This is a genomic window from Streptomyces sp. NPDC002868 (genome assembly GCF_055563295.1).
This window is the reverse complement of the sequence record NZ_JBVHDR010000009.1, coordinates 219,514-275,746: the sequence shown is the minus strand read 5'-3', so window position 1 is coordinate 275,746 and position 56,233 is coordinate 219,514. Positions and strand designations below refer to the sequence as shown.

Genomic DNA, 56,233 nt, shown 5'->3' with positions numbered 1-56,233 from the left:
GGGTCAGGAAGCCGACGACCAGACCGAGTCCGAGGGCGAGTTCGGCGTAGACGACGATGTACGCCATCGCCTTGGGGCGGGGCTGGACCACCGTCTTGAAGCCGGTCTTCACCAAGGGCCACCTGTGCTTGCCCGCGACGTCGGCGGCCCAGGCGATGCCGGTGCCGCGCTCGAACCAGCCCTTCTTGTCCTTGTGGCGCCAGCTCTCCAGCCACCAGAGGCCGAGACCGATACGAAGGACGGCGAGCCATTCGGCACCGGTGAGCCAGACGGTCTCCATCCGGACCCCCTTTCCACATTTCTGACGGTACGTCAGTTCAGCGGATGGGGCGGCCCGCGCGCAAGGGATGCGGCGGCTTGTGAACAAGTGGTGTGCGCGCGTGACCGATTCGCAACCGATTCCCATCTTGACTGAGACCCATCAAGTAATCGTGCGGTTACGCTCACGATTCATGCCCGACGAAAAGGACATCGACCTCACGAACGACCGGCCCGTCTACGTCATCGGCGGCGGCCCGGGCGGTCTCGCGGCTGCCGCCGCGCTGCGGGAGCAGGGCGTACGGGCCGTGGTGCTGGAGAAGTCCGAATCCGTGGGCGCGTCCTGGCGCCGCCACTACGACCGGCTGCATCTGCACACCACCCGGCGGCTGTCCGGCCTGCCCGGCCTCGCGATGCCCCGGTCCTTCGGGCGCTGGGTCTCGCGCGACAACGTGATCCGCTACCTGGAGAAGTATGCGGAGTTCCACGAGCTGGAGATCGTGACGGGGGTCGAGGTCTCCCGGATCGAGCCGTCGGGCCCCGACTGGCTACTGCATGCGACGGGCGGCCGTGAGCTGACCGGGCGGGCGGTCGTGGTGGCCACCGGCTACAACCACACCCCGCGCCTGCCCGACTGGCCGGGCCGCGATTCGTACACCGGAGAACTGCTGCACGCGGGCGAGTACCGCAACGCAGCCCGGTACGCGGGCAAGGACGTACTGGTCGTCGGCGTCGGCAACACCGGCGCCGAGATAGCCGTCGACCTGGTGGAGGGCGGCGCCGCCCGGGTCCGCCTCGCCGTGCGGACGGCCCCGCACATAGTCCGCCGCTCGACGGCGGGCTGGCCGGCCCAGCGCACCGGCATTCTGGTCCGCCGCCTCCCGGTCCGCCTCGTGGACCGGGCGGGCGAGATCATGGGCAAGATCTCCGTACCCGACCTCGCCGAACAGGGCCTGCCGCGCCCGGACGCGGGCCTGTACTCCCGGGTGCGCGAGGGCGCGATCCCGGTCCAGGACGTCGGCCTGATCGCCGCGGTCCGCTCCGGCAAGGTCGAACCGGTCGCGGCGCTGGACTCCTTCGAGGACAGCAAGGCGGTCCTGGCGGACGGCACCCGCATCACCCCGGATACGGTGATCGCGGCGACGGGCTACGAGCGGGCACTGGAGAACCTGGTGGGCCACCTCGGCGTACTGGACGAGCGGGGCCGCCCGGTGGTGCACGGCGGCCGCGCCGCCGCGCAGGCGCCGGGGCTCTTCTTCACCGGGTTCACCAACCCGATCAGCGGGATGTTCCGCGAGATGGCGATCGACGCACGCAAGATCGCGAAGGCGCTGGTGCGCTAGCGGGCCGCCCGGCCACCCCGCCGGAGAACAGGATCGCGCCCCCACTCCCGCTCGGCGTGGAGGGTGCGGGCTCACACACATGGGTACGGGTGGGACAGCGGCCGTCCACGGGGCGGGCGGCGCACCCGCGAGAACCGAGTGTGCCCTTCCACGGAACCCGCAAATCGGTGCCGCCGCCAGCCTTTGCCCGCAGGACTGTTCCTGACAGGCCGTCAGGTCTGTAATCTGACTATGCGTCAGTTAACTGTCCAACGAGCAGGAGCGGGGCTCGGCGATGCTTGGATCGACTCACGGCACCCTCACCACCGACCTCCGCGCCCGCGTTGTGGCCTGCGGCGAATCACCGCACACCGTTGTGCACGGCACCGCCACCGACGGTGATCTGGATGTCAGCGGGCGACCGCTGTACGCGCCCGTGCCCGATCTGGACCGGTTCTTCCGGCCCTCGTCCGTCGCCGTCGTCGGGGCGTCCGACGGCGACGGGCGGCCCAATACCGGGATCACGCGGCAGCTCGTCGACTGGGCCGAGCGCGTCGGCGCGCGGCTGTATCCCGTGCATCCGACCCGGGAGAGCGTCTTCGGGCTGCGCTGCGCGCCGTCCGTCGGCGAATTGCCCGAGCAGATCGACCTCGCCGTGCTGCTGGTCGGCGACCCGCTGCCGGTGATCGAGGAACTCGCTGAGGCCAAGGTGAAGTTCGCCGTGGCCTTCGCCTCCGGGTACGCCGAGACCGGCGAGCAGGGCGCGGCCGCCCAGACGCGACTGGCCGCCGCGGTGGAGCGCTCGGGGCTGCGGCTTCTTGGCCCCAACACCAATCTGAACGCCTTCGAGAAGTTCCGGGACGACCTGGACGGGCCGGCGATCGCGCTGATCACCCAGTCCGGACACCAGGGGCGGCCCGTCTTCACCATGCAGGAGCTCGGCGTACGGCTCTCCCACTGGGCGCCCACGGGCAACGAGGCCGACCTGGAGACCGCCGACTTCATCTCGTACTTCGCCGAGCGGCCCGAGGTCGGGGCCATCGCCTGCTACGTCGAGGGGCTCAAGGACGGGCGCTCCTTCCTGCTCGCCGCCGACCGGGCCGCGCGGCGCGGGGTACCGGTGGTCGCGGTCAAGGTCGGGCGGACCGAGACCGGGGCGCGGATGGCCGCCTCGCACACCGGCAAACTGACCGGCGCGGACCAGGTGGTGGACGCGGCGATGCGGCAGTTCGGCGTGATCCGGGTGGACGGGCTCGACGAACTCCAGGACACCTCAGCGCTGTTGGCACGGGCGCGCAGGCCCGTGGCCGACGGCGTCGTCGTCTATTCGATCTCGGGCGGCACGGGCGCGCACTTCTCGGACCTGGCGACCGCGGCGGGGCTGCGGCTGCCGCGGCTCCCCGAGGCCAAGCAGGCCGAACTGCACGAGTGGATACCGCCGTATCTGAGCGTCGCGAACCCCGTCGACAACGGCGGGCATCCCGTGGGCGACTGGCGCGGGCGCAAGATCATCGACGCGATCCTGGCCGACCCACAGGTCGGGGTGCTGATCTGCCCGATCACCGGCCCCTTCCCGCCGATGAGCGACAAGCTGGCGCAGGACCTGGTGGACGCGGCGGAGGCCACGGACAAGCTGGTGTGCGTGGTGTGGGGGTCGCCGGTGGGCACGGAGGCGGCGTACCGCGAGACGCTGCTCGGGTCCTCGCGGGTCGCCACCTTCCGCACCTTCGCCAACTGCATCACCGCCGTCCGCGCCTACCTGGACCACCACCGCTTCAGGGCCGGCTACCGCTCCCCCTTCGACGAGGCGCCGCGCACCCCGTCCCTCTCCTTCCGCAAGGCGCAGGCACTGATGCGCCCGGGCAAGCAGCTGAGCGAGCACGCGGCGAAGCAGCTCCTTCGGGCGTACGGCATCCGCGTGCCGCGCGAGCAGCTGGTGACCAGCGCGGCGGCGGCGGTCCGGGCCGCGGGACTGGTCGGCTACCCGGTCGTCATGAAGGCGTCGGGGACGCAGCTCGCCCACAAGACCGAACTGGGCCTGGTCAAGGTCGGGCTGACCTCGGCCAGCCAGGTCCGCGACGCCTATCGCGAACTGACCGACATCGCCCGCTACGAGGGCGTCGACCTCGACGGGATCCTGGTCTGCCAGATGGTCGAGCGGGGGGTCGAGATGGTCGTCGGAGTCACCCAGGACGCGCTGTTCGGTCCGACGGTGACGGTCGGCCTCGGCGGGGTGCTGGTGGAGGTGCTGCACGACGCGGCCGTACGCGTACCGCCCTTCGGCGAGGACCAGGCACGCGCGATGCTCGGCGAACTGCGCGGCCGCGCGCTGCTGGACGGTGTCAGGGGCGGCCCGCCGGTGGATGTGGACGCGCTGGTGGAAGTGGTGCTGCGGGTCGAGCGGATGGCGCTGGAGCTGGGCGACGAGCTGTCGGAGCTGGACATCAACCCGCTGATGGTGCTGCCGCGCGGGCAGGGCGCGGTGGCGCTGGACGCTCTGGCGGTGTGCCGGTAAGTCCCCCGCCCGCCTCACGAATCGGAGCCGTACCCCCATGACTTCCTCCCCCGAAGAACCCGTTGATCACGTTGATCACGTTGAGTCATTGATACAGCACGCCACTGACAACGGCGTCTCGTGGATCACGCTCAATCGCCCCGAAGCCATGAACGCGGTCACCTGGGACCAGCGGGAGAGGATCATCGCGCTGCTCGCCGCCGCCTCCGCCGACCCAGCGATCCGCGCCGTCGTCATCGCCGCCACCGGCAAGGGCTTCTGCGCCGGCGCGGACCTGCGCGGGACGCCGCCGGCCGGCCGGGATCGGATCCCCGGGGACGTGGCGCGGACGATCCGGCTCGGCGCGCAGCGCCTCATCGGGGCCGTACTGGACTGTGAGAAGCCCGTGATCGCGGCCGTGAACGGGACCGCCGCAGGCATCGGCGCGCATCTCGCCTTCGCCTGTGATCTCGTACTGGCTGCGGAAGAGGCCAAGTTCATCGAGGTGTTCGTACGGCGCGGGCTCGTCCCGGACGGCGGCGGGGCGTATCTGCTGCCGCGGCTGGTCGGGCCGCAAAGGGCCAAGGAGCTCATGTTCTTCGGCGACTCGCTGCCCGCAGCGGAGGCCGAGAGGATCGGGCTGGTCAACCGCGTCGTGGCGGCGCACGAGCTGGAGAAGACCGCGCGCGAGTGGGCGGAGCGGCTGGCGGCCGGGCCGACGAGGGCGATCGCGCTCACCAAGCAGCTGGTGAACGCCTCGCTCGACGCCGACCGGGCCGCAGCCTTCGCCGCGGAGGCTGCCGCGCAGGAGGTCAATATGACGACTCGGGACGCGAACGAGGGCGTGGCGAGCTTCGTGGAGCGCCGCACGCCTCAGTACCGCGGGCTCTAGCCACAGCGAGTTCCTCGAACGCCACGCGCAACGCGCCCCAGCCGGGGCCGAGTTGGGGACAGACCGGTTGCCTTTCTGACATGGCACCGTCATCCTGAACACACGAGTCTACTCGTGTAGATCGTTCTGTACCACGGCTCTCACGCTCCATCCGAATGCGACCCCGGAATACCCCCCACTCGCTTCAGGAGGACCTCTTGAGCAGTAGACGTGCCCGGCCCAAACTCCTTGCCGGTGCCATCATTTCCGTCACCTGCCTGGCCGCCGTCCAGCTTGCCGCGTTTCCCGCGGCAGGTGCCCCGGCGGACACTGCGGCTGCTGACCGGGCGACTGCCTCGGCACCGCCGTCACGCACAGCAACCTCGGCCGCGGTCAGCCGCATCGAGGACCGGACCGCCCGGGCGGTCGCCGCTTCGCTCGCCGACGCGGTCTGGCGCTCGCAGGTGCGTGATGCGGCCCTGGGCGCCAGGCAATCTGATCTGCGCGCGCTGACCGGCCGGGCCACCGTGGCGCAGGCCGGCAAGCGCCTCACGTCCTCGCTGGTCTCGGCCGATCGGCAGATCGCCGCCGCCAAGGGCCTCGGCGCGGACACCGGCTCCCTACTGCGGCTGCGCCTGGGCGCAGACTCGATGCGCAAGCACCTCAAGGCCGGCGCCGTCCCGCTCGTCGCCGCCGCCACGGCCGACGACCGTGCCAAGACGATCACCGCTTACGACAGCCATGGCGCCGCCCACACGCTGGACGCGCGCAAGACCCCCGACCGGCCCGTCTATGTGCTCGACATCGACGAGTCCAAGGCCATTGCGGCGGGCATGAAGGTCATGCGCCAGGAGTTCAGCAAGCACGGCCTGACCGTGCCGCAGGCGAGCACCGCCGGTGCGGGCTTCTGGACCACGCGTATTACCGGCGTGGCGCTCTCGGACGACGAGGAGCCCTGGGTCAAGGGCGACGCCGAGGTCTACTCGCTCGTGACCGGCTTCGGCCTGGACGGCAAGGTCCGCGTCGACCCGGTCGACATGCCCTACCTGGACAAGGACGGAGTGGTCTACCACCCCAACCAGATCCTGGTGAACTGGTCCAACTACAAGTACAACCTCGCCGACGCCGTGATGATGGAGGAGGACGGCAGCACCAACTACCGCGACCTCGCCAAGGCCATCGCCGGCATCCTGCTCACCATCGCCGACCAGGGCGCCTACATCCCGTTGGTCAACGCGGTCCTGGACGCCATTCCCGACGACTGGTGGACCGACGACCCGGACTACGTCGACTCCTGGTACACCCTGGCCAAGAACGACACCGGCCGCCGCGCCGGCGCCCGCGCGAACGGCTGGATGACAGTCGAGCCGTACTACGTCCAGGGGTTCTGAGACCTCGTCCGACCCACCGCTCGCAGCCTTTCTTCTGAAGCGCTCGCTGAGCCGCTGAAGCGCTTCCTGCGACGGCCCCTGCGGCCGGGCTGAATGCCTCGCCACAGGGGCCGTTGGCACCAGCTCACCAGACCCCTCTGCTCTAGTCGTCGACAACCGCCAGGTCGAGCTCGCCGATGAGTTCGGGGTCGGCGAGGATGTCGATCCCGACGATCTTCCCGTCCCTGATCGTGAAGTCGAAGACGATCCGCGGCTTTCCGCCCGGAGCCCACAGGGCCCCCGCCGCCCCGTCCACCAGCGCCGGCTGCGCCATCCGGGCCCGCCCCGAGAAGGTGTCGGCCACCGCCTGCGCACCACGGACCTGCTCCGCCGCGCCCGCGGAAACGGCGGCGCGGTCGGCCCGGAGCACGACATGCGGATCGAGCACGGCGAGCAGCGCGTCGAAGTCACCGCCGCGCGAGGCGGCGAGGAAGGCGTCGACGACCTCGCGCTTGCGACCGAGGTCGACCTCGGGAACCGGGGTCGACCCCTGCACCCGGCGGCGTGCGCGGCTGGCGAGCTGCCGTGCCGCGCCCGGAGAGCGCTCCACGATGTTGGCGATCTCGTCGAAGGGCACGGCGAACATGTCGTGCAGTACGAAAGCGAGCCGCTCCGCCGGTGCCAGCGTGTCGAGTACGACGAGCAGCGCGAGCCCGACCGAGTCGGCCAGCACCGCCTCCTGCTCGGGGTCGATCCCCCCGGCCCCTTCCGCACGGCTCACGACCGGCTCGGGCGCATGCGTGTCCAGCGGGTCCTCACGCCGTGAGGTGCGCGACCGCAGCATGTTCAGCGACACCCGGCCGACGACTGTCGTCAGCCAGCCGCCCAGGTTCTCGACCCCGCTGGTGTCGGATCGGCTGATGCGCAGCCAGGCTTCCTGAAGGGCGTCGTCCGCCTCACTCGCCGAGCCGAGCATGCGGTAGGCCACGGCCCGCAGATGGCTCCGGTGCGCCTCGAACCGCTCAGCCAGCCGCTCGCGCTCGTCCATCGGTCACATACCTCCGTCGCGTCGTGTCACAGCAATGACCGACGAAACCCATCCGATGTGACAGGGGGACGCAATGCAAGCACCGATGCGTACGGGCTGCACGGGCACTCTTCCCATCTGACGCACCGTCAGGTTCAATGGGGATGTGATGGGACACGCAGGGATGGCGGCCACCGCCGTCCGATACCTCAGGTCCGTGGGGGCTCCCACGGCCACGGACCCGGCCACCGACCCGGCCAGCGAGCCGTTCGACGTACTCCCGCGCCCCGATCTGCGGGCCGTCGGCGATGACGAGCGGCTGCCCGTCGAGCCGGCCGAATTCCGGCGCGTGCTGGGGCACTTCGCGACCGGCGTCACCGTCGTCACGGCGCACGACGAGGACGGTCCCGCCGGCTTCGCCTGTCAGTCCTTCGCGTCCCTGTCGCTCGATCCGCCGCTGATCGCCTTCATGGTCGCCCGTACGTCCACGACCTGGCCGCGCATCGCCCGCGCCGGGGCCTTCTGCGTCAACGTCCTTGGCACGCACCAGGGCGAGCTGTGCCGGGGGTTCGCCGTCAGCGGCGCGGACAAGTTCGCCGGGGTCATCCACACCGCATCACCCGCGACCGGGTCGCCGCTCCTCGACTCCGTACCGGCCTGGATCGACTGCACGATCCAGGCCGTGCACACCGGGGGCGACCATCTGATCGTCGTCGGCCGCGTGGCGGCGCTCGGTGCGGACGACGAGGCAGCGCCGCTGCTCTTCCACCGGGGGAAGTTCGGGCGCTTCAGCCCCTGACCGGGTCTTCCGACCCCTTCTGCAACGACACCGGCGGCAGCGCGGTCAGCGGCCTGCGCCGGATCACCAGTGCCATCAGCGCCGCCGCCGCGCACAGCGCGCCCGACGCGTACCAGATCACGTCGTACGAGCCGAAGACGTCCCGCGCCAAACCGCCCGCGAAGGCGATGACCGCCGCGCCCACCTGGTGCGATGCCAGCACCCAGCCGAACACGATCGCGCTGTCCTCGCCGTAGTGCTCGCGGCACAGGGCGATCGTCGGCGGCACGGTCGCCACCCAGTCCAGGCCGTAGAAGACGATGAAGAAGATCATCGGCGGGTGGACGGACGGGGCGAGCAGCATCGGCAGGAAGAGCAGTGAGATCCCGCGCAGCGCGTAATACACCGCCAGCAGCCGCCGCGCCTCGAAGCGGTCCGTGAACCACCCCGACGCGATCGTGCCGACGACATCGAAGACACCTATCACCGCGAGCAGCGACGCGGCCGCCGTGATCGGCATGCCGTGGTCGTGGGCGGCGGGTACGAAGTGGGTTTTGACGAGGCCGTTCGTCGACGCGCCGCAGATCGCGAAGGTGCCCGCCAGCAGCCAGAACGGCCCGGTGCGGGCCGCCTTGAACAGCACCGTGACCGCGCGGCGGGCCGCGCCCGGCACCGGGTCCGGCTTCGGGGTGAAGCCCTCCGCGCCGTACGCGGCGATCCCCACGTCCGCCGGGTGGTCCCGCAGCAGCAGCCAGACGAAGGGGACGACGGCCAGCGCCGAGAGCGCGACCGTGATCGAGGCCGGGCGCCAGCCGTGGTTCTCGACCAGCCAGGAGAGGAGTGGGAGAAAGACGAGCTGGCCGGAGGCGCCGGCTGCGGTGAGGATGCCGGTGACCAGGCCGCGCCGCTGCACGAACCAACGGTTGGTGACCGTCGCGGCGAACGCCAGCGCCATCGAGCCGCTGCCCAGGCCGACGAGGATGCCCCAGTAGAGGACGAGCTGCCAGGACGTCGTCATGAAGACGGTGAGCCCGGAGCCGACCGCGATGACCGTGAGGGCTATGGCGACCACCCGGCGGATGCCGAAGCGGTCCATCAGCGCCGCGGCGAACGGCGCGGTGAGCCCGTACAGCGCGAGATTGACCGAGACCGCGAAGCCGATCGTGCCGCGCGACCAGTCGAACTCCTCGTGCAGCGGCTCGATCAGCAGACCGGGCAGCGAGGCGAAGGCCGCGGCGCCGATGATCGTCACAAAGGTGACGGCGGCGACGAACCACGCACGGTGGACACGGGTGCGTGGAGGGCGGCGAAGGGGCAGTCTGCCGTGCTGCGGCTCGGTTGTCTGGGTCACGTCACCCAGCATCCGGGGAGCGATCAACCGCAACGAGTGGCCCGGAGGACAGTGTTCGATAGGATCGGGCCATGGGTGATCTAAAGGGCATCAAGAGGCATCGGGTCGTCGTGCTGGCCCTGACCGGGCTGCTCCCCTTCGAGCTGGGCATTCCGCACCGGATCTTCGGCCGTGCCAAGGACACGGACGGCCACCCCCTGTACGAGGTCGTCACCTGCTCGGTCCGGCCCGGTCCCGTCCGCACGGACGCAGACTTCGACATTCACGTCGAGCACGGCCCCGAAGCGCTGGCCACCGCCGACACCGTCGTCGTCCCCGCCTCGTACGAACTGGGCCCGGTCTACGAGGAGGGCCGGCTCACCCAAGAGCTGGCGGCCGCCCTCGCGCACATCCGGCCCGGCACCCGCATGGTCTCGATCTGCACCGGCGGTTACGTCCTCGCCGCAGCCGGGCTCCTCGACGGCCGGCCCGCCACCACCCACTGGTCCTCCGCCGAGCACTTCCAGCGGCTCTTCCCGTCCGTCAGGGTCGACGCGGACGTCCTCTTCATCGACGACGGTGACGTGCTCACCTCGGCGGGAGTCGCGGCCGGAATCGATCTGTGCCTGCACATCGTGCGGCGTGACCACGGCACGGCCGTCGCCAATGAGGTCGCGCGCCGTACGGTCGTACCGCCGCACCGGGACGGCGGTCAGGCCCAGTACATCCACCGGCCCGTCCCCGAACCGCAGTTGGCGACCACCACCAGCGCGCGGGCCTGGGCGCTGAGCCGCCTCCACGAGCCGATCCAGCTGCGTGACATGGCCGACCAGGAGTCCATGTCGGTACGGACGTTCACGCGCCGCTTCCGCGAGGAGGCAGGCATCAGCCCCGGCCAGTGGCTGACGCGGCAGCGCGTGGAGCGGGCCCGGCATCTGCTCGAATCCACGGATCTCTCCGTCGATCAGGTGGCGAGGGACGCGGGCTTCGGCACGGCGCAGTCGATGCGCCAGCACCTGCAGGCGGCGCTGGGCGTCCCGCCGACCGCGTACCGGCGCGCTTTCCGCGCCGCCGCTGGAGGGTGAGGGGCTGGGGGCCCAGAGCTCAGAACGTCAGCACGCCGCGCGCCACCCGCCCGTGATGCGCGTCGTCCGCCGCCTTCGCGAAGTCCTCGATCGGGTAGATCTCGGTGACCAGTTCGTCCAGCAGTAGCCGGCCCTGCCGGTACAACTCGGCGTACAGGGCGATGTCGTGCTGCGGGCGCGAGGAGCCGTAACGGCAGCCCAGGATGGACTTGTCCAGGAACATCGCCGCCGGCACGAAGCTCGCCTCCGCCGTCGCCGCCGGCATGCCGAGGAGGATCGCCTGGCCGTGCCGGTCGAGCAGCTCGATCGCCTGCCGGATCAGCCCCACATGCCCGACGCACTCGAAGACATGGTCGGCGCCGGCCGGCAGGATCTCCCGTACGCCCTGTGCCGACGCGAGGAAGTCCGTCGCCCCGAACTGCCTGGCCACCGCCTCCTTCGCCGGGTTCGAGTCGACGGCGACGATCGCGGACGCGCCCGCGATCCGCGCACCCTGTATGACGTTCAGGCCGATGCCGCCGGTGCCGATGACGACGACGGTGTCACCGCGGTCGACCATCGCGCGGTTCAGTACGGCGCCCACCCCCGTCAACACCCCGCAGCCGATCAGCGCGGCCGAGGTGAGGGGCAGGTCGGCGGGGATCTTCACCGCCTGGACGGCCTTGACGATCGTGCGTTCCGCGAAGGCGGAGTTGGAGGCGAACTGGAAGAGTGGCTCACCGCCGCGGGAGAAGGGCCGGCCGGGGCGGCCGATCGCCTTGCGGCACATCGTGGGGCGGCCGCGGTCGCAGTCCGCGCACGCCCCGCAGTTGGCGAGGGTGGACAGCGAGACATGGTCGCCGGGGGCGACGTGGCCGACGCCCGCGCCGACCGCCTCGACAACACCCGCGCCCTCGTGCCCGAGCACGACCGGCACGGGGAAGGGGATCGTGCCGTCGATCACGGACAGGTCGCTGTGGCACAGCCCGGCGGCGGCGACGGCGACCAGCACCTCGCCGGGGCCCGGCTCCCGTATCTCCAGATCGTCGACGACCTGGGGCTGCGTGCCGTCGAAGACGACGCCTCTCATCGGGGCTCCCTCGGTAGGCCGAGCACCCGCTCGGCGATGATGTTGCGCTGGATTTCGTCCGAGCCGCCGTAGATGGTGTCGGCGCGGGTGAAGAGGAACAGGCGCTGAATGGCGTCGAGTTCGTACGGGCTCTCGCTGCTCCAGTCGTACGGGCCTGCGGCCGCGCTCGTGCCCCGTACGGCCATGGCGAGCTCGCCGAGCCGCTGGTGCCAGCCGCCCCAGAGCAGCTTGGCGACGCTGGGGCCGCCGGGGGCGCTGGGAGCGCCTCGGTCGCCCGAACTGCCCAGGGTCCGCAGGGCGTTCCACCGCATGGTGCGCAGCTCGGCCCACTGCCGTACGAGCCGGTCGCGCAGCACAGGATCGCTGACCGCGCCGCTGTCGACAGCCAGCCGCACGACCCGCGTCAACTCCTCGGCAAAGCCGATCTGTTGGACGAGAGTGGAGACCCCGCGCTCGAATTCGAGCAGGCCCATGGCGACGTGCCAGCCGTTGCCCTCGCCGCCGACGACATGCTCGGCGCGGGCCTCGGCGCCGTCGAGGAAGACCTCGTTGAACTCGCTGGTTCCGGTGATCTGCCGGATGGGCCGTACGTCGATACGGCCCGGCTGGTCCATCGGGACGAGCAGGAACGACAGCCCGTGATGCCGCCGGGATCCCTCTTCGGTCCGTGCCAGTACGAAGCACCAGTCGGCGTCCTGCGCGAGGGAGGTCCAGATCTTCTGCCCGCTGATCCGGTAGACGTCCCCGTCGCGTACGGCCGCCGTCCGCACTCCGGCGAGGTCGGACCCTGCGTTCGGCTCGCTGTACCCCTGGCACCAGAGCTCGTCGCCGCGTGCGACGGCCGGCAGGAAGCGGTCCTGCTGCGCCTGGCTGCCGTACGCGATCAGGGTGGGCGCGAGGAGGTTCTCCCCGATGTGCCCGAGGCGGCCGGGGGCGCCGGCGCGGGCGTACTCCTCGGCCCAGACGACCTGCTGGGTGAGGGTGGCCTGGCGGTTCCCGTACACGCCGGTGTCCCAGCCGAGCCCGATCCACCCGTCGCGGCCGAGCTCCCGCTCCCAGGCGCGGCGCGCGTGGACTCGCTCGTGCTCGCTCCCGGGCCCGCGGAGGCCGGCGGGGCCGGCGAACTCATCGGTCATGTGCTCGGCGAGCCATGACTGTGCGTCTCTGCGGAACGCGTCGTCTGGCGGCCCGAACGCGAAGTCCACGTCTCCTCCAAGGAGTTGAAGTCCCCCTACCCTCCCCCCTACGCCCTGGCGGGCGTGGGGGGACCCCCACTTCCCGAACTGGGGGCAAGCCCCCAGACCCCCCTAGGCCCTTCGGGCCTGTCCTCAATCGCCGGACGGGCTTGAATTTCCGCCCGTCCGGCCGAAACTTGAAGCCCGCCCGGGCAAATCCAGCCCCGCCGGCGTTTGAGGCGTGGTCCCGGACGCGAAATCAAGCCCCTCCGGCGATTGAGGAGCGGGGTCCGGGGCGGAGCCCCGAATCCAGCCCCGCCGGCGATTGAGGCGCGGGGTCCGGGGCCGGGCCCCGGCTAGCCGTTCGGGCGGGCCCTCCTCGCCGCCGCTCGCGCCATCTCCTCCAGGTGCGCCAGCATCGGCATCGGGTCCACCCCCACCGTTCCCGGCAGGAAGTCCGCGATCTTCTCCGGGGTCCATGCGCCCTCCGTGTAGCCCGCCCGGAGTTCCCTCGGCTGGGCCCACACCGCGATCTTCGGGCCGGCGATTGTGTAGACCTGGCCCGTGATCCGCTCCTCCCGGGCCCGTTCGGAGAGCAGATACACCACCAGCGCCGCCACATCCTCCGGCTCGCCGATCTCCTTCAGCTCCATCGGGACGTTCGCGGACATGCGCGTACGGGCCACAGGGGCGATCGCGTTCGCCGTCACCCCGTACTTGTTCAGGCCCAGCGCCGCGCTCCGGACCAGGGAGATGATTCCGCCCTTCGCGGCGGAGTAGTTCGCCTGCGCCACGCTGCCCTGGTGGTTGCCGCTGGTGAAGCCGATCAGCGTGCCCGTGCCCTGTTTGCGCATCACCGCGGACGCCGCGCGGAAGACCGTGAAGGTGCCCTTCAGGTGGGTGGCCACGACCGGGTCCCACTCCTCCTCCGACATGTTGAAGAGCATCCGCTCACGCAGGATCCCGGCCACGCATACGACCCCGTCGATACGGCCGTACTCCGCGAGCGCGACGTCGATCAGTCGCTGCCCCCCGGCCATCGTCGCGATGTCGTCGGCCACCGCGACCGCCTCTCCGCCGGCCGCGACGATCTCCTTGACGACCGCCGACGCGACCTCCGACGTCGGCTCGCCGCCCTCGATCGAGACGCCGTAGTCGTTGACGACGACCCGCGCCCCCGCCGCCGCAGCGGCCAGTGCCACCGCCCGGCCGATGCCGCGCCCGGCACCCGTTACGGCGACGACCTTGCCTGCCAAGAAGTTCCCCACGTCCGGCCCCTTCCCGCGGTTTCTGACGGACCGTTAGATTCTACGGTCAGTCGGATACCCGAGCACAAGCCCCAGGAGGCCCGATGTCACTCCCGGCCGAGTTCCACGAGATCGCCAAGCGCGTGAACAACTGGGGACGTTGGGGCGCCGACGACGAGATGGGAACCCTGAACCTGATCACCGACGAGGTGGTACGGGAAGCAGCCACAGCCGTCCGCGGCGGACGGAGAATCCCCCTCGCGCTGCCGCTCCACCAGGACGGCATCCAGACCGGCATGATTCCGGGGCGGGTCAACCCCCTCCACACCATGGTCCAGATCAACCAGGAGCTCTTCGGCCCGGGCACGGTCGCCACCAGCGACGACGCCGTGACAATGGGACTTCAGGCCGCCACCCACTGGGACGCCCTGACCCATGTCTCCCACTCGGGGAAGATCTACAACGGCCGCCCCGCCGACACCATCACGCCCCACACCCGCGCCCAGTTCAGCGGCATCGACAAGGCCCCGTACATCGTCTCGCGTGGCGTGCTCCTCGATGTCGCGCGCGCCAAGGGTCTCGACCGGCTGCCCGGCAATCACGCCGTCACGCCAGAGGACCTGGACGAGGCCGCCGAGTTCGCCGGCCTGACCGTCGAACCCGGTGACATCGTTCTCGTACGGACCGGACAGTTGCAGGTCGCTCTCGTCGGCGACAAGCACGGCTACGGATATCCGTCCCCGGGTCTGTCCGTCCGCACCCCCGAGTGGTTCCACGCCCACGACGTCGCCGCCGTCGCGAACGACACCCTCACCTTCGAGATCTTCCCGCCCGAGATCGAGAACCTCTGGCTGCCCGTGCACGCCCTCGACCTCGTCGAGATGGGCATGCTCCAGGGACAGAACTGGAATCTGGAGGACCTGTCCACAGCCTGTGCGGAGGAGCGGCGGTACGCGTTCCTGCTCTCCGCGATGCCCGAGCCCTTCGTCGGCGGTACCGGAACCCCCGTCGCCCCGGTCGCGATCCTGTGAGGCCCGCCCTACGGCGCGGTGACGAAGCCCCGCACCGCCGGCTCGTACGCGATCTCCGGCGCACCCCTGTCCACCTCGCACCAGATGGACTTGCCCGCGCCCTCCGGCTGCCAGCCCCACCGGTCGGCGAGGCCGTCGACCAGCTCGAGCCCGCGGCCGTTGGTGTCATCACCCTCGGCGTGGCGCGGCTTCGGCGGGCAGGCGCTGATGTCGGCGACCTCCACCCGTACGGTCCCGGCCTCCGCCGCACCCGCGCCGAAGAGCATCCGCAGCACCGCCGGACAGCCGGTGTGGACGACCGCGTTGGTGACCAGCTCCGAGATCAGCAGGATCAGCGTGTCGGCCAGTGGCTCGTCCCCTATGCCTGACCCGGCGAGCCGCGAACGGGCCCACCTCCGGGCGCGTCCCACCTCCGCGGGGTCGGGCCCGACTTCCAACTGAACCAGAAGCACCTGCACCGCTCACACCATCCGAACCGGCGGACACATCGCCTCGCGCCTCGACAAGGTCCTCAACCAGGTCACCGAACGTGACTCCCTTGCAAGACAGCATGGTTGACGTACAGTCACCGCAACAAGCGCTTCGGGCATATTCCAGCGCGAAGGAGTACCCGTGGTGCATACTGTGCGACGCACGTTGCGGGGAGTCGAACAGAGGCTCGCAGCACGCGCGCGCACCGGGTGAACGGCGCGCATTCCCGGGCCCGGAGTCGCCGCACCGGCAACACCGTGACAACCCTGCCTCGGAACCACTCGCATCCCACGGAGGGTACCGGAGCAGGTCCCCGACTCCGGGCCGTGACGAGTCGCTCGAAGGACACAACCCGGTATCGACGCCCATACTCGACACCCGGTCAACGCTCGGTGACGCTTCAGAGTGCTGAGGCCAATGCCTCCGCCTGGATCTCCTCCGCCTCCGCCGCCGTCAGCCACATCTGCGCGCGCAGCCAGGCCCGCTTGAGGTGCAGATGCACGTCCGCCTCCCATGTGAAGCCCATTCCGCCGTGCACCTGGAGGCAGTCTCGTGCGCCCTGGACCGCGGCCTCGTCGGCGAGCAGTTTGGCGCCGGCGATCTCGGTGAAGTCCTCGGTGACGGCCGCCGCGTAGACGGCGGCGCGGGCCACCTCCGTACGTACGAGCATCTGGGCACACAGGTGCTTGACTGCCTGGAAGCCACCGATGGGCTGCCCGAACTGTTCGCGGTCCTTGGCGTATTGCACGGCCGTCTCGGTGGTGCGGGCCGCGCTGCCGAGCTGCTCTGCCGCGGTGAGGAGCACGGCGTCCGGGCGCGGCGGGGCCTTCGGCGTCCCGCCCGGGATCCGGTGCAGCGGAGTGAGCGGGTCCATGGACCGTACGGGCCGGGCCGACGGCAGGTCCTTCGGATACCGGACCCGCATCGAGGTGCCATGGATGACGACGACGGCGTCCGAGTCGGCGAAGTGCGGGACCAGGGCGCGCAGTTGCGTGGCGCAGGTGATCACACGCGTGCCGTCCGCAGCGCCCGGCAGCCCGCCGCACGCGGCCAGATGGGTCGCCAGGAGCGGCCCGTTCAGCAGCGCCCGGCCCGCCTCCTCGAAGACCAGGACCGCCTCGGGCAGGCCGAGCCCCACCCCGCCCTCCTCCTCGGGCAGCCGCAGCGAGAAGAACCCGGCCGCGCCGAGCTCCCGCCACAGCTTCCGGTCGACCGTGCCCTTGTGGTCCACGGCGGCCCTGAGGGCATCACGCCCGAAGCGGCCGGCCAGCAGCTCCCGTACACCTCTTTGCAGCGCGCGCTGGTCGTCCGTCAACTGGAAGTCCATCAGCGCCCCTTCGGGAGGCCGAGGATCCGCTCGGCGACGATGTTCCGCTGGATCTGGGAGGTACCCGCCGCGATGGTGTACGAGAGGGAGGAGAGCCGGTCCGCGGTCCACTCCCGGTCGAGGTCGAAGGCGTCGGGTCCGAGTACCTCGGCGGCCGTGTCGTACAGCTCCTGGCGTGCGTGCGAGTAGCGGAGCTTGAAGACCGAGCCGCCTATGCCGGGTACGCCGCCCGTCCTCTGGGACTCGCTGACGTTCCACTGGGTGAGCCGCCACAAGGCGCGGAACTCGGCATTCAGGCGGCCAAGCCTGCGGCGCAGCTCCGGGTCGTCCCAGGTGCCGTTCGCGCGGGCGGCGGCGGCCAGTTCGCCCAGCGTGCGGCGGCAGGCGACGACCTCGCCGACGAAGGCGGTGCCGCGCTCGAAGGAGAGGGTGACCATGGTGACGCGCCAGCCGTCGTTCTCCCTGCCGACCCGGTCCGCGACCGGCACCCGGACCTCGTCGAGGAACATCTCCGCGAACTCCGCCGACCCGGCCAGCGTCCGCAGCGGTCGTACGGTGATCCCGGGCGCGTCCATCGGCATGGCGAGCCAGGTGATGCCGCGGTGCTTGGGCGCCTCGGGATCGGTCCGTACGAGCAGCTCGCACCAGTCGGCGACCTCGGCGTGCGAGGTCCAGATCTTGGAGCCGGTAACGACGTACGAGTCGCCGTCCCGGACAGCCCTTGTACGCAGCGACGCCAGATCGGAGCCCGCGTCGGGCTCGCTGAAGCCCTGGCACCACACCTCGTCGCCACGCAACACGGGCGGCAGCCAGCGGGCGCGCTGCTCGGCCGTGCCCTCCGCGGCGATGGTGGGGCCCGCGTGCAGCAGCCCGACGAAGTTCGCGCCGACGTAGGGCGCGCCGGCCAGCTCCGTCTCCTCCAGGAAGATCAGCCGCTGGGTCGGGGGCGCGTCCCAGTGCACTTCGCCGTACCCGGCGTCGTACAGCATCCGCTGCCAGGTGGTGTCGTACGCACGCCGCCCGGGCCAGTCCAGCGGGCCGGGCTTCGCGGGCAGCTTCGGCAGCGACACGGCCAGCCATTCGCGCAGCCGTGCCCGGAAGTCCTCTTCCTCGGCGGTGTACGTGAGGTCCACTACCGGTCCAGGTCCAGGTCCAGGTCGAGGTCGAGCATGCGGATCGCGTTGCCGCGCATCAGCTTGTAGACCGTCTCGTCGTCCAGGCCCTTCATGTGGTCGAGGGCGACTTCCTTGGTGTGCGGGAAGGTCGAGTCGACATGCGGGTAGTCGGTCTCGAAGGTGGCGTTGTCGCGGCCGACGACGTCCAGCGAGGCGACCCCGTGCTTGTCGCGGAAGAAGCAGCAGAACATCTGCCGGTAGTAGTACGTGGAGGGCGGCTCGGGGATGAGGTCGCGCACCCCGCCCCACGCCCGGTGCTCCTCCCACACATCGTCGGCGCGTTCCAGGGCGTACGGAATCCAGCCCATCTGGCCCTCGCTGTACGCCAGCTTCAGCCGCGGGAACTTCACCAGCACGCCGCTGAAGAGGAAGTCCATCATCGAGGCCATGGCGTTGTTGAAGCTGAGGGATGCCTGCACGGCGGGCGGCGCGTCCGGCGACGCGGCGGGCATCTGGGAGGACGACCCGATGTGCATGTTCACGACCGTGCCGGTCTCCTGGCAGATCGCGAAGAACGGGTCCCAGTAGCCGGAGTGGATCGACGGCAGCCCGAGATGGGTCGGGATCTCGGAGAAGGTCACGGCCTTCACACCGCGCGCGGCGTTGCGCCTGATCTCCGCCACCGCCAGGTCGACGTTCCACAGCGGGATGATGCACAGCGGGATGAGCCGGCCGCCGCTGTCCCCGCACCACTCCTCGACCATCCAGTCGTTGTAGGCGCGTACGCAGGCGAGCGCGACCTCCTTGTCGTGCGCCTCCGCGAAGGTCTGCCCGCAGAAGCGCGGGAAGGTCGGGAAGCAGAGCGAGGCCTCGACATGGTTGAGGTCCATGTCCTTGAGGCGTTCCTTGGGGTCCCAGCAGCCGGGCCGCATCTCCGCGCGGGTGATGCCTTCGAGGGTCATGTCGTCGCGGTCGAAGCCGACAGCGGCGATATTGCGCTTGTACGGGAACTTGAGATCCTCGTAGATCCACCAGTCGGTCGGCGGGCCATCGGGATCCATCGTGATCTGGTACTTGCCCGCGACGTAGGCGAGCTCGCCGATGCCCGCGGTCAGCGGCCTGGGCCCGCGGTCCTGGTACTTGGCGGGCAGCCAGGTCTCGAAGAGGTGGGCCGGCTCGATCACATGGTCGTCGACGCTGATGATCCGAGGCAGTTCGGTCATGGTGTCCCCTACGAGAGTTTCTGATGACCCGTCAGAAATCAGGCTAGCCCCGCACCCCTGGACCGACAAGGCGGTGAGCCCTACGCTCTCCGCACGATCTGACTACCCGTCAGGAATGCGCCGGCCATGGAGGGATACGGGCATGACCGAGACCCCACACGCACTGGGCGAATCGCGCACACTCTGGGAACTCGTCCAGCGCAGGGCGGCCCTCACCCCGGGCCGGCCCGTGCTCCTCCAGGACGACCGCGCCCTCACCTTCGGCGCCCTGCGGGACCGCTCCGAGCGGGTCGCAGCCGGGCTGTGGGAGCTGGGCGTACGGCCCGGCAGCGTGGTCGCCTGGCAGCTGCCCACGCGGATCGAGACGGCGCTGCTCTCCTTCGCGCTCGCCCGCATCGGAGCCGTACAGTCGCCGGTCATCCCCTTCTACCGGGACCGCGAGGTCGGCTTCGCGCTACGGGAGTCGAAGGCCGCCTTCTTCTCCGTGCCCGGCACCTGGCGCGGCTTCGACCACACCGGCATGGCACGCCGTCTCGCGCTGGAACTCCCCGAACCGCCACTGGTCTTCGATGCGTACGACACCCTGCCCGACGCCGACCCCGCGGTGCTGCCGCCGCCGCCCGCCTCCGGGACGGACGTACGGTGGATCTACTGGACCTCGGGCACCACATCGGACCCCAAGGGCGTGCTGCACACCGACCGTTCGCTGATCGCGGGCGGCTCCTGCCTCGCGCACGCGCTGCACCTGTCGTCCGACGACGTCGGCTCGATGGCCTTCCCCTTCGCGCACATCGCGGGGCCCGACTACACGGTGATGCTGCTGCTGTACGGCTTCCCCGCGGTGATGTTCGAGCACTTCGCGCTGCCCGAAGCGCTGGAGGGCTACCGCAGACACGGCGTCACGGTCGCGGGCGGCTCCACCGCGTTCTACTCGATGTTCCTCGCCGAGCAGCGCAAACAGCCGGAGCGCAAGCTGATCCCCAGTCTGCGGCTGCTGGCCGGGGGCGGGGCGCCCAAGCCGCCGGAGATCTACCACGCCGTCGTACGCGAGATGGGCTGCCAACTCACCCACGGCTACGGCATGACCGAAGTCCCCATGATCACCATGGGCGCGCCCGACGACACCGCGCACAACCTCGCCACGACGGAGGGGCGGCCGCCGGAGGGCATGGAGATACGGATCGTCGACGGCGAGGTGCGGCTGCGCGGCGAGGCGGTCTGCCGGGGCTATCTGGATCCGGTGCAGAGCGCCGCGGCCTTCGACGGCGAGGGGTTCTTCATCACCGGCGACCTGGGACACCTCACCGATTCCGGGCATCTGGTCCTCACCGGCCGGCTCAAGGACGTCATCATCCGCAAGGGCGAGAACATCTCCGCGAAGGAGATCGAGGACCTGCTGCACGAACACCCGGCGATCGCGGACGTGGCGGTAATCGGGCTGCCGGACTCGGAGCGCGGCGAGCGGGTGTGCGCGGTGGTGGTGGAACAGGGGGTCGTCGCCGGGGGGTTGAGCCTCGGCGCGGTCACGGAGTATCTGCGGGGGCGGGGGCTTTCGGTGCACAAGCTGCCGGAACAGCTGGAGATCACGGATGCGTTGCCGCGGAACGAGACGCTGCGGAAGGTACTGAAGTACAAGCTGAGGGAGCGGTACGCCTGAGGTACGCCTTGTCCTCAATCTCCCCCGGACTTCGTCCGGGGGACCCCCAACGGGCTTGAAAATCAAGCCCGTCCGGAGATTGAGGACCGGGGTCCGGGGCGGAGCCCCGGCGGGCGGTCTACGGCTCGGGCGTGACGTAGTACGACGCGAAGGCGGAGAGGATCTCCTCCTCGCTGATCCGGCCGTCGCCGTCCGCATCCAGCGCCGCCGCCACCTTCGCCGCGACGTCGGCCTCCACGCCCAGCACCCGCAGCACCCGCTCGGCTGCCGACGGGGTCACGCCGCCGCCGTCCTCGTCGGCGATGGCGATCACGGCATGAAGGAAGGGGCGGGCGATCCCGGCGAACCGCTGGGGGTTGTCGCGCAGTCTCTTCACCGCACCCGTGATGAACTCCTGGCGGGTGACCCGCTGGTCGCCGTCCACATCGGCGATCCCGGCCATGCCCTGCCAGAACGCCTCCGCACCGCTGTACAGGGCCTGGCCCTTGTCGCAGCGTGCGGTCGTGTCGAACTCGGCGAGCAGGGCCTTGGCGGCCCCGCTGAAGTCCTCACGGTCGATATAGCCATTGCCGTCCTGGTCGAAGGCGGCGAAGCGGGAAGCGATCTTGCGCTCGTACTCTGCGCTGTCCATGCGGCGAGGGTACGGCCCCGGACGCTGACGCGTGCAAGTACCCAGCCAATTACGTGACGGCGACATCAGGGCGACGGCCTGGTGACGGACAGACAGTCACCGGGTGACTACGGTCAGGCGGAGAGCGGCTCGGCCTCCTCGTCGGTGGCCGAGCCGGCGTCCGCGTACACCTCGAAGAGACGGCGCACCCCGAGGGCCGCCAGCACCCGGTTGACGTGCGATCCTTCCTCGGCGCCGCGGGCGGGCAGGACCAGCCGGAGCCTGCCCTGGCATGAGCGCAGCAGGCGGCGGGCGGCGATCAGCTGGCCGACGCCGCTGGAGTCGCAGAAGAGCACCTCGGAGAGGTCGAGCACCAGATCCCGGCGGCCGACGGCGACCGCGTCATGGACATGCTGGCGGATCACCGGCGAGGAGACGAGATCGAGCTCGCCGCAGACGTGCAGCACCGTCCATGCGCCCTGCCGGGTCTCGTCCACCTTGAGCATCACGACCCGACCTCTCCTCGTACCGGAATCCGCGCTTCCTGTGGCGGCTGCCCAGCCGTACTCGCGCGAAACACAGACCGTGAGGCTCCTACCATCCCGGGGCGCCTCGGGGCGCGCTCTTGCCGCAAAGGGTCGTGCGTCCGCGGCCGCGCGCATTACATTCGAAGAGGCGACAGGCACAGGGGCAAGGCTTGGGGGCCGTATGGCAAAGGACGCACCACCGCGCTGGGACCGCAAGATGCAGCAGCGGCTCTCGCGCGGAGAGGCCGCCGCGCTCGGGGAGCTGTACGACAGGTTCGCGTCGCTCGTGCACATGCTCGCCCACCGGGTTCTCGACGACGACGAGGCCGCCGACCAGGTCACCCGCGAGGTCTTCGGCTACATCTGGGAGAACCCTGACGCGTACGACCCCAAGCAGGGCTCGATGCGCTCCTGGGTGGCGAAGATCACCAACAGCCAGGCGGTGTACCGGCTGCGGAAGACCGAGGCCGCCGCGCTGGCGGAAAGCGGCGAGGGCACGACGGAGGAGCTGGAGCAGAAGGTGCGCAGGGCGGCGGTCGCGGCCCGCGCCGACTACATCGTGACCTCCATGCCGGCGCCTCTGCGCGCCGCGCTGGAACTCGCGTACTTCCAGCGCAGGGACTACCGCCAGACCGCGGCCGACCTCGGAGTCACCGAGGACGAGGCCAGGCGCCGGCTGCGGCTCGGCCTCCAACTGCTGTCCACCGCCAACACACGCCCGCTGGAGGGCTCGTCCCCGCCCGGATACGGACGCTCCTTGTGAACGGCCCGCTGGACGGCGGCCACGGCGACGACGACGGCCGCGACGGGATGCGGGGCACGCCGCGTATACCGGGGCCGCGGTCGGCGGCGGACGATCTGGACGCGCTGGACGTGCCCGCGCGCCTGCTGCCCGAAGCGGCCGCCCCAAAGCCCGAATTGCCGCCCGAGACAGGCGGCGGAACGGTCGGCCGAACTGGCGATGGGACGGGCGATGGACCGCGCAAGGGCGAGCGCCGGTCCCACAGCGTGCTGAAGTCCCTGCTCGGCGCATGGGCGCTGTCCGCCTGCTCGGCCGAGGAGACCGCGGCCGTCGAGGAACACCTCGGCGACTGCGCACCCTGCGCGGAAGAGGCCCTGCGGCTGCGTGACGCCGTCGCGCTGCTGCACACCGACCGGGACCTGGACCTCGACCCGCTGCTGCGGTTCCGCGTCCTTGAGAACTGCCTGGGGCGCAGGCCCGCCCGTATCCCGGTGCCCACCTGGGCGAATCCGTACGACGCCGAGACCGCGCGGCTCGACGCGCTGCTGCGGGACATCGGCGAGTCGGAGTGGCATGCGCCCGTGCGCCTCAAGTGGTTCGAGGGCGAACGGCAGGTGAGCCGCCGGACGACCGTGGCCGGGGTGATCGCGCATCTGATGACCGTCGACGGTCTGGTCGCGGGCACCCTGGGTCTGGACGATCCGCTCGGACCGAACGCGCCGAGAATGCCGACCGAGCGCACCGAAGCATTCTGGAGCACGGCCGGTCGGCCGCCCACCCGCACCATCCGCGAGCCGTGGCGCGACCAGAGCCACACGCTCATCCGCACGGTGTCCTTCGCGGGCCGCGGAGTCGCCGAACTGTCCGTCTCGTACGGTGACTTCGCCCTGCCACTGCAGGATTCCCTGCTGGACCGGGCCTTCGAGTGCTGGATGCACGCGGGCGACATCGCGGACGCGGTGGACTATCCGTACGAGCCGCCCAGCGGCTCCCATCTGCACCGGATGATCGACCTGGCGGCGCGGCTGCTGCCCGCGGCACTCGCCGACCGCAGACGCGCGGGCCTCGCCGGACCCGCGAAACATCTGGTCGCTGCGGGTGCGCCGGGCCGTTCGCTGCATCTGGAGGTCGAGGGCTCGGGCGGCGGGAACTGGTACATCGCGCTGGACTCCCCGGCGGCCGTCGGCTCCGCGGAACAGACCGTGGCCCAAGTGGCCCTGGACGGCGTGGAGTTCTGTCGCCTGCTGGCGGGCCACATCTCGCCGGAGGAGGCCGCGGCGGGCCAGGACGGGGACCGCGAGGCGATCCGGGACGTGCTGTTCGCGGCGGCGTCGCTGAGCAGGCTCTGACCTCCCCGCGTCAGCTGAGGTCGCCTGACCCCTTCCTCGCCGGCCTCCAGTCCGCGGAGGTGCTCCCCGCCGCGTCGGGCGCCGTGGGTGTGCGAGGGCCGCGGATGCCAAGACAGCGCGGGCTCTTGCACGAACGGGCTCGTGCCCGGCCACAGGATCCCGTGCCGCGCGAGCCGCAGGTCTACTCCCCGCCCACCCGCACGTTCGGGTCCCCGTCGCGCCCCTGTGGCTTCAGCTCGATCTGGATCGTGTGCGTCGTGTCCCGCGCCGCCGTCCCGCCGGCGCCCGCCGTGACCACCCCGATCCGCAACTCGGCCCTGCCGCTGCCCTCGCGCCTGACCTGCACCGCGAACTCCAGATTCACCCTCTCCACACTGAATTTGAGATCGCGCCCCTCACCGGCCCGCTGCGCCCGCTCCAGCTCGTCCCGGACCTGTCCGATCACCTCGGCGAGCCCGGCCACCGCGGCATCGTCACGCACAGCCATCGCGTCCCCCGTCTCCTGTAGTTATCGTTGAGCAGTATGAGGGAGCCGTTGCGTGCGTCCAACTCCTCTTCGCATGAGGAGAGTTGGCGGGTCTGTCTGCTGCGTACGCAAGACCGGGCGGGCCGCCCGCTGGGCGCCGGGGTGCTGCTCCCCGGGGGACTGGTGCTCACCTGCGCCCATACGGTGCTGTCGCGCCCCGGCCAGGACGGTGCCCGCACCCCCATCGACACCGTGTACGTGGACGGTCCCGGCGCCGCCCTGTCCGGCGACGGGCCGGGCCCCCTGCGCGCCCGGCTGCTGCGGGAGTATCTGGTTCTGCCCACCCCGCACTTCAGCGGCGACCTCGCCCTGCTCAAGCTGGACCACGAGCCGTCCGTGCCGCACGCCGTGCTGCACCGCCAGATCCCGGCGCGCAATGAGCCGGTGCACTTCACCGGCTACCCGGAAGACCTGCCGGGCGGCGAGCATCTCGACGCCCGGCTGATGGGGCGCGGCGGGCCCGCGCCCAAGCCCGAGTGGGTGCAGCTCGACACGGAGGGCTCCTCGTACGTCGTCCGGCACGGCTACAGCGGCAGCGGGGTCGTCCACAGCCGCTCACGCCGGCTCATCGGCATCGTGGCCCACCAGTTCGGCACTCCGCAGGCGCCCGTACGCCGTGAGCACGCGTACATGATCCCGACCGAGACCGTGCTGAAGTATCTGCCGCTGGAACGGCTCGGGCTGACGGTCAACGGACCCCGTGCCGTCTCCCGCGACGTGGCCGTCGCCCCCGACAGAACCGCCTCCGGCCGGGTCCCCGGCCTGCATCGCAGGCTGACCCGCTGGCTGGACGGCGCTGCGGACACCGACCCCGTCGAGCTGGCCTTCGCCGGTGAGGGGGAGCACGCGTTGCTGCACACCGTCCGCTCCGCCCTCACCCTCGCCGACCGGGAGCAGAGCCCGCCGTCCGCGTCCGCGAGTTCGGCGGGCGAGCCGCAGGTGGGCAGTATCGACATCGCCGTCGACGCCACCAACCGCACCGCCGAGGAGCTCGCCGTCCACGCCGCCGACCGGATCGGCCTGGACGACCCGCCCCCCTCCCGTACACCCCACACCGAGCTGCTTGACCAGATCGCCGACGCGAGCCCGCCTCTGATCGCCGCCTTCCTCGCCGTCGACCGGTCCGCGTCGCCGGACGCGGAGATCGTGGGGCTGCTGCGCGCGCTGCTCGCCCGCGGCGACAGCCGGCTGCTGCTCGTCTTCAGCGACCCGCGCTCGCCGCTGCTCACCCGGGTACGCGCAGAGCTCCTGGAACCCGCGTGGCCCGACCGCCGCGCCGACCGGCTCGCCGCGCGTATCACCCGGCTCGCCGAGACCGAACAGCGCTTACGGCAGCTGCCCGGGCATCCGGCCACGGCGGGCCGGCCGACACCGCGCCGCCCCGACGACCGGTCCCCACGGCTGCGCGGGCGGCTCCAACAGCTTCGCCGCGGCGGCCTCTTGTACGACTCGCCCGCCCTGCCTCACGAGCTGTTCCGGCTCGCCGTCGACATCGAGACGGCGCTGCTGGATGCCGAGGCGGCCGAAATGACCCTGGCCGGGCCGCTGGGCCCGCACGAGTTCGTCGTGGACCCGCCCGGCGACGGGCTCACCGATCTGCCGGTCGTCGCCGTGCGCGACCCGGACGCGCTCGTCACCGCACCGGCCGGGCCCCATCTGACGGGCGGCGACCGGCTGCACCAGCAGTACGAGGTCGTGGGCCCGATCGGCCAGGGCAGCCACGGGCAGGTGTATCTCGCCCGCGATCTGCTGCTCGACAACCGTCCGGTGGCGCTCAAGGGGATCCTCGACCCGGGAAACCCCGCGGCCGTCCTGCAGGCGCATCAGGAGCGGCTGCGGCTGGTCAGCCTCAACCATCCGTCCGTGATCCGGGTGGTCAACTACGCGCGTCATCCGTCGACTTCGGCGGAGTTCATTGTGATGGAGTTCGCCGACGGGGCGCCGCTGGAGTGGGTCGCGGCCCGGATCGCCCAGCACCGTCCGCCGTTCTCGGGGCCCCGGGTGCGGGAGTTCATCGTCGTGTACGGGCTGCTCATCCTGGACGCGCTCAGCTATCTGCACGACCAGGAGGGCCTCGTCTACGGCGATCTGTCCCTCACCAACGTCCTGCACTGCGGCAACGGCATCAAACTCATCGACGTCGCGGGCGTCCGCAGGCCCGGCACGCCAGGACCGGTCAGCCATCGGCCGCCGGAGACCGGCCCCGCGGGCGAGATGACGACCGCGGGCGACCTCTACAGCGTCGGCGCGGTCCTCGGCTCGCTGCTCGCCAAGGCCCCCGCGCCGCCCGCCGACCTCGGCACCGTGTCGCTGGAGCGTGCGCTGCGGCGCGCCATGGCGAGCGATCCCAAGCGGCGTTACGCATCCGCCCAGGAGATGGCCCTCCAACTGCGCGGTGTGCTGCGCGAACTGCGTTCCCTGCGGCTCGGCGAGGAGACCTTCGAGCCGTCCCCGCTCTTCGACCGGGCCGCCACCGCCCTGGACGGTCAGCTCGGCAAGGCCCCGCCGCTGAGCCGCTGGCGGGCAGGCGGCGCCGGCGGCTACCTCCTCGGTGCGGGGGTGCCCGACCCGGCCGAGGTGGCGGTGGCCCTGCCCATGCCCAAGCCGGACCAGCAGGACCCCAACTGGAAAGAACTGCAGCGCACTTCGTACACCGACTCGGCTGGTCTGCTCCAGCTCAGCGACGAGTGGCTGGCCTCCCCCGAGCTGCATCTGCTGCGCTGCCGGCTCCATCTGAAGCTCGCCCGCGACCAGGTGCGCCTGGGGACACCCCCAGCGGTAGCCGGGGCGGGTAGCCGGGGGAGGGACCAGCAACTGGTCGCCGCGGCGATGGAGCTCGACCGGGCCCGCCGGCTGCTCGGCGAGCGCGCGGACTACGACTGGCGGCTCGACTGGCACCGGGGGCTCACCGAGCTTGCCCACGGCCGGCTGCACCGGTCCCTGACCTGCTTCGACGAGGTGTACTACGCCATCCCGGGCGAGTACGCGCCGAAGCTCGCCCTCGGCTACTGCCACGAAAGGCTGGCGGACGAAAGGCGCGGCGCGGACGACGACGGCACCCCCGGGGCCGCGGCCCGGGAGGACCACGAGCAGCAGGCCATGCAGTTCTACGACGCGGTGTGGCAGCGCAACCACGCACTCGGCAGCGCCGCCTTCGGACTCGCCCGCATCCATCTCGCCCGGCGCAGCCCGGATCTGGCCCTCGCGTACCTGGACGGTGTGCCCCCGGACTCCCGGCACCGCACCGCGGCGCGCACGGCGATGGTCCGCATCCACGCCAGCCCGCCCGCGGACGGGAGCGTGCCGACGGTGGCATCGGCGGTGCGCGCGTACGCCGCGCTGCGCCTGCTGGTCAGCCATGAGGGGCTCACCGACCGGCAGGCGTACGAACGGCTCACCGCGGAACTCCTGGAACTGCTCCTCGAACTGGTCGGCGCCGCACGGGAGAAGACCGACCCGCTGACCGACCCGCTGACCGAACTGCGCGCCTCGCTGCCGCCCGGGATGCCCGTCCCGGCCACCGAACGGGAGCTGCGCGAGCAACTCTCCGCCAACTACCGCAAGCTGGCCAAGCAGGTGCCGCGCACCGACCGCGCGGAGGACTCGGCGCTCGCGGAGGCGCTGCTCGACAGCGCGTACCGGACCCGTCCGCTGGGTCTGAAGCACTACCGGGACCGGAACCCCGACCGGGACCGGGCGCCGCGGCCCCTGACCGCGTGGCTGCCCCGCCGCCCGCGGCTGCGCGCGCCGGGCGATGACGCATGAACGACCCGAATCGGCGGCTCCGTCCCGCGCCGGCGCGGCACCACGGCCCCCGGGAGAGCGTATGACCAGCCGCAAGCTGTTCCGCCCGCGCCTCGGCCGGCTCCGCCCTGCCCTCGCGCGGCTGCGCCCCGCCGCCACCCGCGTCCTTTCTGCCCTGCGTGGTCTCTTCCCCGCCCTGTGGCTGCGCGCCGCGGGCCGGACCCCCGAGGGGAGCCGCCCCACCGCCACGTTCCTGCGCCGCCGGATGCTGGTGCTGCCCGCGCTCGCGGTGGTCGCCCTCGCCCTCTCCGCGGCCGCCTACGGCGACGTGCACGGCCGTACGGAGCGGCTGCGGGATCGTTGCGCGCCCGCGCTCGTGGATCTGGCGCAGGCCCGGGTCGCCCTCGAACTCGCCCAGGTCCAGGCCGAGTTACGCCTCAAAACCGCCGAGCAGGCCGGCTCTGTCGAGCTCGGTGAGACCTACCGCTCGCTGCTCACCGAAGCCTCGCAGAGCCTCAACCGGGTCGCACAGTCCAGGGCTCTGCACAAGGCGCAGCAGCAGGAGCTGCGGGTCGTCTCCGGCCTGGTCGTCGCATACGGCGACAAGATCGCGTGGGCCGACCGGAACCGTCTGAGCAGAGTGCTGCGCGAAGCCGGGGTCGACTACGCCGACGACATGCTGCGCGCCAAGCACCTGACCGTCGCCCAGGCCACCCCCCAGGAGCCCATCTCCATCCTCGACCGCATCGCGGAGCTGGAGCACCAACTGCACGAGGAGAACCGCGACCTGGCGGCCTGGAGCCCGCTCACCCTGGCCGCGGCGGCCGCCGCGGCACTCTCCGCCGCCCTCTTCGCCTTCGTCCTCGTCGGCACCTCGGTCTTCCTGCGGGACCGGCTGCGGCTGATCAGCGTGCAGCTGGCGGTGGCCGCGGTACCGGTGCTTCTCACGCCCGTTCTGCTGGCCGTCGGCGGTGCCGAGGAGCACGCCGCGCAGGAGCGGGTGCGTACCACCGTCGGCGCCCTGGAACAGCTGGGCGCGGAACGCAGGGCACCCCGCAGGATCGAGTCCACAGCACGCGAGGCGGCCACGGTGATGCGCGAAGCCCACCCCGACGGCTGGTCGCTGACCGCGGGCATCGTCGTTCCCGCGGCCGGAGTGGGCGCGCTCGCCTGCGGCGTCACGCTCTTCCTCTACGGCCGGCCCTATCCGGCCGTTCGCCCCCGACGGAAGTACACAGACGTATGAAGCGATTGAGGGCACTGCTGGCCTGCTGTCTGCTCACCGCTGCCGCCGTTACGGCGGGCGGCTGCTCGGACGCGGCCGAGGAGCGGACCCTGGTCGTCCTCGGCCCGTGGACCGACGGCGAGGAGAAACCGTTCAAGGCGGCGCTGCGGCGCATCGGTGAGCGGACCGGACGCAGTTACGTCTACAAGGGCACCCGTTCCCTGCGCGAGACGCTGGTGGCCCAGCTCCAGGCGGGCGCGCCGCCGGACCTGGCAATCCTGAGCAGCCCCGGTGAGCTCGCCGAGTACGCCAGGGCCGGAGACGCGCATCCGCTCCCTCAGCGGGTGGTCGGGGCCGCGGTCCCGCCGTGGGCGCCCTTCGTCACCGTCGAGAACGAGCAGGGCCAGGCCCGTACGCACGCCTACTGGGCGCCGGTGCGGGTCGACCTGAAGTCGCTGGTCTTCAGCCGCGCAAAGAGCACCGGGAAGAAGCCGGACTGGTGCCTGGGCGTGGGCTCCGGCGCCACCTCCGGCTGGCCGGGCACGGACTGGGTGGAGGACCTGCTGCTGCAACGGCAGGGACCCGACGCGTACGAGAGGTGGGCGACCGGCAAGACGCCGTGGCAGCAGACCGGAGCGGCCTGGAAGGAGTGGGCCGCGCTGCTCGCCGCGAACGACGGGAACCTCGCACGGGAGGGGCTCAACATGTCCTTCGAGCGGCTCGACAACGGCCGGTACGGGCTGCTGAACGGCGGTCACTGCACCCATGAACACCAGGGTTCGTTCATCCGCCGCCACTACGGCGACGACGTGCAGCCCACGTCCACCGCCGCCTTCTTCGGCGCGGGGAAGACCGGTGGGCAGAGCGACGGACAGCGCGACGGACAGAGCGAGACGCAGAGCGAGGACAACGCCTTCGAGGTCTCCGGCGACATGGCCGCGGTCTTCAAGCCCAGCGCCGCTGCCTGGGACCTGCTCGACCGGCTGACCTCCCGCCAGGCCCGCGAGGACTGGGCGAAGGCGGCGCGGCCCGGGGAGCGGCCGTACTTCCCCGGTGGCGCGTTCGGCACCGTACCGCTGTCGCAGAACACCCGCGCCGTGCAGGGCCTGTTCGACGGGGCGAGCCAGATCTGCCTGGACGCCTCGGACGCCATGCCGCCGACGCTTCGGGACGCCTTCTACCGCGCCGTACTGGAATTCCTGGGCGATCCGCAGGACGCGGGTCTGCTGGACCGGCTGCTCAAACAGTTGGAGGCGGAACGGATCCTGCAAGTGCAGGAGAGGGCGTTCGTACTGGATGACCTGTGCGAGAACGTGCCCGGACCGTCAGGCAGCCGGTGAGGACGGCGCGCGGTTACGCGAACACAACCGTACGGCGGCCGTTGAGCAGGATCCGGTGCTCCGCGTGCCACTTCACCGCCCGCGCCAGCGCCTGGCACTCCACATCACGGCCGATCGCCACCAGCTGCTCGGGGGTGACCCCGTGACCGACCCGCTCGACCTCCTGCTCGATGATCGGGCCCTCGTCGAGGTCGGCCGTCACATAGTGCGCGGTCGCGCCGATCAGCTTCACGCCGCGCTCGTGCGCCTGGTGGTACGGCTTCGCGCCCTTGAAGCTCGGCAGGAAGGAGTGGTGGATGTTGATGATCCTGCCGTTCAGCTGCTTGCACAGATCGTTCGAGAGCACCTGCATATAGCGGGCGAGCACCACCAGCTCGACATTCTCACCGCGCACCAGCTCCAGCAGCTGCGCCTCGGCCTCGGCCTTGTTGTCCTTGGTGACCGGAATGTGATGGAACGGCACGTCGTACGAGGCGACCAGCTCGGCGAAGTCCGTGTGATTGGAGACGACCGCCGCGATCTCGACCGGCAGCGCGCCGGTCCTGAAGCGGAAGAGCAGGTCGTTGAGGCAGTGACCGAACTTGCTGACCATCAGCACGATCCGCATCCGCTCTTCGGCGAGATGGATCTGCCAGTCCATCTGGAACGAGTCCCCGACGGCGGCGAAGCTGGCCCGCAGCTTGTCCACGGTCACCGGCGCCTCGGCCGAGAAGTGGACCCGCATGAAGAACAGTCCCGTGTCCCGGTCTCCGAACTGCTGACTGTCCTCGATGTTGCAGCCGGTGATGAAGAGATAGCTCGACACGGCGTGCACAATGCCCTGTTTGTCCGGGCAGGAGAGCGTCAGGACGTACTGGTCAGTCATCCTCGTAGGGTGCCATATCCGCCGGTCCCGAAGGATCCCGGCCCGTCAGGCGGACCCGCGGGGGCGGACCCTCAGGCGGACCGCGTCATGATTCGCAGCACATCGAGCGAGCGCGGCGGCGCGTCCGGATCCTCGCCGTCACTCGCAGAGAGGCGTACGTGTGCCTCGCGGGCGGCCCGCACGGCCTCCGGCCAGCCATGGTGTTCCAGATAGGCCGATACGGGAGCGTCCGCACCGACTTGGTGCATGATCCGCAGCACGCGCAGGACGGCGACATCGACGAGGGCAGCCTCGCCCGAGTCGCGGAAGATCGTCCCGACGTACTTCTCGGCGGACCAGTTGTCCAGCCAGGTGTCCTCGACCAGGCGGTACACGGCGTCGGTGACGTCGCCGTATCCCTCGCGGCCGGCCAGCCAGCACTCCTGATGGAAGACGGGGTCGGAAAGCATGTGCAGCGCCGAGCGCACATTGCTGCGCCAGCGCCACCAGGGCATGTCATTGAGCGGCATGCCGCCCATGGTGGAGGAGCGACGGCCGCGACGGGAAGAGGTGTCCGAACCTTGCTGCACGCCTGCGATCGTACGTTCCCCTCTCGCTCGACCGAACAGCCCCCTGTAATTCACCTTCCCGTCACCCTTCGTTGAAGAATGCTCACTACTCCGTTACCCGGGAAGCGGAAATGTGGCGGAGCATGACCGGTTGGCGACGTTCCTCCTCCCCCCGCCCCTCTAGGACCGCTCGAGTTCGCGCCGTGTGCATGACGACGGCTGCCGTGGCGGCCGGTGCGTCGCTGGTCACCGGCTGTGGCGTCTTCCCTGGAGGCTCGGGGGGCTCCAGGGAACCCGTCAAGGTGATGACCTTCGCCCCCGAGGAGACACGGGCGACGAACATGCCCGGTATGCCGGCGATGGCGAAGGCGTACGCCCGCTGGACCAAGGCGCACGGCGGGCTCGACGGACACGAGCTGCGCATCATCTCCTGCAACGAGCAGAACACCTCGACCGGCGCCGCCGCCTGCGCCCGGCGGGCGGTCAAGGAGGGCGTGGTCGCGGTCGTCGGCTCGTACAGCCAGCACGGCGAAGCCTTCATGGCCCCGCTGGAGGCCGCGGGCATCCCCTTCATCGGCGGCTACGGGATATCCGAGGAGGAGTTCACCAGCTACCTCTCCTACCCGGTCAACGGCGGTCAGGCGGCCCTCCTGGCCGGCAACGGCCAGCAGCTCGCGGACACCTGCGACCGGGTCTCGCTGGTGCGGCCCAACACCCTGGCGGGCGACGAACTGCCCGGGCTGCTCAATGCCGGCCTCGCGGAGGGCAGTCGGAGCAAGTCGGCGGACATCCTGGCGGCGGAGGACGCGACGGACTACACGGCGCAGGCGGAGCAGGCCCGCAGTAAGGCGGGGGCCAGGTCCGGGTCGGGGTTCGGATCCAGCTCGGGGTCGGGGTCCGCGTCGCAGGCCGGGTCGGGGTCCGGGTCGGAAGACCGCCCGGGGTGCGTCACCGCCGCGCTCGGCGACCGTACCGAGACCTTCTTCGACTCCTTCCGGCGACTGCCGGAGGACGACCGGAAGATCCGGGTCTCCTCGGTCATGGGCTCCGTCGGCCAGCCCCTCATCGACCGCACGGGCGGCCGCAATGGCCCGTTCGAAGGCGCCTACATCACGGGCTGGTATCCGGACGCCGGCGACACGCGCTGGGGCGATATGGAGCGGGTGATCCGCGCCCACGCGTTCGGCGACAACCGCATCGACCCGGCCGACGCGGGCGTGCAGACCACCTGGATCGCGTACACCGTGCTGCGGACGGTCATCCAGTCGCTCGACTCGGACGACATCACGGCGGGGAAGATCTCGCACGCCCTGGACAGCGGGGTACAGGTGACGACCGGCGGGCTGACTCCCACCCTGCGCTGGGACTACGAGGACATGCTCGGCACGCCCGGCTTCCCGCGGATCGTGAACCGAAGCGTGACGTTCCAAGTGGTGCGCGACGGGCGGCTGGTGGCCCAGAAGCAGGGCTTCGTGGACGTCAGCAAGACGCTGTCGGCTTCCGCCGTCACGTCCGGCTGACGCCGCGCGTCTGTCTCCTGCCGTCCTCTACAGCTGGTCGCTGCGCCGCTCGGGGAGGCCGTACTTTCCGGCGATGGCGTTCCACAGCCCGGAGGCTTCCTTCTTGGCCCTGGTCGCGTCACCGCTGGCGCGGTTGGCCTGGGCGGTCTGTCCCGTATTGCGCGCCCGGCCGTCCTTGCAGCCCTTCTTCTCCTCGACCTGCTTGGCCCAGGCCGCGTAGTGGTCGTCCGCCGATGCGGACGCCTGCCAGGCCTTGGTGAGCGACGCGGTCAGCTGGGCGTGGCTGGGCAGCTTGTCCACGGTGAGCCCCTCCAGGCGGGTCACCAGACTGCGGCGCTGCTCCGCGGCCCCGCTCAGATCACTGGCCGCCTGGTCCAGGTTCTTGCACTGCTTGATGTTCTCCACCGAGCGGATGACCGCGGCACGGCTGTTGTTGCTGTCGGCGAGAAGCTTGTCGAGCGCCTCGGCCTGCGGCTTGGCGGGGTCGTCAGCGGCCTTGGGGCTGCCGCTGGGGGCGTCGGAGGTGGCGGCGACGTTCTTGCCGGCGCCGGGGTCGTTCTCCTCGTCCCCGCCACCGCCGAACATGACGGCGCTGACGCCGAGCCCGAGGACGGCACAGCCGACGACGACAGCGGCGATGACGAGCACGTGCGAGGACTTGCGCCGCCGGGGCTGGTGCTCGGGATCCTGCGGCTCGTACGGGGCCTGCGGCTGCGAGTACTGCTGGTACTGCTGCTGACGCGGCGGCCGGCCGACCCCGCGCGGGGCCTCGAACCGGGGCAACTGCTGTGTGGCGTCCGGGGTTTGGCCGGCGGGCGCGTCCGTGCGGAAGAGGCTGTCGAACTCCGCGGGCGGCTGCCGGTCACCGGGAGTCCCCGGCCGGATCCCAAAGGGCGCGGCGGAGGGCGCGGCCGGCACGGGCGGGATGTACTGCGTGGCGTCGGCGTCGGGCCCCGGGACGGGCGCCTGCGCGGGCCCGGTCCCGAGGAACTGCGTCGACTCGGCGGGAGCCTCGGGCGGCAGCGCCCCGGGCGCGACGGGAGGGATGTACTGCGTGGCGTCGGAGTCCCCCATGGGGACGGCCTGCGGGGGCAGGGCCTGCGGCAGCGGCTGCGCACCGTGCCCGGCCTGCGGGGCCTGTCCGTACCCCGCCTGCGCCAGCGGCAGCGCGTCATACCCGCCCTGCGCGGGCGGCAGCGCGTCATACCCGCCCTGCGCGGGCGGCAGCGCGTCATACCCGCCCTGCGCGGGCGGCAGCGCGTCATACCCGCCCTGCGGCGGCTGTCCCTGTGGCGGCAGCGGCTGCGCGCCGTGCCCCGCCCCCGCCTGCGGGGCCTCGCCCCAGCCGTGCTGCGCGACCGGGCCACCGTCAGTCGGCGGCCCGGGCTGCCCCGGCTGCTGCTGCGGCCCCCACGGCTCACCCCACGGCTGTCCGCCCGCCGGAGCCACCTGGGCGTCGGAGGCGCCTGGAATCCAGGGCTCACTTCCGTCGGCGGGCAGCACGACGCCTTCGTACGCGGGCCGCGCAGCAGGCGGCTGCTGCTCGTCACCCTGTCCGTTTTGCGTCACCGGGACTCCTACGTGTGGGCCTAGGGAATCGTCGGCTCACGCTACCGGGTACGTCAGGGGCTCCGCACACACGTGTGGAAGCAGTAACAAGAAGCCTCCTCAAGACGCTGTTAAAAGTCGGCCGACGATGAGCGGCGGAAGGGGTCCGGGGCGCAGCCCCCTAGGCTGCCTGGAGCTCCAGCCGCGCCCCGAACTCTCGCACCGCCGACTCGTCCCCGTACGGCTCGAGCCGCTGCTGGAGGTCTTCCAGATACTCCGCGCCCCGGCTCGAGCGCAGCGTCCCCAGCAGTTCCACCGCGCGCGTGCCCGTGTGGCAGGCCTGTTCCACCTCGCGCTGCTGCACCTGGGCCGTGGCCAGCAGGACGAGGCCGATCGCCCGGCGCCTGGCCCTCGACTCCGGGTGGCCGTCCAGCGCGTGGGACGCGTGGTGCGCGGCCGCCTCCGCCTGGCCCAGGTCGCGGTAGCAGTGCGCCAGCTCGTCCGCGAGGTAGGCGTGGTCGAAGTGGGCGATCCATGCCGGATCGTCCCCCGCGGACGGCTCGGCCCGCTCCAGCGCGGCGAGCGCCTTGCCTGCCACCTCGTGGCAGGTGCGGGCGTCGCCGAGCAGGGCGTGTCCGCGCGCCTCTGCCGCGAAGAACATCGCCTCTGCCCTCGGGGTGACGTGCCCCCGCGCGCCTTCCTGCGCGGCCCGCGCCAGCTGGGCGATCTCCCGGGGGTTCCCCAGCTGCGCCGCGAGGTGGCTCATGGAGGCCGCCAGCACATACCCGCCGTAACCGCGGTCGCCCGCCGCCTGGGCGAGGCGCAGCGCCTGGATGTAGTAGCGCTGAGCGAGCCCGGGCTGGCCGGTGTCGACGGCCATGTAACCGGCGAGCTCCGTCAACCGGGCGACCGCCGCGAACAGTTCGCGGCCGACCGATTCGCGGTACGACCCCGAAAGGAGACCGGAGACCACGCTGTTCAGGTAGTGCACGAGGACCGGACGGACGTGCCCGCTGCCGAAACGGTGGTCCAGCTCGGTCAGGGCTGTCGTCATCGCCCGTACCGCTTCGACGTCCGAGACCCCGACCCGCGCCCCTGCCGTACGCGCCACCTGCGTGTCCGCGCCGGTGATCAGCCAGTCGCGGCTCGGCTCGACCAGCGCGGACGCGGCGACCGCCGCCCCGGACAGGAAGTCGCGGCGGCCGACGTCGCTGCGCCACAGCTCGCAGACCTGCTCGATCGCGCCGAGCACCGTCGGCGAGAACTGCAGGCCGACGCCCGACGCCAGGTTCTTGCCGTTCGCCATGCCGATTTCGTCGATCGTGACCGTACGGCCGAGTTTGCGGCCGAGCGCCTCCGCGATGATTCCCGGCGCCCGGCCGCGCGGCTGCTGCCCGCGCAGCCAGCGCGCCACCGATGTTTTGTCGTAGCGCAGGTCCAACCCCCGCTCCGCGCCGGCCATGTTGACTCGGCGGGCGAGGCCGGCGTTGGAACATCCGGCTTCCTGAATGAGCGCCTGCAACCGTTCGTTCGGTTGTCGGGCGACGAGAGGCCTGGCTGCCATGACTACCCCCTGAGGCCGCGGTGATCAATGAAGTGATCACTGCCCGGCTGATATACGGAGAATGCAGACTTGGAGCGAGTTCGTCGGTTTTTCCCGGGAATCGGCGTGACCCCCTGCGAGTGGCTACCCGCCCGCCGCCGTCCGGCCTCATGCGCGCCCCCACCCGTGCACCCGTGCGCCCCGCGTGCAGGATCGATGCTTCGCGCCCCGCCACGGCACGCCCGTAACCCAAGGTGACGGCGGTAGTTGAGTGTGTCGTGGAAGAGACCATCGGAGTCATGGAAGCCGCGCAGATCCCCCAGCAGCGAGGTGAGCAGCAGCTGGACCATGCCGTGCGGTACGCGGAAGAGCGGCATTGGGATGTGTTCCCCGGCACCTGGCTCGAGGCGGTGGACGGCAGAGAACACTGCTCGTGCGGCGACGTCGCCTGCGCCTCGCCCGGCGCTCACCCGGCCAGGCCGGACTGGGCAAACCAGGCGACCGGGAGCGCGACCGCGGCCCGTCGGCTGTGGTCGAAGCAGCCGAAGGCGTCGATCCTGCTGCCGACGGGCCGCACCTTCGACGCCATGGACGTCCCCGAGTCCGCGGGCTTCCTGGCGCTGGCGCGGTTGGAGCGGATGGGCCTCCCTCTCGGTCCGGTGACCTGCACCCCCAACCGCCGGATGCTGTTCTTCGTACTGCCCGGAGCCGCGCTCAAGGTCCCCGATCTGATCCGCACCCTGGGCTGGGCGCCGAGCTCCATCGATCTGATCGCGCGCGGCCAGGGCCACTATGTCGCGGCCCCGCCGACCCGCATCGGCGGCCATGGCGCGGTGCAGTGGGCGCGCCGGCCCACCTCCGCCAACCGGTGGCTGCCGGACGCGGACGAGTTGATCAGCCCGCTGGCGTACGCATGCGGGCGGGAGGCTGCCGCTGAACGAACACGCCGTAGATAGACGTGCCGTACATAAGGTGGACCCGTACAGACACGGGGACATCGAAAGGCAGGGCACCATGCCGGACCAGGCAATTGGAGCCACAAAGGCGGGCGGAGCGCACACAGCGCCGCCCGCCGTTCGCGTTGAGGGGCTGTGGAAGCGGTTCGGCGAGCAGATCGCGGTCGCCGGCATCGATCTGGCGCTCCCCGCCGGCAAGTTCATCGGCCTGGTCGGACCGAACGGCGCGGGCAAGACCACGACCCTGTCGATGGTGACGGGCCTGCTCCGCCCGGATCAGGGGCGGGTGGAGGTGTCGGGCCACGATGTGTGGCGCGATCCGGTCGAGGTGAAGTCCCGGATAGGCGTGCTGCCGGAGGGTCTGCGCCTCTTCGAGCGCCTCTCGGGCCGCGAGTTGCTCGCATACAGCGGGCGGCTGCGGGGGCTGCCGGGCGACGAGGTCGACAAGCGCACCACGCAGCTTCTGGACGTACTGGACCTGGCGGGCGCGCAGCACAAGCTGGTTGTCGACTACTCGACGGGCATGCGGAAGAAGATCGGTCTTGCGGCCGCTCTGCTCCACAACCCCGAAGTGCTGTTCCTGGACGAGCCGTTCGAGGGCGTCGACCCGGTGTCGGCGCAGACGATCCGCGGCGTCCTCGAGCGGTACACCGCATCCGGCGCGACGGTCGTCTTCTCCAGCCATGTGATGGAACTGGTGGAGTCGCTGTGCGACTGGGTGGCGGTGATGGCCGCGGGCCGCATCCGCGTGCAGGGCCCGCTGGCGGAGGTACGGGGCGACGCGCCGTCGCTGCAGAGCGCGTTCCTGGAGCTGGTGGGGGCGAACGGCCGCGATACCGGTCAGTCGCTGGACTGGCTCGGCGGCGGTGGATCACGGTGAACACCGCTTCCCTGGCCCCCATTTTCGTACGGCTGAAGCTGTCACTGCTGCGCAACGGACTGCGGCAGTCGTCCGGCCGCAGGGCCGCGTACATCTCGTCCATCGTCGTCACCCTGCTCTTCGCGGCGCTCCAGCTCATCGGCCTGATCGCGCTGCGCGGAAACGATCACGCGGCGTCGGTGGTGGTGCTGCTGACGGCGGTGCTGGCACTCGGCTGGGCGGTGATGCCGCTGTTCTTCCCCAGCGGTGACGAGACACTGGACCCGACCCGTCTGGTGATGCTGCCGCTGCGTCCCCAGCCTCTTGTACGGGCGCTGCTCGTCGCATCGCTCGTGGGCATCGGCCCGCTGTTCACGCTGTGCCTGGCGGTGGGCTCGGCGATCGCCCTCGCGCACGGGGCGGCCGGGGTCCTGGTCTCCGTCCTCGCCATTGTGCTCACCCTGCTGGTGTGCGTGGCGCTGGCGCGGGCGGTCGCGGCGGCGAACATCCGCCTGCTGACCTCGCGCAAGGGCCGCGACCTGGCGGTGCTCAGCGGTCTGGTGATCGCGGTGGGCATCCAGGTCGTCAACTTCGGCGCACAGAGGATCGGGGACGCGGGCGGCCTCTCTGCGCTGGACCCGGTGGCGGGAATCGTACGGTGGCTGCCGCCGGCGTCCGCGATCGGCGCGGTGGACTCGGCGAGCGAGGGCTCGTACGCGGTCGCGGCGGGGCAGTTGGCCCTGTCGGCCGTGGCTCTGTTCGCTCTGCTGTGGTCCTGGCAGCGCAGCCTGACGAAGCTGATGACGACCCCGGACGGCTCGACCCTGGCCGCGGCTTCGGAGCCGACCCGCAAGGAGGCTGCCTCCAGCTTCCATCAGCTGCTGCCCGAGGGACGTACGGGCACGGTGATGCAGCGGAGCCTGCGCTATGTGTGGCGCGACCCGAAGACGAAGGCGGCGTGGGTGACGGCGCTGGCGATCGGCCTGATCGTGCCGCTGTTCAACGCGCTGCAGGGCACGGGCTCGGTCTACTTCGCCTGCTTCGCGGCGGGGATGCTCGGCATCCAGATGTACAACCAGTTCGGCCAGGACACGTCCGCGTTCTGGATGGTGGCGCTGACGATCTCGTCCACGAAGGACGCGTACAGGGAACTGCGCGCCCGCGCCCTGGCGTTGCTGGTGATCACCCTTCCGTATACGGCCCTGGTCACGTCCCTCACCGCCGCGGTGCTCGGCGACTGGAAGGCCCTGCCGGAGGTGCTCGGCCTCTCCTTCGCGCTGCTGGGCGCGATGCTGGCGACGGGGGCGGTGGCGTCGGCCCGCTTCCCGTACTCGATCCCGCAGGACAGCGCGTACAAGAACGTCGCCCCGGGGCAGGGCGGGCTCGCCTGGATCTCGATCTTCGGCGGCATGATCTCGGCGGCGGTGCTGTGCGCCCCGGTGATCGCACTGACGATCTGGCTGCATGCCTCCAACTCCCAGTCGGCGCTGTGGCTGCTGCTGCCGTTGGGCACGGCGTACGGCGTGCTGATCGGATGGGCGGGGGTACGGGTGGCGGCGCCGCAGACGGCGAGGAGGCTGCCGGAGATTCTGACGGCGGTCAGCAAGGGGTAGGGGGTGAAGGGTCAGGGGTGAAGGGTCAGGGGTGAAGGACCTGTTAGTGGGGCGCTGGGCACCCGTCAAGTAGCGTGACGGCCATGTCGACGCCGCCGCCTCCGAACCCGTATACGCAGCCGCAGTATCCGCAGTACCCGCAGCAGGGGTACGCGCCTCAGCCGCAGTACCAGCAGCCGTACCCGGGGACGGGTGGCCCGGCGTACGGCTGGGGCGCGCCGCCGCCCCCGCCGCCGCCGAAGAAGAACCAAGGCCCGAAGATCGCGCTCATCACGATGGCGTCCATCGCGGGTCTGCTCGCCGTCTCCTGGTTCGGGAACAACGTCGTCGGTGGTGGCAGCAGCAGTGGGAGTGGGAGCTTCCCGCAGGCGGAGTACCAACTGACGCTCCCCGAGACGCTCCTCGACGGAAAGTACAAGCTGACCGGGGATCAGTCCGAGAAGGGCCAGGACGGGCTGGCCGGCACGAGCGAGGCCAACATCCGCGATGCCAAGGCCGTCGTGGCGCAGTACACCTCCCAGTCGGAGGCCGGCGTCCTGGTCATCTCGGGCATGTACGGCCGCATCAAGGACCCGGACGAGGCACGCACCAGCATCCTGAGGGGCGCCGGGGATTCGGACGGATCCACCATCGCCGTACCCGCCAAGGACTTCACTCCCGCCGGATCGGAAGTGACCATCTCCTGCCAGGTGCTGACGACGGAGCAGACCGATGGCGGAACGTCCACGCTCCCGATGTGCGCCTGGGCCGACGACAACACGAACGCGGCGGTCGCCCTGACCGATGTCCGGATCGCGAAGCAGACCCCGGAAGAGGTCGACCTCAAGGCGGTTGCGGAGGCGACGCTGAAGGTGCGCGAGGCGACGCGGAAACCGATCGGCTGACGACCTGCGTCAGGTCAGGGCATGGTGACGGACCATACGTCGCCATGCCCTGGCCAGTTGTCGCGCTCGTCGTCCGGACTGTCCACCACGAACACCGAAGCCTTCGCGAGAGCGCCGCGTCCGCAGAGATCGTCACCACCACCCCCACACAACTCCGCGGCCTCACCGCGGCCATCAGGGCGACACCCAGCGATTAGCACGCGTATACGTTCCGCCCCCGCAGGCGAACCCCACCGCGACGGCCGCGCCCCTCACCGAGCGACGCTTTCCAGTCGAAGCGGCTCGACCGAACAAAGGGTCGTCCGGGCATTCACGCAGGTCAGACGGTAGTTTTCCGTTACACCACCAATGATCGTCCACATGCTGGACGCGCCCCCACACCCACTCCGAGCTGCCCGAACGACCATTCGGTAACCCTCATTGCAACGTACGCGGCCGGAAAGTGGCGATGAATGTGCACTCACTGTCCGCATACGCAAGACTCCCGACCGCAATCGCCCCCCGAGCGAAGGAGTTTCACACATGCGTTACATCCTCAACACAGTCGCCGCGACCGCCACGGCAACCGCCCTCCTGCTGACCGGCACCGCCGCCGCGAGCGCCGCACAGGCGCAGCCCACGCAAACTGCCCAGCCCGCCCAGGCGAAGAGCCTGTACTCCCCCTCCGCCCTCGTACTCACCATCGGCAAGGGCGAGGACGCGGTAACCGCCACCGTCGAGCGCGCCGTAACCCTGAACTGCGCCCCGCGCCCCGACGGCACCCACCCCATGCCCGCGGCCGCGTGTATGGAACTGCGGGACGTCGAGGGCGAGTTCGGCGCGCTGACCGAAGCCCCGTCGACGAAGAGGTGCACACGCCAGTGGGCCCCGGTCGTGGTCACCGCCCAGGGCGTGTGGCAGGGCAAGCGCGTCGCGTGGTCGGCCACGTTCGGCAACGAGTGCGAGATGGAAGGCCGCCTGGCCGAGGGCGCGGTCTTCGCCTTCTAACCCCGCGCGACGTTCTAACCCCGCGCGACGTTCCACGAGGCCGGTAGCCCACCCCCGCAGAAGACGCACACGAAGTCGCCCTCCCGCACGACGCTGACCTCCCCGCATCCAGCGCAACGCCGGAAGACGACCTCGTACGCGAAACCGTCAGGACGACCGAGCCCCACCCGATCCAGCGCACCGGCGACAGCCGGCCAGGAGTCGCGGTCCGGGCAATAGCCGGTCGACTGGCTGCCGACCTCGCTGATCGCCCAGCCGTTGCCGCCGCGGCTGAAGGCGATCTCTCCCGCTCAAAGCACGAACCCATCCCCCCGGCACAGGCGACATGTTCATCGCGTGCCACGCCTCAGGGCGTCAGCACCCCGTCCAAGAATGGCTCGATCGCCGTCCGCCACCCCTCCGGCTGGTCGTAATGCACCAGGTGGCCCGCGTCCGCCACCTCCGCGTACTCGCCCCGCGGCAGGACCCTGACCATCTCCTGGGCCTCCGCGCGGCCCAACTCCCCGTCCAGGCCGCGCACCACCAAGGTCGGGCACTGGACCTGGGCCAGCTCCTCCCAGTGGGGGTCGTGGACCCACGTCGCGCGGGAGGTCAGCATCTGGCGGCGGGAGAACACCGGGCGCCAGCCGTCGGCCCGTTCCGACATTACTTCTGCGAAGAATTCGCCGCGGGACGGGTTGGGGCGCTCGACCCACGGATCGTCCTCGCCGAACCACTTCCGTACGTCCGCCAGCGTCGCGAAGGGGACGGGCCAGGAGCGGAACCAGTCGTCCCACTCGCGCTGCGAGGCCGCGCCCAGTGCCGAGGCGCGCATGTCGCAGATGATCAGGGCCTGGACCAGGTCCGGGCGTTTGGCGGCCAGTTGCCAGGCGGTGAGCGCGCCCATCGAGTGTCCGATCAGGGTCACCGGGGCGAGGCTCAGCTGTTCGATCGCGGCCTCGGCGTCGGATACATACGCCTCGCGGGTGAACGGGCCCTCGGCCGGCTTGTCGCTGCGGCCATGACCGCGCTGGTCAAGGGCGACCGCGCGGTGACGCTCCGCCAGCCAGCGGGCCGTGGAAGCCCAGTGCGAGGCGCGGCCCATCAGGCCGTGGAGCAGTAAGACTCCGGACGCGGGGGCGTGCACGGCCTCGCCCGGCCCCTTGGGTGGATCTGCGAACTCCCAGGCAGCCAGGCGTACGCCGTTGGCTCCGGTTACGTCGATGCGCCGCACCATGTGGCCTGGCACCCCCTTCTCTCCCCCGGTGATCGAGACCGCGCCGAGCCCTGTCGAGCTCGTGTCGAGTACCGCCAGACTATCGAACCTTTATTCGAAAACGTGCTTCTGGCGCGCAACACCCCTCGTTCGAGTGACCGCGTTCAAGGATTGACGCCCGTGGCCGAGGGGAGATTTTCAGCGGGAGGCGGGCCGGTCGGGGAAGACGGTCCGAGGGGATTGACCCTGAGAGCTCGGGGCTCCGGGTCAGCACAGGGGAGGACAGGCCCCGGCGCCGATGGGCGCCGGGGCCCTCCTGTGCGTACGGGGCGCAGGGCATGCGCCGGGCGTACGGAGCCCTCTCGGTATACGCAGCCCGCTCGGCGTGTGGAGCGTGCTGTGCGTGCGGGGCCCACCGGGTGCAGGCAATGCGCTGGGCGTACGAAATGTGCTGGGCGCGGTTTTGTGCGCGTGGGGCGTACGACGGGCGCATCACCCTGATCCCTCCCCCAGCCGTCGGGTCATGCCTAGCCACAGCGTGGCACGCGATTCGCCCGGGCGCTGCCATTCCGGACAGAAATCGGTTACTGGCTGACGGAAAGCGAGGTGACGGTTACGCAGCTACTGCTTGGCCACGAAGACGTGCGACGCCACATCCGCCTCCAACTCCGCCGCCTCGCCGCTGCTGCCCACCAGCACCCCGCCAGCGGACTCCGTCACGCTCACCACGGAGCCGGGCTGCACGCCCGCCCGCCGCAGCGTGTACATCAGCTGGGCGTCGGTCTGGATCGGCTCGCCGATACGCCGTACGACCACGGTCTTGCCGTCCGCACCCGGGTCCAGGTCCGCCAGCGACACCATGCCGTCGTCCAGGAACGGGTCGGCCTCCGCCTTCTCGCCCAGCTCCTCCAGGCCCGGGATCGGGTTGCCGTACGGCGACTCCGTGGGGTGGCGCAGCAGCTCAAGCACGCGCCGCTCCACCGCCTCGCTCATCACATGCTCCCAGCGACACGCCTCCGCGTGGACCTGCTCCCACTCGAGGCCGATCACGTCGACGAGCAGACACTCGGCGAGGCGGTGCTTGCGCATCACGCGCGTCGCCAGCCGCCGGCCCTCGTCGGTGAGCTCCAGGTGGCGGTCGCCTGCGACCGTCACCAGGCCGTCCCGTTCCATACGCGCCACGGTCTGGCTGACCGTGGGGCCGCTCTGGTCGAGTCGCTCGGCGATACGGGCGCGCATAGGCACCACACCTTCCTCTTCCAGCTCGAGGATGGTGCGGAGATACATCTCAGTCGTGTCGATCAGTCCGGACATACGTGCCCCTCGATGGAATCGTGCGCTGCGGCCCCGACTCAATTCTGACGCATCCCACTGACAAGCGTGCCGTGCCGGGGAAAGCCTGTCGGAGAGCCCGTATTGACAGAGCAATGGTCCAGACCGCAACGTGATCCGCGACACGCGGTATTCCCGCCGGTGCCCTGTGGTCGTTCCCCCTGCGTTACCTGCGTTACTGCGTTACCTGCCTTACCTCCGTACGCAACTATCCATCCTCCGGAAAGGGCTCGGCGATGAGCGAGAGCAAGCTGGCCGGTCAGTTCTTCGACGCCGCGATCGGTCTGCTGCAGCGCGTACGGGACGAGGAGGCGGTGAACATCGCGGCCGCCGGCGTCGCGATCGCCGACACCGTCGCGGCGGGCGGGCGGCTCTTCGCCTTCGGCGCCGGGCACTCCTCGCTCGCCGCGCAGGACGTCGTCTACCGGGCCGGCGGCCTCGCCCTGATGAACCTGCTCGCCGTCCCCGGCGTCGTCGGCGTCGACGTCATGCCGGCGACGCTCGGCTCCGCGCTGGAGCGGGTGGACGGGCTCGCGGGGGCGGTGCTCGACTCCAGCCCGGCGAGGTCCGGCGACGTACTCGTGATCATCTCGCTGTCCGGGCGGAACGCGTTGCCGGTGGAGATGGCGATGAACGCGAGGGCGCTCGGGCTCAAGGTCATCGGCGTGACGTCGGTGGCGTACACGCGGGAGACGAAGTCCCGGCATGTGTCCGGCACGTTCCTCAAGGACCACTGCGACATCGTGCTCGATTCGAAGATCGCGGTGGGGGACGCGGAGCTGACGCACGAGGGGATCGAGGCGCCGTTCGCGCCGGCGTCGACGGTCGTGACGAGCGCGCTGATGCAGGCGACGATGGCGGCGGCGGCGGAGAGCCTGGTGGAGCGGGGGATCGAGCCGCCGCTGCTGAGGTCGGGGAATGTGGACGGGGGGCACGAGTGGAATGGGCGTGTGATGAGTGAGTACGGGGACCGGATCTTCTTCCGCCACTAGGCGGGGCTCCGCGCCGCCTGGGCGGCTCCCCGCACCGGGGTACCTCCCGGTGGGGAGGGGCCGTGCAGGGTCGTCCCCGCGGGGGACCGGCGGCCGGACCCGGTGATCAACACGAACCCCTTCACGCCGCCGACCCCGAGGAGTCAAGCCCGGAGGGGCAGATTGAGGCGCGGGGCCCGGGGCAGGGCCCCGAATCAAGCCCCGCCGGCGATTGAAGCGCGGGGCCGGGGCCGAGCCCCGGTGCAGGCACAGGCCGTCGGCTCAGTCGGCCGTCAGTCGCGTCAGGTCAAGCGCCGACGCCGTCAGTACCGCCATGCTCTCCGCGTACATCGCGTCCGGGCGTTCGAACGGAGGGCGGCTCGCTCCGCGCAGGAACGTCACCACACCCAACGTCCGGCCCCGGCTCCGCAGCACCGTGCACAGCGCGTGCACCGCGTCCCGGGGCCACTGGCGCTCCGCCGCCCAGTCGTCGGCCGGCTTACCCGTGGGCGCGCTCGCGCGCACCGAGCCGTTGCGGTCGGCCGCCTGGAGCGCCGGGTGGCCCGGTGGGTAGCGCACCGGGATGCCGCCGCCCGCCACCGGGACGCACGGGCCCGGCGCGCCCGACGGTGTCGCCGCCGCGCGGATCAGGCGTACGCCGTCCGGTTCCGCCAGGTCGATCAGCGCATGGTCCGCGAAGCCCGCCAGTGCGAAGTCCAGATACGCCGTCGCCGCCTCCATCGGGTCCTCGCACTCCGCGGCGGCCCGCCCCGCCCGGTGCAGCTGGCTCGACCGGAAGCGCAGCCGGTCCGCCTCCTGCTCGGCCAGCTTCGACTCGGTCACGTCGTGGAACAGCCACCCCACGCCGAGCGGCACCGGCTCCTCCGCCAGCGGTGAGGCCAGCCGCAGGAACCCGCTGCGCCAGCATCGCCGCCGCTCCCCATCGCCCGTGCCCAGCGTCACCCACAACTCCACGAGCCCCCGCGGCGCACCCTCCGCCAGCACATGGTGGAGCGCGCCCTCCAGCTCCTCCACGCCCTGGACGACCAGCTCACCCAGCGGTCGCCCGAGCGGAGACGTACGCCCCGCGCCGAGCGCGCGCGACGCATAGCCGTTGACGACGGTCGGCCGCAGGTCCACGTCGACCAGGACGACACCCCAGGACGCGTCCTCGAACAGCGCCTCACTGAGCGCGATCGACCGCTCCAGGTCGATCTGCGCATGCACCTCGCTGAAGGCGCAGTACACCCCTGCCGGTTTGCCGTCCGCGCCGAGCACCCGCGCCGACTGGGTCCGTACGAGAACCCGCCCCCCGTCCTTGCGCAGCAGCGCGAACTCGTGGACCTGCCGCCCGGGCCCGTCCATCGCGGCCATCAGCCGCCCCTGCACCTCCTCGGCGTCGGCGGTCCGCACCGCCCACCCGGCGAACCCGCGCCGCCCCACGGCCTCCTCGGACGACCACCCGAGGATCCGCTCGGCCTCGCGGTTCCAGTGGGTGATCGTGCCGTCGGCATCGAACGCACAGAGCGCGGCGTCCATCCCGTCGAGCAACGCTGCAAGCAGCTCCGACCCCGGCACCGTCGCGGGCTCCGCAGAGCCCTCGCCCTCGGGCACCGGCTCGTCAGGCCCGAGCGCGTTGGTGGTCTCACTCCTGGAAGCACTCATCCCGGACCCCCTGCAGGACGCCTCCGCGCATGCTGATGCACGTCAGATCATTCAACTGGAACGTGACGCAGGACACATAAGGTTCCCCAAAATCTTTGTACCCCCGATTAATTCGGTTGATCCTCGATCCGCCGGTTCCTAAGGTGTGGGCCACACGGTGAAAGGAGGTGATCCGGAAGTGAAGTCGTTTCGGATGCGTGAGGTGACTGCGGGCTGACGGCCCGTCGTCGCACTCTGTGTGCAGCCGACTGACCGTCGGCCGAAATTCCAAGCAGTCACCGACCCGCGGGCTCGCCGGCACATCCGGCCGGCTCCTCTCCGGAGGAACCAGAGCCCGCGGGTTTCTGCATTTCCTGGCCCTGGGGTCCCCCGCCCGGGTCTCCCCCGCCCGGGTCTCGCCGCCCGGAGCCCCCGGCCCGGAGTCTCCCGGCCTAGAGTTTCTATCGGGAACTCACGGAGGTGCCGGACCATGGCCAGATCAGTACCCGAGCGCGACGCCGCATGCGCCGTCGCGCAGGCCGCCGCCGTGATCGGCGACTGGTGGAGCCTTCTCCTCGTACGTGAGACAGCGCGCGGCCGGTACCGCTTCGACGAGCTCCAGCACGAGCTGGACATCTCCCGGAAGGTCCTCACCGAGCGGCTGAACCACCTCGTCGACAGCGGCGTCCTGGAGAAGGTCCCGTACCAGCAGGGGCCCGTCCGATACGAGTACCGGCTCACCGACACCGGACGCGCGCTGCTCCCGGTGCTCGTGTCCATGCAGGACTGGGCCGACCGCTGGCTGCTCGGCGACGGCACACTCACCGCGTCCGCCGACGAGCACAGCGCCGAGGCGCACCGGGTGCTCGGGCTGCCCGGCACGCGGCTGCCTCGGATCGTGCTGCCCGCGCACACCGGCGGCGAGCTGGATCCGGTGGACGCGCAGGCCGCGGCCACCGTGCTGTTCTGCTATCCGGCCACCGGGCGGCCGAGCCCCCTGCCGGACGGCTGGGCCGACATCCCGGGGACGGTCGGCTGCACCCTGGAGAACCGGCTGTTCCGGGACTCGTACGGCGATTTCACCGCGGCGGGCGTCGCGGTACGGGGGGTGAGCACCCAGCGGCCCGACGAGCAGCGCGCCTTCGCCGTCGCCGAGGACATTCCCTTCCCGCTGCTCTCCGACATGGACACCCGGCTGTCGGCGGCGCTGCGCCTGCCGACCTTCCGGGCCGGGCAAGGGCTGCGCCTGAAGCGGGCGGTGCTGGTGCTGGACCGGGAGCGCACCGTCCGACATGTGCAGTTCCCGGTGACCGACATCCCGGCGGCGGTGCGCACCGCGCTGCAACAGGGCCGGCAGCTGTCAGGGTGACAGGCGCTCGACCTTCCAGCCCGACTCCGTACGGACATAGCGCAGCCGGTCGTGCAGCCGGTTCTCGTGGCCCTGCCAGAACTCCACCGTCTGCGGTTCGATCCGGTAGCCGCCCCACTCCGGCGGTGCGGGGACCTGCTCTCCCTCCGGGTAGCGGGTCGCCAGCTCCTCGTATCTGCGCAGCAGTTCGTCGCGCGAGCCGATCACCGACGACTGCTCGCTCGCCCATGCGCCGAGCTGCGATCCGTGCGGACGGCTGCGGAAGTACGCGGCGGTCTCGTCCCGTCCGATACGGGCCGCGACGCCCGTGACGATGACCTGGCGGGCCAGCGGATGCCAGGGGAAGAGCAGCGAGACGTACGGATTGGCGGCCATCTCGCGGCCCTTGCGGGAGTCGTAGTTCGTGTAGAAGACGAAGCCGTGCGCGTCGTACTGCTTCAGCAGCACGGTGCGGGAGGACGGGCGGCCGTCGGGGGTGGCGGTGGAGACGATCATGGCGTTCGGCTCGTGCAGACCGCCGGACGCGGCGTCCTTGAACCAGCGGGCGAACTGGTCCATGGGGTCGTCGGCCAGATCCGTCTCCAGGAGCGGGGTGGAGCGGTACTGCTCCCGCATGACGGCAGGGTCGTGCGAGGCGGCTTCCGGGGCGGCTTCCGGGTCCGGGACGGCGGGATCCGGGACGGCGGCTCTGGAGGCAGCGGGATCCGGGACGGCGGCGGGGTCCGGGACGACGCGTCCCAGCGCGGCGAGATCGTGGTCGGTCACGGGGCCATCCTGCCGCAGGGGCGGAGTTTGCCCGGCACGGAGTGCCGCTAATCCTCCCCGCCCGAAATGGGGCAGTGTGCCGGATGTCACGCTTCCCCGCATCAGCCGGACCCGCCAAAATCTTGGGTCTGGCCTCTGTGGCCTCCATACAGCAGGGGATATCGTGCCTGCCTCCCGGCGGTTGGGTGACCACCAATCGCACGGGGCATCACCGGGGTGACAGATCCACACCGCCCATGCCGACCCACGGCGACCCACACCCGTCGCACACAGCTTGAGGAGCCGCCTGATGTCCGACTTCGTACCTGGACTCGAAGGAGTCGTCGCGTTCGAAACGGAGATCGCCGAACCCGACAAGGAGGGCGGGGCGCTCCGTTACCGAGGCGTCGACATCGAGGATCTGGTGGGGCACGTCTCGTTCGGGAACGTATGGGGGCTGCTGGTCGACGGCGCCTTCAATCCCGGCCTGCCTGCCGCCGAGCCCTTCCCGATCCCCGTGCACTCCGGCGACATCCGTGTCGACGTGCAGTCCGCTCTGGCGATGCTCGCGCCGGTGTGGGGTCTGAAACCGCTGCTGGACATCGACGAGGCGCAGGCCCGCGACGATCTTGCGCGGGCGGCCGTCATGGCGCTTTCGTACGTGGCACAGAGTGCGCGCGGCCAGGGGCTGCCGATGGTGCCGCAGAAGGAGATCGACAAGGCGCAGTCCGTCGTCGAGCGGTTCATGATCCGCTGGCGCGGGGAGCCGGACCCGCGCCACGTCAAGGCTGTCGACGCGTACTGGACCTCGGCCGCCGAGCACGGCATGAACGCCTCCACCTTCACCGCCCGCGTCATCGCCTCGACCGGCGCCGATGTGGCGGCCGCGCTGTCCGGCGCGGTCGGCGCGATGTCGGGGCCGCTGCACGGCGGGGCGCCCTCCCGCGTCCTCGGCATGATCGAGGAGATCGAGCGGACCGGAGACGCGACGGCGTACGTCAAGCGGGCCCTCGACAAGGGCGAGCGGCTGATGGGCTTCGGGCACCGGGTCTACCGCGCCGAAGACCCGCGGGCGCGCGTCCTTCGGCGTACGGCCAAGGAGCTCGACGCGCCGCGCTTCGAGGTCGCGGAGGCGCTGGAGAGGGCCGCGCTGGAGGAACTGCACAACCGCCGCCCGGACCGGGTGCTGGCGACGAACGTGGAGTTCTGGGCGGCGATCATGCTGGACTTCGCCGAGGTCCCGGCGCACATGTTCACGTCCATGTTCACCTGCGCCCGTACGGCGGGCTGGTCGGCGCACATCCTGGAGCAGAAGCGGACGGGCCGGCTGGTGCGGCCGTCCGCGCGGTACGTCGGTCCCGGTACGCGGAACCCGCGCGAGATCGTCGGGTACGAGGACATCGCGGGCTGAGTCGTTCGATGCGTACGGCGCCGTGCCCCTGTTCAGGCGGGGGTGCGGCGCCGTATGCGTGTCACGCGGGGACGAGCAGGTCCTGGTGGTGGCGCGCGGCGACCTGGGGGTGGGCCCGCAGCCAGCCCTTGAGCTCGTTGCGGCCGTACTCGGCGAAGAGCGGGTTGGCCGGGTCGGTGGTGACACCTGGGGCGTCCGCCGCGTGCGGGAAGGGCAGCGGGGCTATCCGGGCGTCCAGGCGCGGGTTGTAGAAGAACGGCACGGAGTAGCGCTCGGTGGCCCCGGGCGGGCTGACCACGCGGTGGTTGGTGGCCAGCAGATAGCCGTTGGTGGCGACCTCGAGGAGCTCTCCGAGGTTGACGACGAAGGCGCCTGGGATCGGCGGCACCTCGTGGAAGAGCCCGTCGCCGCGCTGGACCTGGAGGCCGCCGATCTCGTCCTGGTGGAGCAGGGTGAGGAAGCCGTAGTCCTTGTGGGCGCCGACGCCCTGGTCACTGCCGTCGCCGGCGCTGCCCGGGTAGCGGACCAGCTTCAGGTGCAGATGGGGGCGGTGGGCGAAGACGTCGTCGTAGAAGTCCGGGGGTGCGCCGATGGCGGCGAGCAGCTCGTGCAGCAGCTTGTGCGCGACACCGCTGAGCCGGTCGATCCAGCCGAGTGCGGCGGTACGCAGGGCGGGGAGGGCGGCGGGCCACTGGTTGGGGCCCTCCAGCCACCAGTAGCCGGGCTCGCCCGGCGCGGGCACGTGGGCGGGGCGCTCGGCGCCGATGTCGAGCTGATCGCGCCAGTCGCGGCTACCGCCGGTTCGCTCGTCGCCGGTGCGCGTGTAGCCACGGAAGTGGGGCGAGTTCAGGTTGGACACGGCGAGCCTGTCGGCCTCGGGAAGGGCGAAGAAGGCCCGCATGGCACCGGTGAGGGCGGCGGTCTCGGCCTCCGTGACACCGTGGCCGGTGAGCTGGAAGAAGCCGACGTCATGGGCGGCGCTGTGGAGCTGCGCTTGAAGCAGCGCGCGGGCCTGGGGGCCGCGGTCGGCCGCCGAGAGGTCGATGACGGGGAGCTGCAAGTACGACATGGGGTACGTCCGCTGAGGTGAGCCCCGGCCGCCGCGCCCGGCGATGACCGGAAGCGCGTGCCGCCGGCTGCCGCCAGGGTGGGGCGGTGCCGGGGGACCGGGTGGGTGGAGAGGGGGCTGGGTCAGGCGGAGGGCCGACAGCCCATGCTCGTGACGCGGACGAAGTCCACGTGACGGCGGCGTACAAGCAGAAGCATTCGCCCAGGGTACTGCGGAGGGGGCGGGATGCGAATGTCCCAGGTCACCGCGGGGAGGGCGGGGGTCACCGGTGGTCCTTCAGCGCCTCCTCGACAAGTGCCGCCCACTGTGACACGACCCTCCGGCGGCGCGCCGCGTCATCCGTGAGGAGGTTGGCGAGGCCGAGGCCGCGGGCCATGTCCAGCAGGCCCTGGACCGTTTCCCGTACGCCCGGACGTGACTCGTCCGCGTTCAGCAGCTGGACCGCGATCCGGTGGGTCTCGCGGCCCACCTTCGCCTCAAGCTCCGTTACCCGCGAGCGCAGTTGCTCCTCGTTGGACGCGGCCACCCACAAATGCAGCGCCGCCCGGAACAGCGGCCCCGTATAGAGGTCGACCAGCGCCGCCACGACCGCCGTGCGGTCCTGCGTCGGGAGCGCGCGCAGCGCCTGTGAGCGCTCTTCCGCGACGTACTCCACGGCCGCCGTGAACAGGTCCTCCCTGGTCGGGAAGTGGTGCTGCGCCGCACCCCGCGAGACTCCGGCCCGCTCGGCGACCGCAGAGACGGTCGAGCCCGCCCAGCCGTGTTCGGCGAGGCAGGACACCGCGGCTTCCAGCAGCCGCTGCCGGGTCGCCCGGCTGCGGTCCTGCTTCGGAGGGGTCACAACGCCCATGCGGGGTCCCGCCGTTCGAGGAAGGCCGTCATCCCCTCGCGCGCCTCCGCGGACGCGAAGAGCGACGCCGAACGCTGCACCAGGTCCTCGGCGTCCCGGTCGAAGGCATCGAGGACCCGGGCCGCGAGCAGCTCCTTCGACGCGGTCAGCCCCTGCGGCGACGCCCCCCGCAGCCCGTCGAGCACCGGGGCGAGCGCCTCGTCCACATCGTCCGCGGCGAGCGTGAGCAGCCCGGCCCGTACCGCCTCCGCCGCGTCGAAGCGCTCCCCGGTGAGGTAGTAGCGCTCGGCCGCGCGCGGGTCCATCCGCGGCAGCAGGGGCAGTGAGATGACGGCCGGCGCGACCCCGATGCGTACCTCCGTGAACGCGAAGTCGGCCCCCGTGGACGCGGCCGCGATGTCGCAGGCGCCGAGCAGGCCGAGGCCCCCGGCCCGTACATGCCCGGTGACGCGGGCCACCACCGGTTTGGGCAGCGTGACGATCTGCCGCAGCAGACCGACGAAGGTGTACGGATTGGGCGGGGCCTTCAGATCCGCGCCCGCGCTGAACGTGGATCCGGTGTGGGTGAGGACGACGGCCCGTACGGACTCGTCCTTGGCGCAGTCCGCCAGCGCCTCGCCGAGCTCGCCGACGAGCCGCGCCGACAGGGCGTTGCGGTTCGCCGGCGAGTCCAGCGTCAGAGTGGTGATGCCGCGCTCGTGTGCGGTGGCGAGCAGCGTCAGGCGTTGTGTCACGTGTTCTCCCTGTCCCGGTTCCTCAGTTCACGCCTGAGGATCTTCCCCGAGGCGGCACGCGGCACCCCGCCGATGAACTCGACGCGCCGGATCTTCTTGTACGGCGCCACGCGCCCGGCGACAAAGGCTATGACGTCGTCCTCGGTGAGGTCTTCGGCGGTCCGCTGCCGTACGACGTACGCCTTCGGGATCTCGTTCCCGTCCGCGTCGTACACGCCGATCACCGCCGCGTCCGCGATGCCTTCGTGCGTGAGCAGCAGCGCCTCCAGCTCGGCCGGGGCGACCTGGAAACCCTTGTACTTGATCAGTTCCTTGACCCGGTCGACGACGAAGAGCCAGCCATCGGCGTCGACGCGCCCGATGTCGCCGGTGTGCACCCATCCGTCGGCGTCGATCATCTCGGCGGTGGCGTCCGGCCGGCCGAGGTAGCCCTTCATCACCTGCGGGCCGCGGATCGCGATCTCGCCGGCCTCGCCGACGCCGACGTCCTTGCCGGGTTCCTCGAGGGAGACGAGCCGCATCTCGGTCGAGGCGATGAGCTTGCCGACGGTGCCGGGCGGCGGGTTCTGGGCGCCCAGCGGCACGACATGGGTGCCGGGCGAGAGTTCGGTCATGCCGTACGCCTGGCCGATGGGCGGGAGGCCGAGCCGCTGGGAGCAGGCGGCGGCCAGTTCGGCGTCCAGAGGGGCGGCCGCGCTGATGATGTACTCCAGCGAGGACAGGTCGTGCTGCGCGACGGCCGGGTGCTTGGCCAGAGCGAGGACGATCGGCGGCGCGACGTACAGGCCGTTGATGCGGTGCTTCGCGATCGCCGCGAGGAAGGTGTCGAGCTCGAAGCGGGGCAGCACGACGACGGTGGCGCCGTTGCGCAGCGGGGCGTTCATCAGGGCGGTGAGGCCGTAGATGTGGAAGAACGGCAGCACCGCCAGGATGCGGTCGCCCGGGCCCGTCGGCATCAGCGGGTAGAGCTGGGCGAGGTTGGTGGCGATGGAGCGGTGCGTGAGCATCACGCCCTTGGGGACGCCGGTGGTGCCGGAGGAGTACGGCAGGGCGGCGATGTCCTCGGACGGGTCGATGGCGACGTCCGGCTCGGGTGCGGTCGAGCCGAGCATGTCGAGGATGCTCACATGCCCGTCGGCGCGGTCGCAGACGAAGATCTCCTCGATGCCCGCGACCAGCTCGGCGGCCCTGCGGGCGATTTCGAGCAGCGGTGAGACGGTGACGATCCAGCGGGCGGAGGAGTCGCGGAGCTGCTTGGCGAACTCCTCCGCGGTGGCGAGCGGATGGACGGTGGTGACGGAGGCGCCGGCGCGGGTGGCCCCGTAGAAGACGGAGGGGTACGCCACGGTGTTGGGGCTGTGCAGGGCGAGGACGTCGCCCTTGCGCAGGCCCGCGTCGGCGAGCGAGGCGGCGATCCGCCGGTGGAACAGGTCGAGCTGCGCATACGTGACGGTGGTGCCGTTCACGCCGTCGACCAGGGCGATCGTGTCGCCGAACTCGGCGGCGGCCCGGCCGAGCACCGCGTCGTGGATCGGCTCGACGACGGCCGGGACATCCGCGTACTCGCTGTGAAACACGCTCTGAAACACCATGACGGCCCCCTCGCTGTGTGGACGGCCAGAATCGCCTGTGTCAGTACGACTTGGGGAGACCCAGGGACTGGTGGGATACGTAATTGAGGATCATCTCGCGGCTGACCGGCGCGATCCTGGCGACGCGGGCGGCGGTGATGAGCTGGGCGAGGCCGTACTCGCGGGTGAGACCGTTGCCACCGAGGGTGTGGACGGCCTGGTCGACGGCCCTGACGCAGGCCTCGCCGGCGGCGTACTTGGCCATGTTGGCGGCCTCGCCCGCGCCGATGTCGTCGCCGGCGTCGTAGAGGGCGGCGGCCTTCTGCATCATCAGGCGGGCGAGTTCGAGCTCGATGTGAGCCTGGGCGAGGGGGTGGGCGATGGCCTGGTGCGCACCGATGGGGTTCTTCCAGACCTGGCGGGTCCGCGCGTACTCGACGGCTTTCGCCAGCGCGTAACGGCCCATGCCGATGGCAAAGGCGGTGGTCATGATGCGCTCGGGGTTGAGCCCGGCGAAGAGCTGGAGGAGGCCGGCGTCCTCGTCCCCGACGAGAGCGTCATCGGGAAGGCGGACGTCGTCGATCACGAGCTCGAACTGCTTCTCCTGGGCGGCCAGTTCCATGTCGATCTGCGAGCGCTGGAAGCCGTCGGCGTCACGCGAGACGATGAACAGGCAGGGCTTGAGCTTGCCGGACTTGGCATCCTCCGTCCGTCCGACGATGAGGGTGGCGTCGGCGATGTCGACGCCGGAGATGAAGACCTTGCGCCCGTTGAGTGTCCAGCCGTCGTCGGTCCGGCGGGCGGTCGTGGTGATCCGGTGGGAGTTCGACCCGGCGTCGGGCTCGGTGATGCCGAAGGCCATGGTGAGGCTGCCGTCGGCGAGGCCGGGCAGCCACTGCCGCTTCTGCGCTTCGGTGCCGAAGCGGGCGATGACGGTGCCGCAGATGGCGGGCGAGACGACCATCATGAGGAGGGGGCAGCCGGCCGCCCCCAACTCCTCAAGCACGATGGACAGTTCCTGCATCCCACCGCCTCCGCCGCCGTGCTCCTCGGGAAGGTTCACCCCGAGGTAGCCGAGCTTGGCGGCCTCGGTCCACAGCTCTTCGC

49 protein-coding genes (2 of these 49 running past the window's edge) are annotated in these 56,233 nt (G+C 71.1%); 23 read left to right on the top strand and 26 right to left on the bottom strand.

Annotation, left to right across the window (positions count from 1 at the left end; all coding sequences use genetic code 11):
* On the bottom strand, positions 1-280 hold the 5' portion of the coding sequence (locus ACZ3H8_RS26560; RefSeq protein ID WP_467405934.1) for a DoxX family protein. It extends 170 nt beyond the left edge of the window; the window shows 280 of its 450 coding nt (coding positions 1-280); the start codon lies at positions 278-280; its stop codon lies off the left edge, out of view.
* A 172-nt stretch (positions 281-452) separates the two neighbouring features.
* Between ACZ3H8_RS26560 and ACZ3H8_RS26555 the strand changes: the two genes are divergently transcribed.
* The 4 genes from ACZ3H8_RS26555 (at position 453) to ACZ3H8_RS26540 (ending at position 6,336) form a co-directional block, all read left to right on the top strand.
* Positions 453-1,601: a flavin-containing monooxygenase gene (locus ACZ3H8_RS26555; RefSeq protein WP_467405932.1), complete on the top strand. Its 1,149-nt coding sequence runs from the start codon at positions 453-455 to the stop codon at positions 1,599-1,601.
* A 274-nt stretch (positions 1,602-1,875) separates the two neighbouring features.
* Complete coding sequence (locus tag ACZ3H8_RS26550) at positions 1,876-4,095, top strand: acetate--CoA ligase family protein (RefSeq protein ID WP_467405930.1); 2,220 nt, start codon at positions 1,876-1,878, stop codon at positions 4,093-4,095.
* A gap of 37 nt (positions 4,096-4,132) precedes the next feature.
* Positions 4,133-4,966, top strand: a complete 834-nt coding sequence (locus tag ACZ3H8_RS26545; protein WP_467405928.1) for an enoyl-CoA hydratase/isomerase family protein — start codon at positions 4,133-4,135, stop codon at positions 4,964-4,966.
* Positions 4,967-5,163: 197 nt separating this feature from the next.
* Positions 5,164-6,336: a DUF3103 family protein gene (locus ACZ3H8_RS26540; RefSeq protein WP_467405926.1), complete on the top strand. Its 1,173-nt coding sequence runs from the start codon at positions 5,164-5,166 to the stop codon at positions 6,334-6,336.
* A gap of 142 nt (positions 6,337-6,478) precedes the next feature.
* Here ACZ3H8_RS26540 and ACZ3H8_RS26535 read toward each other — a convergent pair whose 3' ends face one another.
* Complete coding sequence (locus ACZ3H8_RS26535; protein ID WP_467405924.1) at positions 6,479-7,363, bottom strand: sigma-70 family RNA polymerase sigma factor; 885 nt, start codon at positions 7,361-7,363, stop codon at positions 6,479-6,481.
* Positions 7,364-7,526: 163 nt separating this feature from the next.
* Here ACZ3H8_RS26535 and ACZ3H8_RS26530 point away from each other — a divergent pair, with 163 nt between their 5' ends.
* Positions 7,527-8,141, top strand: a complete 615-nt coding sequence (locus ACZ3H8_RS26530) for a flavin reductase family protein (RefSeq protein ID WP_467406148.1) — start codon at positions 7,527-7,529, stop codon at positions 8,139-8,141.
* Here the strand turns inward: ACZ3H8_RS26530 and ACZ3H8_RS26525 are convergent.
* A complete protein-coding gene (locus tag ACZ3H8_RS26525; RefSeq protein WP_467405921.1) occupies positions 8,131-9,483 on the bottom strand; it encodes an MFS transporter in 1,353 nt (450 codons plus the stop codon). The genes ACZ3H8_RS26530 and ACZ3H8_RS26525 overlap by 11 nt on opposite strands.
* A 59-nt stretch (positions 9,484-9,542) precedes the next feature.
* Between ACZ3H8_RS26525 and ACZ3H8_RS26520 the strand changes: the two genes are divergently transcribed.
* A complete protein-coding gene (locus ACZ3H8_RS26520; RefSeq protein ID WP_467405919.1) occupies positions 9,543-10,535 on the top strand; it encodes a GlxA family transcriptional regulator in 993 nt (330 codons plus the stop codon).
* A 19-nt stretch (positions 10,536-10,554) separates the two neighbouring features.
* On the opposite strand, the gene ACZ3H8_RS26515 is transcribed toward ACZ3H8_RS26520, so the two are convergent.
* The 3 genes from ACZ3H8_RS26515 to ACZ3H8_RS26505 all read right to left on the bottom strand — a co-directional run bounded on the left by ACZ3H8_RS26515 (position 10,555) and on the right by ACZ3H8_RS26505 (position 14,047).
* Positions 10,555-11,604, bottom strand: a complete 1,050-nt coding sequence (locus tag ACZ3H8_RS26515) for a Zn-dependent alcohol dehydrogenase (RefSeq protein ID WP_467405917.1) — start codon at positions 11,602-11,604, stop codon at positions 10,555-10,557.
* Positions 11,601-12,809: an acyl-CoA dehydrogenase family protein gene (locus ACZ3H8_RS26510; protein WP_467405915.1), complete on the bottom strand. Its 1,209-nt coding sequence runs from the start codon at positions 12,807-12,809 to the stop codon at positions 11,601-11,603. The genes ACZ3H8_RS26515 and ACZ3H8_RS26510 overlap by 4 nt, the downstream gene beginning before the upstream one ends.
* Before the next feature lie 326 nt (positions 12,810-13,135).
* Positions 13,136-14,047 carry an SDR family NAD(P)-dependent oxidoreductase gene (locus tag ACZ3H8_RS26505; protein WP_467405913.1) on the bottom strand — a complete coding sequence of 304 codons (912 nt, stop codon included), beginning with the start codon at positions 14,045-14,047 and terminating at the stop codon, positions 13,136-13,138.
* A gap of 83 nt (positions 14,048-14,130) precedes the next feature.
* On the opposite strand from ACZ3H8_RS26505, the gene ACZ3H8_RS26500 reads away from it, so the two are divergent.
* Positions 14,131-15,057 carry a cyclase family protein gene (locus ACZ3H8_RS26500; protein ID WP_467405910.1) on the top strand — a complete coding sequence of 309 codons (927 nt, stop codon included), beginning with the start codon at positions 14,131-14,133 and terminating at the stop codon, positions 15,055-15,057.
* A gap of 8 nt (positions 15,058-15,065) precedes the next feature.
* Here ACZ3H8_RS26500 and ACZ3H8_RS26495 read toward each other — a convergent pair whose 3' ends face one another.
* From ACZ3H8_RS26495 to ACZ3H8_RS26480, 4 genes are all read right to left on the bottom strand, one after another.
* Entirely contained in the window at positions 15,066-15,515 is a 450-nt protein-coding gene (locus ACZ3H8_RS26495; protein ID WP_467405907.1) for an ATP-binding protein, read from the bottom strand.
* Between the two features lie 413 nt (positions 15,516-15,928).
* Positions 15,929-16,855 (bottom strand): acyl-CoA dehydrogenase family protein, encoded by a 927-nt coding sequence (locus tag ACZ3H8_RS26490; protein ID WP_467405905.1) that lies wholly within the window; start codon positions 16,853-16,855, stop codon positions 15,929-15,931.
* Entirely contained in the window at positions 16,855-17,988 is a 1,134-nt protein-coding gene (locus tag ACZ3H8_RS26485; RefSeq protein ID WP_467405903.1) for an acyl-CoA dehydrogenase, read from the bottom strand. The genes ACZ3H8_RS26490 and ACZ3H8_RS26485 overlap by 1 nt, the downstream gene beginning before the upstream one ends.
* Complete coding sequence (locus ACZ3H8_RS26480) at positions 17,988-19,193, bottom strand: amidohydrolase family protein (RefSeq protein WP_467405900.1); 1,206 nt, start codon at positions 19,191-19,193, stop codon at positions 17,988-17,990. The genes ACZ3H8_RS26485 and ACZ3H8_RS26480 overlap by 1 nt, the downstream gene beginning before the upstream one ends.
* 142 nt (positions 19,194-19,335) lie before the next feature.
* On the opposite strand from ACZ3H8_RS26480, the gene ACZ3H8_RS26475 reads away from it, so the two are divergent.
* On the top strand, positions 19,336-20,850 hold the full coding sequence (locus ACZ3H8_RS26475) for a class I adenylate-forming enzyme family protein (RefSeq protein ID WP_467405897.1): 1,515 nt from the start codon (positions 19,336-19,338) through the stop codon (positions 20,848-20,850).
* 118 nt (positions 20,851-20,968) lie between these two features.
* On the opposite strand, the gene ACZ3H8_RS26470 is transcribed toward ACZ3H8_RS26475, so the two are convergent.
* Both ACZ3H8_RS26470 and ACZ3H8_RS26465 read right to left on the bottom strand, forming a co-directional pair.
* Positions 20,969-21,481 carry an EF-hand domain-containing protein gene (locus tag ACZ3H8_RS26470; RefSeq protein WP_467405895.1) on the bottom strand — a complete coding sequence of 171 codons (513 nt, stop codon included), beginning with the start codon at positions 21,479-21,481 and terminating at the stop codon, positions 20,969-20,971.
* Between the two features lie 113 nt (positions 21,482-21,594).
* On the bottom strand, positions 21,595-21,969 hold the full coding sequence (locus ACZ3H8_RS26465) for an STAS domain-containing protein (RefSeq protein WP_307662763.1): 375 nt from the start codon (positions 21,967-21,969) through the stop codon (positions 21,595-21,597).
* Positions 21,970-22,168: 199 nt separating this feature from the next.
* Between ACZ3H8_RS26465 and ACZ3H8_RS26460 the strand changes: the two genes are divergently transcribed.
* Both ACZ3H8_RS26460 and ACZ3H8_RS26455 read left to right on the top strand, forming a co-directional pair.
* Positions 22,169-22,750, top strand: coding sequence for a sigma-70 family RNA polymerase sigma factor (locus ACZ3H8_RS26460; RefSeq protein ID WP_398986903.1), 582 nt, complete (start codon positions 22,169-22,171; stop codon positions 22,748-22,750).
* A gap of 47 nt (positions 22,751-22,797) precedes the next feature.
* Positions 22,798-24,078, top strand: coding sequence for a maleylpyruvate isomerase N-terminal domain-containing protein (locus ACZ3H8_RS26455; protein ID WP_467406147.1), 1,281 nt, complete (start codon positions 22,798-22,800; stop codon positions 24,076-24,078).
* Between the two features lie 181 nt (positions 24,079-24,259).
* Here ACZ3H8_RS26455 and ACZ3H8_RS26450 read toward each other — a convergent pair whose 3' ends face one another.
* Complete coding sequence (locus ACZ3H8_RS26450) at positions 24,260-24,565, bottom strand: trypco2 family protein (protein WP_215094765.1); 306 nt, start codon at positions 24,563-24,565, stop codon at positions 24,260-24,262.
* 36 nt (positions 24,566-24,601) lie between these two features.
* Here ACZ3H8_RS26450 and ACZ3H8_RS26445 point away from each other — a divergent pair, with 36 nt between their 5' ends.
* The 3 genes from ACZ3H8_RS26445 to ACZ3H8_RS26435 all read left to right on the top strand — a co-directional run bounded on the left by ACZ3H8_RS26445 (position 24,602) and on the right by ACZ3H8_RS26435 (position 30,913).
* The gene (locus ACZ3H8_RS26445; protein ID WP_467405891.1) at positions 24,602-28,369 is read left to right on the top strand and encodes a tetratricopeptide repeat protein; all 3,768 of its coding nucleotides are present in this window, start codon (positions 24,602-24,604) and stop codon (positions 28,367-28,369) included.
* A 61-nt stretch (positions 28,370-28,430) separates the two neighbouring features.
* Positions 28,431-29,594 carry a hypothetical protein gene (locus tag ACZ3H8_RS26440; RefSeq protein ID WP_467405888.1) on the top strand — a complete coding sequence of 388 codons (1,164 nt, stop codon included), beginning with the start codon at positions 28,431-28,433 and terminating at the stop codon, positions 29,592-29,594.
* On the top strand, positions 29,591-30,913 hold the full coding sequence (locus ACZ3H8_RS26435; RefSeq protein ID WP_467405886.1) for an extracellular solute-binding protein: 1,323 nt from the start codon (positions 29,591-29,593) through the stop codon (positions 30,911-30,913). The genes ACZ3H8_RS26440 and ACZ3H8_RS26435 overlap by 4 nt, the downstream gene beginning before the upstream one ends.
* 13 nt (positions 30,914-30,926) lie before the next feature.
* On the opposite strand, the gene purU is transcribed toward ACZ3H8_RS26435, so the two are convergent.
* Both purU and ACZ3H8_RS26425 read right to left on the bottom strand, forming a co-directional pair.
* The gene (purU, locus tag ACZ3H8_RS26430) at positions 30,927-31,778 is read right to left on the bottom strand and encodes a formyltetrahydrofolate deformylase (RefSeq protein WP_467405883.1); all 852 of its coding nucleotides are present in this window, start codon (positions 31,776-31,778) and stop codon (positions 30,927-30,929) included.
* Positions 31,779-31,849: 71 nt separating this feature from the next.
* Positions 31,850-32,296, bottom strand: a complete 447-nt coding sequence (locus ACZ3H8_RS26425) for an SCO4402 family protein (protein WP_398987351.1) — start codon at positions 32,294-32,296, stop codon at positions 31,850-31,852.
* Between the two features lie 173 nt (positions 32,297-32,469).
* On the opposite strand from ACZ3H8_RS26425, the gene ACZ3H8_RS26420 reads away from it, so the two are divergent.
* Positions 32,470-33,846, top strand: coding sequence for an ABC transporter substrate-binding protein (locus ACZ3H8_RS26420; protein ID WP_467405882.1), 1,377 nt, complete (start codon positions 32,470-32,472; stop codon positions 33,844-33,846).
* 27 nt (positions 33,847-33,873) lie between these two features.
* On the opposite strand, the gene ACZ3H8_RS26415 is transcribed toward ACZ3H8_RS26420, so the two are convergent.
* Together ACZ3H8_RS26415 and ACZ3H8_RS26410 are read right to left on the bottom strand one after the other, a co-directional pair.
* Positions 33,874-35,415 carry a hypothetical protein gene (locus ACZ3H8_RS26415; protein WP_467405881.1) on the bottom strand — a complete coding sequence of 514 codons (1,542 nt, stop codon included), beginning with the start codon at positions 35,413-35,415 and terminating at the stop codon, positions 33,874-33,876.
* Positions 35,416-35,575: 160 nt separating this feature from the next.
* Positions 35,576-36,958 carry a transcriptional regulator gene (locus ACZ3H8_RS26410; RefSeq protein ID WP_467405878.1) on the bottom strand — a complete coding sequence of 461 codons (1,383 nt, stop codon included), beginning with the start codon at positions 36,956-36,958 and terminating at the stop codon, positions 35,576-35,578.
* Positions 36,959-37,236: 278 nt separating this feature from the next.
* On the opposite strand from ACZ3H8_RS26410, the gene ACZ3H8_RS26405 reads away from it, so the two are divergent.
* The 6 genes from ACZ3H8_RS26405 to ACZ3H8_RS26380 all read left to right on the top strand — a co-directional run bounded on the left by ACZ3H8_RS26405 (position 37,237) and on the right by ACZ3H8_RS26380 (position 42,236).
* Positions 37,237-37,893 carry a bifunctional DNA primase/polymerase gene (locus ACZ3H8_RS26405; RefSeq protein ID WP_467406144.1) on the top strand — a complete coding sequence of 219 codons (657 nt, stop codon included), beginning with the start codon at positions 37,237-37,239 and terminating at the stop codon, positions 37,891-37,893.
* 58 nt (positions 37,894-37,951) lie between these two features.
* Entirely contained in the window at positions 37,952-38,773 is an 822-nt protein-coding gene (locus ACZ3H8_RS26400) for an ABC transporter ATP-binding protein (protein WP_467405877.1), read from the top strand.
* Positions 38,770-40,365, top strand: a complete 1,596-nt coding sequence (locus ACZ3H8_RS26395) for a transporter (protein WP_467405874.1) — start codon at positions 38,770-38,772, stop codon at positions 40,363-40,365. The genes ACZ3H8_RS26400 and ACZ3H8_RS26395 overlap by 4 nt, the downstream gene beginning before the upstream one ends.
* Positions 40,366-40,448: 83 nt before the next feature.
* Complete coding sequence (locus tag ACZ3H8_RS26390) at positions 40,449-41,249, top strand: hypothetical protein (protein WP_467405871.1); 801 nt, start codon at positions 40,449-40,451, stop codon at positions 41,247-41,249.
* Positions 41,250-41,293: 44 nt separating this feature from the next.
* Positions 41,294-41,446, top strand: a complete 153-nt coding sequence (locus ACZ3H8_RS26385; RefSeq protein ID WP_467405869.1) for a hypothetical protein — start codon at positions 41,294-41,296, stop codon at positions 41,444-41,446.
* 325 nt (positions 41,447-41,771) lie between these two features.
* On the top strand, positions 41,772-42,236 hold the full coding sequence (locus tag ACZ3H8_RS26380) for a subtilase-type protease inhibitor (RefSeq protein ID WP_467405868.1): 465 nt from the start codon (positions 41,772-41,774) through the stop codon (positions 42,234-42,236).
* Between the two features lie 346 nt (positions 42,237-42,582).
* Here the strand turns inward: ACZ3H8_RS26380 and ACZ3H8_RS26375 are convergent, their stop codons facing one another.
* Together ACZ3H8_RS26375 and ACZ3H8_RS26370 are read right to left on the bottom strand one after the other, a co-directional pair.
* Positions 42,583-43,452, bottom strand: coding sequence for an alpha/beta fold hydrolase (locus ACZ3H8_RS26375; RefSeq protein ID WP_467405865.1), 870 nt, complete (start codon positions 43,450-43,452; stop codon positions 42,583-42,585).
* Between the two features lie 600 nt (positions 43,453-44,052).
* Entirely contained in the window at positions 44,053-44,745 is a 693-nt protein-coding gene (locus tag ACZ3H8_RS26370) for a metal-dependent transcriptional regulator (protein ID WP_326650719.1), read from the bottom strand.
* 254 nt (positions 44,746-44,999) lie between these two features.
* On the opposite strand from ACZ3H8_RS26370, the gene ACZ3H8_RS26365 reads away from it, so the two are divergent.
* Positions 45,000-45,755 carry an SIS domain-containing protein gene (locus ACZ3H8_RS26365; protein WP_467405863.1) on the top strand — a complete coding sequence of 252 codons (756 nt, stop codon included), beginning with the start codon at positions 45,000-45,002 and terminating at the stop codon, positions 45,753-45,755.
* A gap of 261 nt (positions 45,756-46,016) precedes the next feature.
* Here the strand turns inward: ACZ3H8_RS26365 and ACZ3H8_RS26360 are convergent, their stop codons facing one another.
* Positions 46,017-47,399, bottom strand: coding sequence for a PAS domain-containing protein (locus tag ACZ3H8_RS26360; RefSeq protein ID WP_467405860.1), 1,383 nt, complete (start codon positions 47,397-47,399; stop codon positions 46,017-46,019).
* A 469-nt stretch (positions 47,400-47,868) separates the two neighbouring features.
* Here ACZ3H8_RS26360 and ACZ3H8_RS26355 point away from each other — a divergent pair, with 469 nt between their 5' ends.
* Entirely contained in the window at positions 47,869-48,747 is an 879-nt protein-coding gene (locus ACZ3H8_RS26355) for a winged helix-turn-helix transcriptional regulator (protein ID WP_467405859.1), read from the top strand.
* Here the strand turns inward: ACZ3H8_RS26355 and pdxH are convergent.
* Positions 48,739-49,362 (bottom strand): pyridoxamine 5'-phosphate oxidase, encoded by a 624-nt coding sequence (gene pdxH / locus ACZ3H8_RS26350; protein WP_467406143.1) that lies wholly within the window; start codon positions 49,360-49,362, stop codon positions 48,739-48,741. The genes ACZ3H8_RS26355 and pdxH overlap by 9 nt on opposite strands.
* A gap of 439 nt (positions 49,363-49,801) precedes the next feature.
* Here pdxH and ACZ3H8_RS26345 point away from each other — a divergent pair, with 439 nt between their 5' ends.
* Positions 49,802-50,902 (top strand): citrate synthase 2, encoded by a 1,101-nt coding sequence (locus ACZ3H8_RS26345; protein ID WP_398986945.1) that lies wholly within the window; start codon positions 49,802-49,804, stop codon positions 50,900-50,902.
* A gap of 61 nt (positions 50,903-50,963) precedes the next feature.
* Here the strand turns inward: ACZ3H8_RS26345 and ACZ3H8_RS26340 are convergent, their stop codons facing one another.
* The 5 genes from ACZ3H8_RS26340 to ACZ3H8_RS26320 form a co-directional block, all read right to left on the bottom strand.
* Positions 50,964-51,971, bottom strand: a complete 1,008-nt coding sequence (locus ACZ3H8_RS26340) for an isopenicillin N synthase family dioxygenase (protein WP_467405855.1) — start codon at positions 51,969-51,971, stop codon at positions 50,964-50,966.
* Between the two features lie 262 nt (positions 51,972-52,233).
* Positions 52,234-52,821, bottom strand: a complete 588-nt coding sequence (locus tag ACZ3H8_RS26335) for a TetR/AcrR family transcriptional regulator (RefSeq protein WP_467405854.1) — start codon at positions 52,819-52,821, stop codon at positions 52,234-52,236.
* The gene (locus ACZ3H8_RS26330) at positions 52,809-53,543 is read right to left on the bottom strand and encodes an enoyl-CoA hydratase family protein (RefSeq protein WP_467406140.1); all 735 of its coding nucleotides are present in this window, start codon (positions 53,541-53,543) and stop codon (positions 52,809-52,811) included. The genes ACZ3H8_RS26335 and ACZ3H8_RS26330 overlap by 13 nt, the downstream gene beginning before the upstream one ends.
* Before the next feature lie 8 nt (positions 53,544-53,551).
* A complete protein-coding gene (locus ACZ3H8_RS26325) occupies positions 53,552-55,147 on the bottom strand; it encodes a 4-coumarate--CoA ligase family protein (RefSeq protein WP_467405851.1) in 1,596 nt (531 codons plus the stop codon).
* 40 nt (positions 55,148-55,187) lie between these two features.
* Positions 55,188-56,233: the 3' portion of an acyl-CoA dehydrogenase family protein gene (locus tag ACZ3H8_RS26320; protein WP_467405849.1), read on the bottom strand. Its footprint extends 85 nt past the window's final position; only the last 1,046 of its 1,131 coding nucleotides appear in the window; the start codon falls outside the window, past its right edge; it ends in the stop codon at positions 55,188-55,190.

Bases quoted from the DNA above. Each gene is read 5' to 3' on its own strand.
- ACZ3H8_RS26380 (WP_467405868.1), top strand. From the start codon at position 41,772: ATGCGTTACATCCTCAACACAGTCGCCGCGACCGCCACGGCAACCGCC.
- ACZ3H8_RS26530 (WP_467406148.1), top strand. From the start codon at position 7,527: ATGGCGGCCACCGCCGTCCGATACCTCAGGTCCGTGGGGGCTCCCACG.
- ACZ3H8_RS26420 (WP_467405882.1), top strand. From the start codon at position 32,470: ATGACCGGTTGGCGACGTTCCTCCTCCCCCCGCCCCTCTAGGACCGCT.
- ACZ3H8_RS26355 (WP_467405859.1), top strand. From the start codon at position 47,869: ATGGCCAGATCAGTACCCGAGCGCGACGCCGCATGCGCCGTCGCGCAG.
- ACZ3H8_RS26400 (WP_467405877.1), top strand. From the start codon at position 37,952: ATGCCGGACCAGGCAATTGGAGCCACAAAGGCGGGCGGAGCGCACACA.
- ACZ3H8_RS26435 (WP_467405886.1), top strand. From the start codon at position 29,591: ATGAAGCGATTGAGGGCACTGCTGGCCTGCTGTCTGCTCACCGCTGCC.
- ACZ3H8_RS26455 (WP_467406147.1), top strand. From the start codon at position 22,798: ATGCGGGGCACGCCGCGTATACCGGGGCCGCGGTCGGCGGCGGACGAT.
- ACZ3H8_RS26370 (WP_326650719.1), bottom strand. From the start codon at position 44,745: ATGTCCGGACTGATCGACACGACTGAGATGTATCTCCGCACCATCCTC.
- ACZ3H8_RS26515 (WP_467405917.1), bottom strand. From the start codon at position 11,604: ATGAGAGGCGTCGTCTTCGACGGCACGCAGCCCCAGGTCGTCGACGAT.
- ACZ3H8_RS26335 (WP_467405854.1), bottom strand. From the start codon at position 52,821: ATGGGCGTTGTGACCCCTCCGAAGCAGGACCGCAGCCGGGCGACCCGG.
- ACZ3H8_RS26555 (WP_467405932.1), top strand. From the start codon at position 453: ATGCCCGACGAAAAGGACATCGACCTCACGAACGACCGGCCCGTCTAC.
- ACZ3H8_RS26440 (WP_467405888.1), top strand. From the start codon at position 28,431: ATGACCAGCCGCAAGCTGTTCCGCCCGCGCCTCGGCCGGCTCCGCCCT.
- ACZ3H8_RS26325 (WP_467405851.1), bottom strand. From the start codon at position 55,147: ATGGTGTTTCAGAGCGTGTTTCACAGCGAGTACGCGGATGTCCCGGCC.
- pdxH (WP_467406143.1), bottom strand. From the start codon at position 49,362: ATGCGGGAGCAGTACCGCTCCACCCCGCTCCTGGAGACGGATCTGGCC.
- ACZ3H8_RS26545 (WP_467405928.1), top strand. From the start codon at position 4,133: ATGACTTCCTCCCCCGAAGAACCCGTTGATCACGTTGATCACGTTGAG.
- ACZ3H8_RS26365 (WP_467405863.1), top strand. From the start codon at position 45,000: ATGAGCGAGAGCAAGCTGGCCGGTCAGTTCTTCGACGCCGCGATCGGT.
- ACZ3H8_RS26500 (WP_467405910.1), top strand. From the start codon at position 14,131: ATGTCACTCCCGGCCGAGTTCCACGAGATCGCCAAGCGCGTGAACAAC.
- ACZ3H8_RS26535 (WP_467405924.1), bottom strand. From the start codon at position 7,363: ATGGACGAGCGCGAGCGGCTGGCTGAGCGGTTCGAGGCGCACCGGAGC.
- ACZ3H8_RS26385 (WP_467405869.1), top strand. From the start codon at position 41,294: ATGCCCTGGCCAGTTGTCGCGCTCGTCGTCCGGACTGTCCACCACGAA.
- ACZ3H8_RS26390 (WP_467405871.1), top strand. From the start codon at position 40,449: ATGTCGACGCCGCCGCCTCCGAACCCGTATACGCAGCCGCAGTATCCG.
- ACZ3H8_RS26340 (WP_467405855.1), bottom strand. From the start codon at position 51,971: ATGTCGTACTTGCAGCTCCCCGTCATCGACCTCTCGGCGGCCGACCGC.
- ACZ3H8_RS26345 (WP_398986945.1), top strand. From the start codon at position 49,802: ATGTCCGACTTCGTACCTGGACTCGAAGGAGTCGTCGCGTTCGAAACG.
- ACZ3H8_RS26445 (WP_467405891.1), top strand. From the start codon at position 24,602: ATGAGGGAGCCGTTGCGTGCGTCCAACTCCTCTTCGCATGAGGAGAGT.
- ACZ3H8_RS26520 (WP_467405919.1), top strand. From the start codon at position 9,543: ATGGGTGATCTAAAGGGCATCAAGAGGCATCGGGTCGTCGTGCTGGCC.
- ACZ3H8_RS26490 (WP_467405905.1), bottom strand. From the start codon at position 16,855: ATGGACTTCCAGTTGACGGACGACCAGCGCGCGCTGCAAAGAGGTGTA.
- ACZ3H8_RS26470 (WP_467405895.1), bottom strand. From the start codon at position 21,481: ATGGACAGCGCAGAGTACGAGCGCAAGATCGCTTCCCGCTTCGCCGCC.
- ACZ3H8_RS26375 (WP_467405865.1), bottom strand. From the start codon at position 43,452: ATGGTGCGGCGCATCGACGTAACCGGAGCCAACGGCGTACGCCTGGCT.
- ACZ3H8_RS26360 (WP_467405860.1), bottom strand. From the start codon at position 47,399: ATGAGTGCTTCCAGGAGTGAGACCACCAACGCGCTCGGGCCTGACGAG.
- ACZ3H8_RS26450 (WP_215094765.1), bottom strand. From the start codon at position 24,565: ATGGCTGTGCGTGACGATGCCGCGGTGGCCGGGCTCGCCGAGGTGATC.
- ACZ3H8_RS26460 (WP_398986903.1), top strand. From the start codon at position 22,169: ATGGCAAAGGACGCACCACCGCGCTGGGACCGCAAGATGCAGCAGCGG.
- ACZ3H8_RS26425 (WP_398987351.1), bottom strand. From the start codon at position 32,296: ATGGGCGGCATGCCGCTCAATGACATGCCCTGGTGGCGCTGGCGCAGC.
- ACZ3H8_RS26550 (WP_467405930.1), top strand. From the start codon at position 1,876: ATGCTTGGATCGACTCACGGCACCCTCACCACCGACCTCCGCGCCCGC.
- ACZ3H8_RS26525 (WP_467405921.1), bottom strand. From the start codon at position 9,483: ATGCTGGGTGACGTGACCCAGACAACCGAGCCGCAGCACGGCAGACTG.
- ACZ3H8_RS26480 (WP_467405900.1), bottom strand. From the start codon at position 19,193: ATGACCGAACTGCCTCGGATCATCAGCGTCGACGACCATGTGATCGAG.
- ACZ3H8_RS26410 (WP_467405878.1), bottom strand. From the start codon at position 36,958: ATGGCAGCCAGGCCTCTCGTCGCCCGACAACCGAACGAACGGTTGCAG.
- ACZ3H8_RS26405 (WP_467406144.1), top strand. From the start codon at position 37,237: ATGGAAGCCGCGCAGATCCCCCAGCAGCGAGGTGAGCAGCAGCTGGAC.
- purU (WP_467405883.1), bottom strand. From the start codon at position 31,778: ATGACTGACCAGTACGTCCTGACGCTCTCCTGCCCGGACAAACAGGGC.
- ACZ3H8_RS26475 (WP_467405897.1), top strand. From the start codon at position 19,336: ATGACCGAGACCCCACACGCACTGGGCGAATCGCGCACACTCTGGGAA.